The 57,587-nt window shown below is 51.8% G+C and carries 54 protein-coding genes, 2 pseudogenes and 1 CRISPR repeat array; of the genes and pseudogenes, 35 read left to right on the top strand and 21 right to left on the bottom strand.

Annotated elements, in window-relative coordinates:
• Nucleotides 1-253 (bottom strand): annotated as a pseudogene (locus FCN80_RS19060) (transposase); the annotation flags it as partial.
• An 826-nt stretch (nt 254-1,079) separates the two neighbouring features.
• Between FCN80_RS19060 and FCN80_RS19070 the strand changes: the two are divergent.
• The 3 genes from FCN80_RS19070 to FCN80_RS19080 all read left to right on the top strand — a co-directional run bounded on the left by FCN80_RS19070 (nt 1,080) and on the right by FCN80_RS19080 (nt 3,471).
• Nucleotides 1,080-1,988 (top strand): LysR family transcriptional regulator, encoded by a 909-nt coding sequence (locus FCN80_RS19070; protein ID WP_136991798.1) that lies wholly within the window; start codon nt 1,080-1,082, stop codon nt 1,986-1,988.
• 102 nt (nt 1,989-2,090) lie between these two features.
• Entirely contained in the window at nt 2,091-2,498 is a 408-nt protein-coding gene (locus tag FCN80_RS19075) for a DoxX family protein (protein WP_136991799.1), read from the top strand.
• A gap of 13 nt (nt 2,499-2,511) precedes the next feature.
• Nucleotides 2,512-3,471 (top strand): glutathione S-transferase family protein, encoded by a 960-nt coding sequence (locus FCN80_RS19080; protein WP_136991801.1) that lies wholly within the window; start codon nt 2,512-2,514, stop codon nt 3,469-3,471.
• 3 nt (nt 3,472-3,474) lie between these two features.
• Here FCN80_RS19080 and FCN80_RS19085 read toward each other — a convergent pair whose 3' ends face one another.
• Together FCN80_RS19085 and FCN80_RS19090 are read right to left on the bottom strand one after the other, a co-directional pair.
• Nucleotides 3,475-4,110 (bottom strand): cysteine hydrolase family protein, encoded by a 636-nt coding sequence (locus FCN80_RS19085; RefSeq protein WP_136991803.1) that lies wholly within the window; start codon nt 4,108-4,110, stop codon nt 3,475-3,477.
• Complete coding sequence (locus FCN80_RS19090) at nt 4,110-5,453, bottom strand: uracil-xanthine permease family protein (protein ID WP_136991805.1); 1,344 nt, start codon at nt 5,451-5,453, stop codon at nt 4,110-4,112. The genes FCN80_RS19085 and FCN80_RS19090 overlap by 1 nt, the downstream gene beginning before the upstream one ends.
• Before the next feature lie 206 nt (nt 5,454-5,659).
• On the opposite strand from FCN80_RS19090, the gene FCN80_RS19095 reads away from it, so the two are divergent.
• From FCN80_RS19095 to FCN80_RS19105, 3 genes are all read left to right on the top strand, one after another.
• Nucleotides 5,660-6,133, top strand: coding sequence for a MarR family winged helix-turn-helix transcriptional regulator (locus FCN80_RS19095; RefSeq protein ID WP_230492787.1), 474 nt, complete (start codon nt 5,660-5,662; stop codon nt 6,131-6,133).
• A gap of 203 nt (nt 6,134-6,336) precedes the next feature.
• Complete coding sequence (locus FCN80_RS19100) at nt 6,337-6,639, top strand: hypothetical protein (RefSeq protein ID WP_136991806.1); 303 nt, start codon at nt 6,337-6,339, stop codon at nt 6,637-6,639.
• A gap of 258 nt (nt 6,640-6,897) precedes the next feature.
• Nucleotides 6,898-7,554, top strand: a complete 657-nt coding sequence (locus FCN80_RS19105; RefSeq protein ID WP_170975455.1) for a bactofilin family protein — start codon at nt 6,898-6,900, stop codon at nt 7,552-7,554.
• A 139-nt stretch (nt 7,555-7,693) separates the two neighbouring features.
• A CRISPR array of direct repeats spans nt 7,694-9,494; the repeat unit is 29 nt; unit sequence CGGTTTATCCCCGCTGGCGCGGGGAACAC.
• A gap of 95 nt (nt 9,495-9,589) precedes the next feature.
• On the opposite strand, the gene cas2e is transcribed toward FCN80_RS19105, so the two are convergent.
• From cas2e to cas3, 8 genes are all read right to left on the bottom strand, one after another.
• The gene (gene cas2e / locus FCN80_RS19110; RefSeq protein ID WP_136991809.1) at nt 9,590-9,883 is read right to left on the bottom strand and encodes a type I-E CRISPR-associated endoribonuclease Cas2e; all 294 of its coding nucleotides are present in this window, start codon (nt 9,881-9,883) and stop codon (nt 9,590-9,592) included.
• On the bottom strand, nt 9,880-10,800 hold the full coding sequence (gene cas1e / locus FCN80_RS19115) for a type I-E CRISPR-associated endonuclease Cas1e (protein WP_136991811.1): 921 nt from the start codon (nt 10,798-10,800) through the stop codon (nt 9,880-9,882). The genes cas2e and cas1e overlap by 4 nt, the downstream gene beginning before the upstream one ends.
• 218 nt (nt 10,801-11,018) lie before the next feature.
• Entirely contained in the window at nt 11,019-11,735 is a 717-nt protein-coding gene (gene cas6e / locus FCN80_RS19120; protein ID WP_136991812.1) for a type I-E CRISPR-associated protein Cas6/Cse3/CasE, read from the bottom strand.
• Nucleotides 11,735-12,460 (bottom strand): type I-E CRISPR-associated protein Cas5/CasD, encoded by a 726-nt coding sequence (gene cas5e / locus FCN80_RS19125; protein ID WP_136991813.1) that lies wholly within the window; start codon nt 12,458-12,460, stop codon nt 11,735-11,737. The genes cas6e and cas5e overlap by 1 nt, the downstream gene beginning before the upstream one ends.
• A gap of 9 nt (nt 12,461-12,469) precedes the next feature.
• A complete protein-coding gene (cas7e, locus tag FCN80_RS19130; protein ID WP_136991814.1) occupies nt 12,470-13,528 on the bottom strand; it encodes a type I-E CRISPR-associated protein Cas7/Cse4/CasC in 1,059 nt (352 codons plus the stop codon).
• Nucleotides 13,529-13,550: 22 nt separating this feature from the next.
• Nucleotides 13,551-14,156 carry a type I-E CRISPR-associated protein Cse2/CasB gene (casB, locus tag FCN80_RS19135; protein ID WP_136991815.1) on the bottom strand — a complete coding sequence of 202 codons (606 nt, stop codon included), beginning with the start codon at nt 14,154-14,156 and terminating at the stop codon, nt 13,551-13,553.
• On the bottom strand, nt 14,149-15,717 hold the full coding sequence (gene casA, locus FCN80_RS19140; protein WP_136991816.1) for a type I-E CRISPR-associated protein Cse1/CasA: 1,569 nt from the start codon (nt 15,715-15,717) through the stop codon (nt 14,149-14,151). Before casA ends, casB begins: the two co-directional genes overlap by 8 nt.
• A 64-nt stretch (nt 15,718-15,781) precedes the next feature.
• Nucleotides 15,782-18,502: a CRISPR-associated helicase Cas3' gene (cas3, locus tag FCN80_RS19145; protein WP_136991817.1), complete on the bottom strand. Its 2,721-nt coding sequence runs from the start codon at nt 18,500-18,502 to the stop codon at nt 15,782-15,784.
• Nucleotides 18,503-18,912: 410 nt separating this feature from the next.
• On the opposite strand from cas3, the gene gatZ reads away from it, so the two are divergent.
• From gatZ to xylB, 9 genes are all read left to right on the top strand, one after another.
• Nucleotides 18,913-20,178, top strand: a complete 1,266-nt coding sequence (gene gatZ, locus FCN80_RS19150; protein ID WP_136991819.1) for a tagatose-bisphosphate aldolase subunit GatZ — start codon at nt 18,913-18,915, stop codon at nt 20,176-20,178.
• 10 nt (nt 20,179-20,188) lie between these two features.
• Entirely contained in the window at nt 20,189-21,238 is a 1,050-nt protein-coding gene (locus FCN80_RS19155; protein WP_136991821.1) for a zinc-binding dehydrogenase, read from the top strand.
• Between the two features lie 3 nt (nt 21,239-21,241).
• Entirely contained in the window at nt 21,242-22,105 is an 864-nt protein-coding gene (gatY, locus tag FCN80_RS19160; RefSeq protein ID WP_136991822.1) for a tagatose-bisphosphate aldolase subunit GatY, read from the top strand.
• Between the two features lie 217 nt (nt 22,106-22,322).
• Complete coding sequence (gene fucU, locus FCN80_RS19165) at nt 22,323-22,748, top strand: L-fucose mutarotase (protein ID WP_136991824.1); 426 nt, start codon at nt 22,323-22,325, stop codon at nt 22,746-22,748.
• A 27-nt stretch (nt 22,749-22,775) separates the two neighbouring features.
• Complete coding sequence (locus FCN80_RS19170; protein ID WP_136991826.1) at nt 22,776-24,299, top strand: sugar ABC transporter ATP-binding protein; 1,524 nt, start codon at nt 22,776-22,778, stop codon at nt 24,297-24,299.
• Nucleotides 24,300-25,349, top strand: a complete 1,050-nt coding sequence (locus FCN80_RS19175) for an ABC transporter permease (protein WP_136991827.1) — start codon at nt 24,300-24,302, stop codon at nt 25,347-25,349.
• Nucleotides 25,350-25,387: 38 nt separating this feature from the next.
• Nucleotides 25,388-26,344 (top strand): ABC transporter substrate-binding protein, encoded by a 957-nt coding sequence (locus FCN80_RS19180; RefSeq protein WP_136991828.1) that lies wholly within the window; start codon nt 25,388-25,390, stop codon nt 26,342-26,344.
• A 38-nt stretch (nt 26,345-26,382) separates the two neighbouring features.
• A complete protein-coding gene (locus FCN80_RS19185; RefSeq protein ID WP_136991829.1) occupies nt 26,383-27,402 on the top strand; it encodes an aldo/keto reductase in 1,020 nt (339 codons plus the stop codon).
• A 57-nt stretch (nt 27,403-27,459) separates the two neighbouring features.
• Entirely contained in the window at nt 27,460-28,971 is a 1,512-nt protein-coding gene (gene xylB / locus FCN80_RS19190; protein WP_136991830.1) for a xylulokinase, read from the top strand.
• A gap of 81 nt (nt 28,972-29,052) precedes the next feature.
• On the opposite strand, the gene FCN80_RS19195 is transcribed toward xylB, so the two are convergent.
• The 7 genes from FCN80_RS19195 to FCN80_RS19225 all read right to left on the bottom strand — a co-directional run bounded on the left by FCN80_RS19195 (nt 29,053) and on the right by FCN80_RS19225 (nt 36,112).
• On the bottom strand, nt 29,053-30,498 hold the full coding sequence (locus FCN80_RS19195) for an MFS transporter (protein WP_136991831.1): 1,446 nt from the start codon (nt 30,496-30,498) through the stop codon (nt 29,053-29,055).
• A gap of 456 nt (nt 30,499-30,954) precedes the next feature.
• The gene (gene otnK, locus FCN80_RS19200) at nt 30,955-32,226 is read right to left on the bottom strand and encodes a 3-oxo-tetronate kinase (protein WP_136991832.1); all 1,272 of its coding nucleotides are present in this window, start codon (nt 32,224-32,226) and stop codon (nt 30,955-30,957) included.
• Nucleotides 32,220-32,897 (bottom strand): aspartate/glutamate racemase family protein, encoded by a 678-nt coding sequence (locus FCN80_RS19205; protein WP_136991833.1) that lies wholly within the window; start codon nt 32,895-32,897, stop codon nt 32,220-32,222. The genes otnK and FCN80_RS19205 overlap by 7 nt, the downstream gene beginning before the upstream one ends.
• A gap of 24 nt (nt 32,898-32,921) precedes the next feature.
• Nucleotides 32,922-33,620, bottom strand: coding sequence for a substrate-binding domain-containing protein (locus FCN80_RS19210; RefSeq protein WP_170975456.1), 699 nt, complete (start codon nt 33,618-33,620; stop codon nt 32,922-32,924).
• Between the two features lie 50 nt (nt 33,621-33,670).
• Complete coding sequence (locus FCN80_RS19215; RefSeq protein ID WP_136991835.1) at nt 33,671-34,585, bottom strand: AEC family transporter; 915 nt, start codon at nt 34,583-34,585, stop codon at nt 33,671-33,673.
• A 47-nt stretch (nt 34,586-34,632) separates the two neighbouring features.
• Entirely contained in the window at nt 34,633-35,271 is a 639-nt protein-coding gene (gene otnC / locus FCN80_RS19220; protein ID WP_136991836.1) for a 3-oxo-tetronate 4-phosphate decarboxylase, read from the bottom strand.
• 13 nt (nt 35,272-35,284) lie between these two features.
• Nucleotides 35,285-36,112, bottom strand: a complete 828-nt coding sequence (locus FCN80_RS19225) for a DeoR/GlpR family DNA-binding transcription regulator (RefSeq protein WP_230492788.1) — start codon at nt 36,110-36,112, stop codon at nt 35,285-35,287.
• Between the two features lie 420 nt (nt 36,113-36,532).
• Between FCN80_RS19225 and FCN80_RS19230 the strand changes: the two genes are divergently transcribed.
• Nucleotides 36,533-37,213, top strand: coding sequence for a haloacid dehalogenase type II (locus FCN80_RS19230; RefSeq protein ID WP_136991837.1), 681 nt, complete (start codon nt 36,533-36,535; stop codon nt 37,211-37,213).
• 9 nt (nt 37,214-37,222) lie between these two features.
• Here FCN80_RS19230 and FCN80_RS19235 read toward each other — a convergent pair whose 3' ends face one another.
• A complete protein-coding gene (locus FCN80_RS19235) occupies nt 37,223-38,602 on the bottom strand; it encodes a Fic family protein (RefSeq protein WP_136991839.1) in 1,380 nt (459 codons plus the stop codon).
• Nucleotides 38,603-39,273: 671 nt separating this feature from the next.
• On the opposite strand from FCN80_RS19235, the gene FCN80_RS19240 reads away from it, so the two are divergent.
• The 7 genes from FCN80_RS19240 to FCN80_RS19270 all read left to right on the top strand — a co-directional run bounded on the left by FCN80_RS19240 (nt 39,274) and on the right by FCN80_RS19270 (nt 45,887).
• Nucleotides 39,274-40,035 (top strand): glucose 1-dehydrogenase, encoded by a 762-nt coding sequence (locus tag FCN80_RS19240; protein WP_136991841.1) that lies wholly within the window; start codon nt 39,274-39,276, stop codon nt 40,033-40,035.
• Nucleotides 40,036-40,077: 42 nt separating this feature from the next.
• Nucleotides 40,078-40,812: an electron transfer flavoprotein subunit alpha gene (locus tag FCN80_RS19245; RefSeq protein ID WP_136991843.1), complete on the top strand. Its 735-nt coding sequence runs from the start codon at nt 40,078-40,080 to the stop codon at nt 40,810-40,812.
• A 37-nt stretch (nt 40,813-40,849) separates the two neighbouring features.
• Complete coding sequence (locus FCN80_RS19250) at nt 40,850-41,776, top strand: electron transfer flavoprotein subunit alpha/FixB family protein (protein WP_136991844.1); 927 nt, start codon at nt 40,850-40,852, stop codon at nt 41,774-41,776.
• Nucleotides 41,777-41,816: 40 nt separating this feature from the next.
• Entirely contained in the window at nt 41,817-43,307 is a 1,491-nt protein-coding gene (locus FCN80_RS19255; RefSeq protein WP_136991846.1) for an FAD-dependent oxidoreductase, read from the top strand.
• Nucleotides 43,308-43,378: 71 nt separating this feature from the next.
• Nucleotides 43,379-44,692 carry an FAD-dependent oxidoreductase gene (locus FCN80_RS19260; RefSeq protein WP_136991847.1) on the top strand — a complete coding sequence of 438 codons (1,314 nt, stop codon included), beginning with the start codon at nt 43,379-43,381 and terminating at the stop codon, nt 44,690-44,692.
• Complete coding sequence (locus FCN80_RS19265; protein ID WP_136991849.1) at nt 44,689-44,985, top strand: ferredoxin family protein; 297 nt, start codon at nt 44,689-44,691, stop codon at nt 44,983-44,985. The genes FCN80_RS19260 and FCN80_RS19265 overlap by 4 nt, the downstream gene beginning before the upstream one ends.
• Before the next feature lie 44 nt (nt 44,986-45,029).
• Nucleotides 45,030-45,887, top strand: coding sequence for an MBL fold metallo-hydrolase (locus FCN80_RS19270; protein WP_136991851.1), 858 nt, complete (start codon nt 45,030-45,032; stop codon nt 45,885-45,887).
• Nucleotides 45,888-45,932: 45 nt separating this feature from the next.
• Here FCN80_RS19270 and FCN80_RS19275 read toward each other — a convergent pair whose 3' ends face one another.
• Nucleotides 45,933-46,844, bottom strand: a complete 912-nt coding sequence (locus tag FCN80_RS19275; protein ID WP_136991852.1) for an AraC family transcriptional regulator — start codon at nt 46,842-46,844, stop codon at nt 45,933-45,935.
• A 98-nt stretch (nt 46,845-46,942) separates the two neighbouring features.
• On the opposite strand from FCN80_RS19275, the gene FCN80_RS19280 reads away from it, so the two are divergent.
• Complete coding sequence (locus tag FCN80_RS19280; RefSeq protein WP_136991854.1) at nt 46,943-47,692, top strand: SDR family oxidoreductase; 750 nt, start codon at nt 46,943-46,945, stop codon at nt 47,690-47,692.
• Nucleotides 47,693-47,873: 181 nt separating this feature from the next.
• Here FCN80_RS19280 and FCN80_RS19285 read toward each other — a convergent pair whose 3' ends face one another.
• Nucleotides 47,874-48,233 (bottom strand): hypothetical protein, encoded by a 360-nt coding sequence (locus FCN80_RS19285; protein WP_136991855.1) that lies wholly within the window; start codon nt 48,231-48,233, stop codon nt 47,874-47,876.
• On the opposite strand from FCN80_RS19285, the gene FCN80_RS19290 reads away from it, so the two are divergent.
• From FCN80_RS19290 to FCN80_RS19340, 11 genes and pseudogenes are all read left to right on the top strand, one after another.
• A complete protein-coding gene (locus FCN80_RS19290) occupies nt 48,220-48,441 on the top strand; it encodes a hypothetical protein (protein WP_136991856.1) in 222 nt (73 codons plus the stop codon). The two genes, FCN80_RS19285 and FCN80_RS19290, sit on opposite strands and share 14 nt — an antisense overlap.
• Nucleotides 48,442-49,198: 757 nt before the next feature.
• Nucleotides 49,199-50,479 (top strand): iron-containing alcohol dehydrogenase, encoded by a 1,281-nt coding sequence (locus FCN80_RS19295; RefSeq protein ID WP_136991858.1) that lies wholly within the window; start codon nt 49,199-49,201, stop codon nt 50,477-50,479.
• A gap of 4 nt (nt 50,480-50,483) precedes the next feature.
• Nucleotides 50,484-50,921 carry a dehydroquinate synthase/iron-containing alcohol dehydrogenase family protein gene (locus FCN80_RS19300; protein WP_136991860.1) on the top strand — a complete coding sequence of 146 codons (438 nt, stop codon included), beginning with the start codon at nt 50,484-50,486 and terminating at the stop codon, nt 50,919-50,921.
• A complete protein-coding gene (locus FCN80_RS19305) occupies nt 50,918-51,802 on the top strand; it encodes an NAD-dependent epimerase/dehydratase family protein (RefSeq protein ID WP_136991861.1) in 885 nt (294 codons plus the stop codon). The genes FCN80_RS19300 and FCN80_RS19305 overlap by 4 nt, the downstream gene beginning before the upstream one ends.
• Nucleotides 51,789-52,940, top strand: a complete 1,152-nt coding sequence (locus FCN80_RS19310) for an aminotransferase class III-fold pyridoxal phosphate-dependent enzyme (protein ID WP_136991863.1) — start codon at nt 51,789-51,791, stop codon at nt 52,938-52,940. The genes FCN80_RS19305 and FCN80_RS19310 overlap by 14 nt, the downstream gene beginning before the upstream one ends.
• Nucleotides 52,933-53,175 carry a phosphopantetheine-binding protein gene (locus FCN80_RS27470; protein WP_136991865.1) on the top strand — a complete coding sequence of 81 codons (243 nt, stop codon included), beginning with the start codon at nt 52,933-52,935 and terminating at the stop codon, nt 53,173-53,175. Before FCN80_RS19310 ends, FCN80_RS27470 begins: the two co-directional genes overlap by 8 nt.
• Nucleotides 53,168-54,445 carry a 3-deoxy-D-manno-octulosonic acid transferase gene (locus FCN80_RS19320; RefSeq protein ID WP_136991867.1) on the top strand — a complete coding sequence of 426 codons (1,278 nt, stop codon included), beginning with the start codon at nt 53,168-53,170 and terminating at the stop codon, nt 54,443-54,445. The genes FCN80_RS27470 and FCN80_RS19320 overlap by 8 nt, the downstream gene beginning before the upstream one ends.
• Before the next feature lie 172 nt (nt 54,446-54,617).
• A pseudogene (locus tag FCN80_RS19325) lies at nt 54,618-55,073 on the top strand (RraA family protein); the annotation flags it as partial.
• Nucleotides 55,060-55,905, top strand: a complete 846-nt coding sequence (locus tag FCN80_RS19330) for an Ldh family oxidoreductase (RefSeq protein WP_170975457.1) — start codon at nt 55,060-55,062, stop codon at nt 55,903-55,905. The pseudogene FCN80_RS19325 and the gene FCN80_RS19330, both read left to right, overlap by 14 nt.
• Nucleotides 55,880-56,653 carry a cytidylyltransferase domain-containing protein gene (locus FCN80_RS19335; protein WP_170975458.1) on the top strand — a complete coding sequence of 258 codons (774 nt, stop codon included), beginning with the start codon at nt 55,880-55,882 and terminating at the stop codon, nt 56,651-56,653. Before FCN80_RS19330 ends, FCN80_RS19335 begins: the two co-directional genes overlap by 26 nt.
• Nucleotides 56,619-57,515: a hypothetical protein gene (locus tag FCN80_RS19340; protein WP_170975459.1), complete on the top strand. Its 897-nt coding sequence runs from the start codon at nt 56,619-56,621 to the stop codon at nt 57,513-57,515. Before FCN80_RS19335 ends, FCN80_RS19340 begins: the two co-directional genes overlap by 35 nt.
• The last annotated feature ends 72 nt before the right edge of the window (nt 57,516-57,587 follow it).

The following is a 57,587-nucleotide window of genomic DNA, read 5'->3' on the forward strand; positions in this document are numbered from 1 at the left end:
ATTGAAAATACTGCTCATTACTCCCGCTTTAGACCACCGATTAAAGCGATTGTAAATCGTCTTCCAGTGACCATAACATTCAGGTAAATCCCGCCAGGGAGCGCCAGAGCAAAGTACCCAAAAAATGCCATTCATGGCGTGTCTGTGCGCAAAGCGCAAAGTAAGGACGCCCGCCTTTGGAAGAGCCTCTTTCAGGTGGCAGCATGTGAGAAATCAGGGCCCATGCCTCATCGGGGAAATCGTAACGAGCCAAATTAAAGGACTTTTTGTGGGTAAATCATAGAACTGATTGTACAAAAAATAGTTACGGGACACACCCTAAAAGAAAATCGACGTATTGCTATACGCTCGGAAAAAACAGCGAGAAACTATCTGAGTATGCTAAAACCGGGAGCGATCAGGTTATTTTTGAATCGATTGTTAAGTTAAGGGGCACACCCTAAATTCTCGGTCGTTTGTTGGTCTGCGGTTTCGGTTTATCCCCGCTGGCGCGGGGAACACGTAGAGCGTAAATTCCCCATCATGACAAAGCACGGTTTATCCCCGCTGGCGCGGGGAACACCACCCGATGAACCTCTCCCAGAGAATCCAATCCGGTTTATCCCCGCTGGCGCGGGGAACACGTACATGTCATGTGATTGCCGGGTGATATAGCCGGTTTATCCCCGCTGGCGCGGGGAACACTCTCGATACATCTTTCTGATTTAAGTTATTTTTTTATCCCATAAAAATTCTACCGATTATTTTTCTTTGAATTCCTCATTGTTAAAGAACAAAAATTCGTTATTTTTCATAATATTATAAAAAAGTGATTTAACCCCGACGCCGTTTACCAAAATACGCTATTTTTCAGTAGCCTAATAGACTGGCATGCCATCTCAAGGCTTCTGGTGAGCAAAATTTCTTGTTCTTATCATCCCTCACCTGCTCGCCGTAGCATTTCTCTGCACATTGCATATCGGTTAATGAACAACATCAAAAGACATTGCCCTATCCATCGGCAGGAGACAGTTGTGGCCACTTCCGCTGCTCTGAATGATACTATGAGCCGATAACCTCAATACGTCTAAGAGCTAAAGATGGATCGGTTGGATTGCGATCGAATGTTCGTCATGGTGCTGGAACTGGGGAGCTTCGCCCAGGCCGCCGAGCGGCTGGGCACCAGCGCGAGCCAGGCTTCCAAGCTGGTTTCCCGACTGGAGCGGGAACTGGGCGCCCAATTGTTCAAACGTTCCACGCGGGCGATCTCGCCCACCGATGTCGGCCAGGCATATTACGAGCGGGTAAAATCGTTGCTGGACGCTTTCGATGCACTGGATGCGGATGTTCGCCATACCGCCGGCGCCCCCGCCGGCCGTCTGCGGATATCAGCGCCGGTAACGTTCGGCACCACCCGTTTGGCGCCGGTTATGGTGGAATTTGCCCGTCAATACCCGAAGGTTGAACTGGATGTCAACTTCTCGGACAGACGGGTAAACATTGTTGATGAAGGCTATGACCTGGCGATCCGGATCGGCAAGCTGGAGGACAGCAGCCTAATCGCTCGCCGATTATGCGACATTCGCGTCGTCACCGTTGCCGCGCAGGACTACCTAGCCTCGCACGGGACGCCGCGACACTGGCGGGAGTTGGACGGGCATGACTGCATTGTTGATAGCAACTTCCGCGATCCCCTCCACTGGCATTTCATTGAAAGAGAAAAGACCGCGTTGTACCGGATTAACGGACGACTGCGGTTTTCCAACGCGGAAGCTTGCCTGCGCGCCGCCGTCGCCGGGTTGGGAATTACCCGCGTACCGACCTTTGTGGCCGGCGATGCGTTACGTCGGCATCAGGTGGTTGCCCTGTTGCGGGATTATGACAGCCCGCCTCTGGGGCTTTTCGCCTTGTACCCGCCCGCGCAGCATCTGGCGCGTAAATCCCGCACGTTTATTGATTTTCTGGTGGAGGCGTTCGCTAGAAAGCCGGAATGGGATATTGAGTTCTAATTATTTCCAAAATGGAATGAAAGATTGTCAATTCGACCGGATAATCATTATTAAGGAAATCGCGTATCTTTCTCTCAACGACACTTAACAAGAGAGAGAAAAATGATTGATAACCGCACCGCTCCTTGGGCCGCTTTGGTCATGCGCATCGCATTGGGCATCCTCTTTCTGGCGCATTTCGGCCTGAAAGCATTCGTCTTCACGCCGGCCGGCACCGCTAAATTCTTCGTATCTTTGGGTTTACCCGGCGGGCTGGCCTATATCACCATGGCCTGGGAACTGATTGGCGCCATATTACTGATTCTCGGCATATGGTCACGGGTGGTCGCCGTACTGCTTATCCCCATTCTCTTGGGCGCGATTTTCACAGTCCATGCCGCCGCGGGCTTCTTTTTCACCAACCCCAATGGCGGTTGGGAATTCCCGGCTTTCTGGATTGTGGGACTGGTGGTACTGGCCTTGACTGGCGATGGCGCGTTGGCGCTGAAACCGACGCCCATCAAAAAATGATTGGAGACAACCGATGCTGGTAAAAGGTAAATGGACCACTGAATGGCACCCGGTTCAGGCTACTGATGAAAAAGGCGGATTCGTCCGCCAGACATCCAGCTTCCGGCACTGGATCACGCCGGACGGCACGCCCGGCGTCACCGGCGAAGGCGGCTTCAAAGCCGAAGCGGATCGCTACCATCTGTATGTGGCCTTTATTTGCCCCTGGGCATCCCGCACCCTGATGGCCCGTTCGCTGAAAGGACTCGAACGGGTCGTCAGCGTCTCCGTCGTCGAGCCGTTTTTGTACGATCAAGGTTGGCGGTTCGGTGACTTCCCCGGCGCCGACCGGGACGCGGTAAATCATGCACAATGGTTGCACCAGCTTTACACCCGGGCCGATCCGACATTCACCGGACGCGCGACAGTCCCGGTACTCTGGGACAAGAAAACCGCGACTATCGTAAACAATGAATCAGCCGATATTCTTCGTATGTTCAACGATGGATTCGGCGACTTGGCCAAATGCGGCCTTGACCTGTACCCACGGGCTTTACGCGATGAAATCGATGCTTTAAACGCCGAGATTTATCCGCGCTTGAACAACGGCGTTTACCGGGCAGGCTTCGCCACCACCCAGTTAAGTTATCAGGAAGCATTCAACGATGTTTTCGGCATGCTTGATAGCCTGGAAGAACGGTTCGGCGACGGGCGGTCCTATCTTTGCGGCGGGCAGTTAACCGAGGCCGATGTTCGGCTATTTGTTACACTCATCCGGTTCGACGCGGCCTACCACGGGCTATTTAAATGCAACCAGCGGCAGTTGCGGGAATATCCCGGTCTCGATCGCTACGTACAGCGCATCCTGACAATCCCGGGCATTCGGGAAACGGTCAATCTTGATCATATCAAGCGGGGCTACTATTCCATCAAAGCGCTCAATCCAAGCGGCATTGTGCCCGCAGGGCCGGATATGCGCCGCTACGGACTCTGAAACCTACCCAGCATGACGAATCCGTCCCATGATATCCGCCGAGTCAGTCACCTCGGCGAACTCATAGGCCATAGCGGTTAACGAAATGCGCTGCACCTCGGCGGCGCTGACGCCGCCAAAGCCCATATCAGGGTAAGGCATGGCGGCGCAAGCGTCGCTTAAGGCGATCATTTTGTATTCCCGGTGAACGCCATCGCGAATGGTGGTTTCGCAACACACATTGGTTACCGTGCCGCAAACAATCAACGTGTCGATATCTTTCATGCGCAAAATGGCATCCAGATCGGTATTGTGGAAACCGCTGTAAAATAGCTTGTCCACCACAGTATCACCGCGCCGGGGGTAGAGTGCTTCGATAATGTCAATATCGAGGTTGTCGCGCCCCAGCAAGGCATCCACCTCGGGATAGAGATCACGCATCCGGCCAGTGTCGCTGCCGTCACCGCGCACCACATGCCGCAGGTAAATCACCGGCATGCCACGCTCACGCATCAACACGCTTAAATCGCCTATCTTATCGACGATGCGCTCCGTGTCCGGCACATAAAGCTCCTTACCTTTAACGCAGAAAGCTTTTTGCATATCGACAATAATAAGCGCTGTGCGCTGCGCATTAATTGGCCAGGTGACTTTTTTCATTATTTTTCCACTTCCACACTAAGGGTGGCGTCCCGGCGATCCCGTGCTACCACATTGATTAATATGTTCAATATGATGAGCAGGATAACCCCCATCATCATGGGTTGCGCCACAATCCCCTTGGCGGCCTCCGGCAACTGCGACAATACGTCAGCGGGCAGATACATGCTACCCATGGAAAAGATAAAAGCCGGCGCCGCCACGGCCAGGTTATATTCGTCCCAATGTACCCGCGCCAACATCTGAATGCCGCTAAAAGCGATAATACCGAACAACACCGAGGATGCCGCGGAAAGCACCGGTCCCGGCAGGCTGGCCAACAGCAGCCCGACCTTTGGCATGACGCCGAGCGCCAGCGCGAGAACGCCCGCCGTAAGCGTAACATAGCGGCTGGCGATGCCAGACACACGGATGATGCCGACGTTTTCCGGGTAAGAGGTCGTGCCCAGTCCCCCCACAGCGGCACCCGCCGCGCAACCAAGAAATTCCGTAAATAAACCGCGGTTGACACGCTGGGTGGTGAGCGTTTGGCCCCCCCAATCCGCCAGTAGTGAGTACATACCCATCGCCTCGGCGGAAGCTTGCAAAAAGGCCAACATCATTAGCAATACCACTGGCGGTGAAACACCGAAACCGAAGGAAAATACCCCCGGCAGAGCGATCAATGGAGCCTGGCTCAAACTTGCCAGATGCCAGTCGGTCATCAATTTAAACGCAATGGTACCGGCGATAATGCCCCATAAAAGCGCGCCGCGTTTGATCAGTTGACGCCGTCCCAGCACCAGACAGCCCAACACCACCAGCACCGTAAACAATGCGGCCAAAGCGCTGGTGCCCAGCGTACCGCCGCTGGCGGTGCCAAACCAGCCATTGGGTCCGATGCTGGCCAATTGCGCGCCGATGATCACCAGCAGGCTACCGAATACCACCGGAGGCGAGATATAGCGCGCCAGCAGACCGATAAGCCCAAGCTGTTTCAAGGGCAAAGAAAGGCAGGCGAAAATCAACGCGGCAACGAACATCGAACCGAAGGTGACGCCAAGCCCCACCGTATGGGCGGAGCCGAGCACCGCCACCATAAAGGCCGCGGTAGGCCCCTGTACGACAGGTAACCGCAAAAAACGCCCCGATTGTAACAGCGTGACGATCCCTGTGGTGAAAAAACATGCCTGTACCATGGCCCCCGTCTGAGCGTGGCTCAGGTTTAACGCGCCGCCGATAATCACCGGAAAGACCCAGATGCCGGTAAGCGCGAGCAGATGTTGAAAAGCGTAGATTACCCTCTGGGCTGGCGGTATCTTATCTTCAATGCCTACTGATAATGTTGCCGGTGAATTGACCATAGTCCTACCTTTGCGGGTGAGCGGTTGTTTTCAGTTTTGTTCTCTACTCCTTGGCAAAGCAATAAATGTGCCGTATACTGATAATTATCATGTAATAAATTGAAAAATAATGAATAATTTTAATATAATATTCTATAGCATCATACCGTTCCGCTGTTTTGCACCGTTTCAGGTCACGAGCACCGCCGCGCGCACCAGGATGACAAATGATGGAATTTGAGTTGGATACCACGCAGTTATGGCAGCGGCCCGGGTTTCTTATCCGGCGCTTAAACCAGATCCATCATGCTATTTTTTATGAATGTCTGGCGGGCGAAATCACGCCGTTGCAGTATGGCTTGCTCACCGTGCTCGATACTGGAGGCGATATGGACCAAACCGCTCTCGGGGCGGAGCTGGGCGTCGATCGTACCACGCTGGCGGGCGCTATTGAGCTGCTGGAAAAACAGCTTTGGCTCGGACGTGAGGTTCACTTTAGCGATAAACGCCGCAAGATCGTGGCAATCACCCTGAAGGGCCGGCGCGTACTGGAAAAAACCCGCCAGCAGATGCACGAAGCGCAACTACGTCTGCTCGCGCCCTTGAGTGTCGAGCAGCGCCGGCAATTTATCCATTTGATGAACTTGTTGGTTGAAGGCAATAATCATATCACCAGCGTTGCGGTACGACACTTTGAGTAATGCCGGCGAGACCGCCGCGCTTGCCGCGCGATGAGTGTTATTCGATCTTCAGTGAGGGGCATCCCGGCAACGAATTCGTTGGGGATGGGTATAAACCACCAACGGCAGCCCGGTGAGAACCAGGATGTTTTCAGGAACAAAGACGCCGCGGTGACTCGGCTGGGCAAACGCGGCCTACTCAGGGGGCTACATGATATGACCAGATGAATGAGAATAATCCCGCCATCACGGTTCAGTCGTCGATCCTTTTTTTGGAAAGTCAGTTTTGTTTGTCAAAAATAATCTTTATCGGGCTAATAGTTAGGAATACCAGGCGCTATAAAATATCAGCGTTTTGGTTAGCAACGGCAACGCCGGAACGCGCTTCTGCCCATCCCCATGTAAAATCATTTGCCGCACGGACAACCGTCTCGTATAATTTCCTCTACGCGTTATTTTTGATTAAGCCTGGTCTCTGGTCTGATTATTTTAAGTTTTTAGCAAAATTTACTCAGGAATATATTTAACGACTTTAACTATATTAATCATTTTCTCCATTAATTATTTATTTTAGATGCTTCCCGTTGCATCGCCGCGGCAGGAGAGTGAGTTCCCAGGTTCGGCGATAACGCTGTGACTGGGGCGGGCAGACGCGGCCGACAAAGCATTGACTTGAGGTATGACGAACTTAGAAAAATGATAAGTTCCGTTGTCTTTTTAAGATGAAAACCAAGAAAGCATCTTGTTTCGGGTATCTGTCGAAAACATTAATGAGACATATCAGTATGAGGCAGGTTCTCTTTTATTGCGGGCTGCTGTGCTGGGCTGTTGCATTGGTTTATTGGTGGCTATCGGATATTTATTTGGTCCTCTGTTTTGCGGCATTGGCGATCAGCGCTTTTACCCTCCATTTTTTACAGCAAAAGGTTATGATTATGTTCGGGAAAAAAATTGCCGGTAGCAATAATACCCTGTCGCCTGACGACGCCATAGCGTCCGCGCCGAACGGGTACGCTAAAGATAACCTTCCTCCCCAAAAAGCAATTATCGCTTCCGATATGCAACTAGAGGGAAACATCATTTTTTCTGGAGAAATCGATATCTATGGCACGGTGCAGGGCAATATCCATGCCGAAGACGGCGTTATCAATATAATGCGCACAGGTTCGGTTGAGGGCAACATTATCAGCAAAGAGCTTGTCGTCGACGGTACCGTAAACGGAATTTGCGAATCGGGCGCTATCGATGTTCTCGAACATGGTGTTATCCAAGGCGCCCTTACCTATGAAACACTTTCGGTCAAGAAAGGTGGGCGCATTGTCGGCAAAGCCGGCATAACCCCCCCGAAAGGAGAGCTTGTCACCTTAAGCGCGGAAGCGGCAATCTATACGTTAAATGACGGGGAAATCGTCCATAAAGAGTATCTTCATATCGAAACGTGACATGCTTTCGCCTGCACTTTGAGTCCCCCTTTAGATCGGCATGGTCGGCAAGTTGGCGATGTTTCGGCCAGGATCAAGAGGGGATTGTCTACATAGGCGAAGACTATTCTTGGCCCAAATTTCTTTCGCGAAATCCGACCGGTTTATCCCCGCTGGCGCGGGGAACAGCACTAAACTCTTTATCCATAAACCAATAAACCACGGTTTATCCCCGCTGGCGCGGGGAACACACCCATTCGCCGGCATTTAAAATTTGGATAAGCGGTTTATCCCCGCTGGCGCGGGGAACACTTCTTCTTCGTCTTCCGATTCTCCCGATTCTTCGGTTTATCCCCGCTGGCGCGGGGAACACCCGTAATTAGCCGCGCTTCTCAATAGGCAATGCGGTTTATCCCCGCTGGCGCGGGGAACACCCCTGTATTTTCACATGACGGAGAGTTGTTTTCGGTTTATCCCCGCTGGCGCGGGGAACACCTGAAAATGCTGCAATTAAGAAAAGAAATAAACGGTTTATCCCCGCTGGCGCGGGGAACACTTTACCAGATGATAAATCTGATCTTTTTGTATCGGTTTATCCCCGCTGGCGCGGGGAACACTTATTAATCTAGTGGCTTGCCTAAATAAATTGCGGTTTATCCCCGCTGGCGCGGGGAACACTGTAATGGGTGATGTTCTTATTAATCTAGTGGCGGTTTATCCCCGCTGGCGCGGGGAACACTTATTCAAATTTTTGTTTATGAATAAATTTTACGGTTTATCCCCGCTGGCGCGGGGAACACATCACCTTCCGATGATTCTATTCTTGTGTAAACGGTTTATCCCCGCTGGCGCGGGGAACACAGGAAACTGCTCATCGTCTGCCAACGCCAAAACGGTTTATCCCCGCTGGCGCGGGGAACACTAATTCCGATGGTTTATGAGTTGATTCGCCGCCGGTTTATCCCCGCTGGCGCGGGGAACACTTAAATTCTTGATTTAATATGTCATCATTTTGCGGTTTATCCCCGCTGGCGCGGGGAACACTTTTAATTTACTTTCTCGAAGACCTTCTTCCCCGGTTTATCCCCGCTGGCGCGGGGAACACTCAAACTGCATTCGCAATAAACGGCGACAAAACGGTTTATCCCCGCTGGCGCGGGGAACACGCTTAATCCTTGCATTATTTGAGAATTATTTTCGGTTTATCCCCGCTGGCGCGGGGAACACATCCGACCGATGAATATATTTGCGAAAAATTGCGGTTTATCCCCGCTGGCGCGGGGAACACTCCAGATGAGCACGCTCCAGCATTTAAAATCTCGGTTTATCCCCGCTGGCGCGGGGAACACTGCATGGTAGAGACTGGCAAATTGCCGGAATGCGGTTTATCCCCGCTGGCGCGGGGAACACGACAAGGGGGCGAGTCATGACTGACAAGCAAACGCGGTTTATCCCCGCTGGCGCGGGGAACACGCATAGTACTCCGGCCGTCGCATTTGCATAATCGGTTTATCCCCGCTGGCGCGGGGAACACTAGTGGGGATAAAGTTTTTGTCAATTTCATGACGGTTTATCCCCGCTGGCGCGGGGAACACATGTGCAAAGCATTATTATTGTAATATCAGTGCGGTTTATCCCCGCTGGCGCGGGGAACACGTATTCCATTCCCCGTATTGCTGTTCTTCGAACGGTTTATCCCCGCTGGCGCGGGGAACACTACTCCACCTCTCGTTTACCCAACGTCCGGTTCGGTTTATCCCCGCTGGCGCGGGGAACACCTGGATGTACTGGACAAACGCATGGCCGGGTACGGTTTATCCCCGCTGGCGCGGGGAACACGATTATAGCGTTGTATCTTCGCTGTCTCCCCGCGGTTTATCCCCGCTGGCGCGGGGAACACTCGCGGTCGCCCTCCCGAACCTCGATGTAGAGCGGTTTATCCCCGCTGGCGCGGGGAACACTCTTAATCTACATTATTGATCTTAAAGATATTATTAACCATCTAAAAATCCACCAACTTTTCCCAGCAAATTCTGAATTTTTAAAGAACTGAAAACTATTTATTTTCAATAGGTTGAAAAGATACTAGTCTCAGCCCATCCCAATCTACCGGAATACGCCGATTAGTTCCGTACGTTTGGAAATCAAAACCAGATTCTGTGTTGGTTGCCCATGCCATCACAACATTGCCCTGCTCTGCTAGCTCGCTAACTTGTTCCCAAATCATTTCCCGCACACGACGTGACGTATCGCCGATATACACCCCGGCCCTTATCTCCAGCAACCATACCGCCAGGCGCCCACGCAATCGTGGCGGAACATTTTCGGTCACCACCACTAACATACTCATCGGTGGCTCCGATGGCCGACATCACCCGACGGCTGTGGCTCGGGAATGGCGGGTGGTTGGGCATCCAACGGCGCGGCTGGTGGTTCAATACCACCGGCGGACAAAACATCTTCAATCAAAGGAATCAATTTGCCTAACACCAGCGAAGATCGAAAAATATCGCGACAAGCCAGACGAATATCTTGATCGGGTCGGAGGGGCCGTTTAGCGGCAATTTCGAACGCTTTGGGTACCACGGTCTCGAATTTGATAATATCGGCGATATCATAGACGAAAGACAGCGGCTTGCCGCTATGCACAAAGCCAATGGCCGGCGCATAACCTGCCGCCAACACTGCGGCTTCGGTAATACCATATAAACATGAAGTAGCGGCGCTGATACATTGGTTTACCACATCACCTTTCTCCCAATCGTCAGGATCGTAATTTCGCCCGCTCCATTGCACATTAAAACGCTGTGCCAGCAATTTATAGGTTTCCCGTACACGCGCCCCCTCTATACCCCGTAATTGTTCGACAGAGCGGCGTGCGGGAGCAGGCTCGCCAAAACGCAGCTCAAACATCTTACGCACGACTTTTAATCGCAATTCTTCATCAAGCGCTAGCTTTGCTTGATAAAGCAGCCGATCTGAGCGCGCTCCGCCAGGTTGGCCTGAAGCATAAAGCCGCACGCCCGCCTCCCCCACCCAGACCAATAGAGTTCCGACTTGGGCGGCCAGCCGGACAGCGGCATGGGAAACCCGAGTGCCCGGCTCCAACATGATACACGCGACCGACCCCACCGGAATATGCGTCCGTACGCCAGTCGCGTCCACCAAGACAAAAGCGCCATCGATAACATCGATCTGACCATATTGCAAAAAAACCAATGAAACCCGGTCTTTCATGGGAATAGGGTTAAGGGGAATAAAGCCCATGCACCACCTCTTGCCGAATATGACAATCCAGCGCCTTCGCTCATCACGCTATGAGTAACGCAACAACCTTTTCGTTATTACAATAACATTACTCATAGCGCTCATTTTTACTGATTCGCATTTCAACTGACAAACATACCGTTGATAATACTGTCTGGCTGTGCGCAAAACAGACCAAACATCCCCCAACAACATGCCTGTTGGAATACAGCACATCTCTACCGTTTTCTTCTTACCATCATTAACCCGCACCCCAACCCCTTGCATTTGCCAATTCCTTCGAGCAAAGCCTTTTCGAATAGGGCCACGTCCGTAATACACAGACTCCCCGCATAATCGACGCTGCTATAGGCAATCGGTTTCTCATCTAATCGACGCACGACGCGGTATTGCTGATAGGCGCCCACGCAAGAACTCCGTGCCGGATCGTCAGCATTATCATCGGCATAATCAGGTCCCGCCCAACGGGCAAGATCATCATTATCGGGGTATATCAACCGGAACCCATGCAAATTTCCTTGGTTCTCCAGCCATTCCTGCGCGGCCCTCTGTTGTATTTTCCACCATCTGTCACGCGCAATACCGTTGGCCTTTGCCTTATATTTGGCATCCATCATGACATCGCTGCGCTTATTATTGTGCGTAACTACCGGATTAGCGCGTAGCTGAAAGTCAAGCGTCAAACCTTTTTCAAGCGAGGGTTTGAAAGGCTTGGTTTCAACTTCGAAAAGGAAATGCTGTGTCAAAGGCGGCGTCGCCGACAGAATGAAGAATCGACCTTTTGGCTCCTGCCGAAACAGAAAATGCCGTTTTTGTTGTTCCGGAAAGAGCTGCCATAACCATTGATGACTCGCATAAGGCGTCGACGTGCGCCATTTTTGCAACATGTCCGGTTTTAATTTTTCCAAATGCAATTGAACACGAGAAAGGTACATTATTCTCTCCCTTGGAACGGCCCGCTATAACGGATATAGTCGCCAAATTGCCAGCGTTTCCGACTCACGGGCTGATCATGGCAACATTGCGTTTGCTGACAGGTCAGACTCCGTTCGTCCGGATCATCCCAATAACAGACACCCGAATCGTGAATAAGCCTTTCTAGTTCTGACGCGCGCATTTCCAGCGCCACTTTGGAAAAAACCTCCCGCAAGGTACCTGATAGCAATCGGGGCGCCAACGGCAATGCCAATGGGCAAGATTTACGCCCCAAATAGAGCGGAAAATGCGGCGCCAACAAGGCTTCTCGCAAAGCGGCAAGGGTATAGGGTGCCTGTGTCGTTTCACATACCGCCACATGCCAATAGCCATCAACTCGATATTCCCGCTGTGAAATGATCGTGCCAATCTCACTTGGCGCAAGACTTAACTCATCACGGCGCGTGTAATACCGATACTTTCTGGACTCGCGCGGTGCGCTGACCGTGTGGTAATCACGCAGCCAGCGCTCCTGGGAAGAAAGCGAATGCACCGCAAGGCGATAATGCTGATTAAAGTGGTTAATCCGCGTTTCTTCTTCGCGGCGAATTCCCAAGGCGGCGGCAAGCAACCCCAGCAAAGCGGAACGTGTGGGAACCGACGCCGTATGCCGCACTTCGCCGACGCCCTCCACGCCCCAAGAAACCAACGGAGCGTATAACTGAAAAACCAGATATTCCTTCATACACCATCCTTAGCGGCTGACGAAGGCCAGCAATTCCTGCATTGAACCGGTTCCCGCCTGGACATTCAGTTCGCAAGACGCCTCAACGCATTTTCCATAAACGTCGTCAAAATTGTTGCGTTGCGCTTGCAAGCGCGCGATTGCGGCCTGTACCACATTGTCATCCCTTATTGGCTGAAAGAAAGCCACTGCCAGCGAGCGAGGCTGCCGGGTACCGATCTCCGCCAACGCATAGGAAGCATAGGCGCGAGAAGCAAAACTGTTTTGCTTACCCGTAGGCGAAACCGTCATAGCTGTTTCGGTGAGCGCGGCGATAGCCCGGTTCGCCAACTCCGCATTGTTACCCAGATTTTCCACCAATAAATCGCGGCTGATACAGATATAGGTATAAAAAAGCGCGGAAGCAAATCCTTGTTCGCCCATAAAACCAGAACCGGCATCTTCTTCCTTCTTATTCAAATCATCCACCGCGGTGAAAAAGTCATCTTCGATCGTCACGGCGCTTACACCTAGCGCATGGGAAACTTGGCAAGCGGCCTCTACATTGAAGTCTGGGCTAGATGCCAACATACGACCGAATAAAGCCATATCCACGCTACGCTGTTCTTTTCGTAACAGCTTGACTTCGTCGTCTGTCGGTTCACGATTTTCCACGATGAGCGTATTGACCAAATTTTTGATCAAGGCGATTTCATGATTGCTAACATGTACGATTTGTTCGATGTCGAGATTCTTTTCCAAGGAGGCGTTTTTATCGCTTTTCAGTTTTCCGAACTGATTTGCAATTTTCCCCGCTGCTTCTTTTGCTGTTTTTTCCGCAATATTCGCTTCGCGCATCGGTTTGAAAACATAGTCCATTCCGATACGACGGGTACGCACGCCTATAAAACCTTCCATCGCCTCACCAAAAGTTTCGGATGTTCGCCAGGCGCGCTTTAGACTTTGCGAGGACACGCGCAGACGTTCCACACCGCCCATGAAAGCTGTTTTCGGCCGGCCGGAATCATCACGGTTTAAGTTGGCGGGCGCATAGGCGGTCAATAAATGAAGTTGAATAAAGGTAGTCATGATTAAATCCTTCTAAAAATGCTTATTTGGCGTCATAAGTGGAAAGATACTCACTCGCCCAACGTATACGGTTACGATCAAAGGGATGGGCGGTTTCCGGTTGATGGGCCTCACGCCGCTGCCACTCCCGCATCCACAAAAAAATGCTATCTGCCAACGAGAGGATATTGACCCCATTCGTATCACGTATTTTCACTGCGCGAATCAATTGCTGGTATAAATCATCAGGATGGGTAACCCGCTGCAAACGTTCAAAACGCAAAGGGGAAAAGCAAGGTTTATCTTTAACTTTTACGCTTTCCCCCAGTTGCGCGGCGAAACTTCGTTTATTGTCATGGGATTTAATATGCGCGGCGACGCTCACGAACAACGCCAACGCCATCAGATCAATAGGCTGTAATGCCATACAGGCGGATAACCGTCGACGCAATACATTATAGCTTTCACTCATCATGGCATCATAAGGCGGCGCCATGCGTTTTATTTCCGCCCGCCATGCCCGGCCATTGATTCTTTTTTCATCCTGGTTGGCATAACGCTCAGATAAAATGGCAAACCAGTCCGTCAGCGCCTTTTGTGCTTCCGTATCTTTGAATATTCGCGGGATCGCCGTATCACTATTAAGCATGTTGTTTTTCCTTCTGTTCCTCGCCAAGCAGCAATACATCTTTTCGGGTTTTTTGTTTACAGTACGCACCATCCAGTATGCGTCGGGCGACTAATCGGCGGCTAAGAATATCGCTTGGACAATCCACATCGGTAAGGGCATTACGGTCAAATACCTCCAGAAGATAGGTATGTAACTGCATTTCCCATTGACGTAACGCCTGGCATGACGCGGCATTCTTGCGCTGAGGGTCCCCTGCCAATATCACTAATAAGGAGAGAAAGGCCGGTTCAGTTTCCTGCCAGAAGGCAGTATTCACCGTACCGAAATCAACAGTAGCTTCTTTCGGGTTGGCAAACCAGGCGCTTCTGAGGGCATTGCGCAATAGTGAAAGTGAATCCGAGGCCAGCGAAACCACCTGTTGCATAACCGCTTGCAGCAGGTCCGCTCGAGAGGTGTCAATAAGCGGAATGCGATGCTGATACCAGCAGCGCGCTTTGGCGTTATCCATATCATAAGCAGAGCACCATAGGCCGCAGGCCAGGATATTCGCCCGTTCAGTCGCCGCGCGAACCACCTTGGCGGGAAGCGTCCGGTTGAATTTATCTTCGCCCTCCAGCAAGATTCCCAGCCAGTCTTTATAACATAATCCCCCTGGTTGCCCTTTTAACGCCAACCAGGGCGATGAGGGATCCTTTAACGCCTGGCGATAGGGTGAAAAGGGATGGAGCCAACCATCGTATTGCACACCATAATTTTTGCTGCGCATTTGTAGCAATAACGCTTGGTGGTGTTCGCCACACAGATCGCAGTTACCGGCATCGGTATGCGCAAAATCGATTTCAATACGGCGCGGCATGCCCCAATACGCTTGCAACGGGTGCGCATTTTCCGGCGTAATAACATTTCCGGCCTTTTCACTGGTTCTTGTTGGCCCAAGCCAAGGAAATATCTGCGTAAGTTTCTCAGAAGTCGGCTCTTTTGTCTGGGTGATGACATTTAGCCAGAGCTTTTTCCATAATGGGACATGCTGTCCGGCCATCGGCATCACCAGGGTGGTCAGCGGGCCGCCGCCGCGCATCCCAACGCGATATCCCGCGCCTCCCGCTGGGGAGTTGGTTTGTACGGTAAATAATGCCATGACCGCACAATCAGGACAGATCCGTTCGACGCTGCGCCGTTTTATAAAATGATCTTTATTGTGCTTAAGCGCATTTTCCCCTGGCGCGTCAATCAGCAAACCGGCAATAGAACCGTATTCACTACCAAGAGCATCGTAGCTTTGCAGGAAGGAGGGTTTTTCCGCACCAAATTGAAATGCCGAAGAGACTGCTTGCAATCCGTCTTGCCAGTCATTTGGATCGATCCCGTCATTCCATATCTCTTCCCAATCATCGTCATCCTCTGGCGCAACCGTACATTGCAACAAACCCGCCAGCATTTGCCATGACGCATTTTGAAAATCGGCGCGAAGATAAGCCGTATCGAGAACAGCGTTATCTAAAAGTTCAATAAGTGGTATTTTGGTTTTTGTTCCGTCGACGCGGATAACCGGAAGCCAAGGTTCTTTGATTAAATCCATTGATATCGCCCCTGTTAAGTTGGCGCCGGGCGGCGTCAGTTCGCAAACACAACGAATGTATTCCTCACGCAAGCGCGGACATTTCCCCCACCAATCCTAAACGCTTACTGTAATAAATCGCCTCGCCGTTTTTCGATACCAGCAAGACCTGAGCCCCCGGCCGATGCTGGCGCTTACGGAATTGCTCAAGCGTCTGCGCTGCGGGTAAGGAAAAATGGCCGGACTGGCTTTCCCACCAAGATTTGCGCACTTGCACCCGGCTTTTCTCCCAGCGAAAATCCCCCTCACCGACCACAGGTTGCAGTTGGCCGTCCGGATCAAGCCATGCGAGATAGACATCCGTGCTTTCTTCACCGAGTCGCGTGGAAAACGCCCCGTCTTCACTCCATAAAATCTCGCTGGCAGCTCTGTTATAACCGTTAGCCATTTGCAATAAGCTCTGCGAAGCGATGGCGCGTCGGCCTATCTCCTTGCCATAGACTTTATTGGAGAGGGTTTGCAGTTCTTGAGGAACAGGTATGCTTTCCTCGTAAACCCCATCGACCAACGCCCTGGCGCCTTCGGGCATGCGAATTTCGCCATATTGCCTTAACAAGACCTGTGTTCGCCATAAACAGGCATGGTCCGGATACACAAAACCGCTGCCCCTCAATTCATCCCCCAGCCAACCCTGTTTCGCCTCCTCCTGCCATTCCGGCGCTAAAATATGCAGAATCGGGGGTTGACGTTTATCGGTAAGAGTGCCTTCACATTGGCCTTGTCCCCCGCGAATGTGACGTTGCAAGCGCCCCGCGCGCTGTATCAGCAAATCAATCGGGGCAAGATCGGTAATCATATAATCCAGATCTAAATCCAGACTTTGCTCAATGACCTGAGTCGCAATCAACACCTTCCCACGCCGTTCATTTCCTGTTGACGTTTTGCCAAACCATTTGAGGGTTTTATCTTCGATTACCATACGATCGGCAAAAGCAAAACGGCTATGAAACAGTAAAAGGTCCTGTTCTGGAATTTTCGCTTCATTTAATAATTGCTGGAACACTTTCAGCGCGTCATCCACTGTATTTCGAATCCAACAAATACAGTGACCTTCACTTACCGCCCGGTATATCAGATCTATAGCCTGCCGGCGCGTCTCACACCAGTTCACCGCCACGGTACGCCGCACCTCCTTACGCGTCGCCAAAGACTGTTCGAGGAGTCCGGCCGAGGAAAGATGACTTAACCAGGGATACCCTGTCTCGCTGGCGGATTGCGCCATAGGCAACCCGGCGCCCTCAGTAAATGCTGCAAGCAGTTTTTCACGCAAGGCGGCGGGTAATGTCGCGCTTAAAATAATGGCGCTACCGCCCTGAGCCGCATGAAAGCAAAGCAGCCCTTCCAGCAATTTCACCATATAGCTGTCGTATGCATGCACTTCGTCTAAGAGCAAAATTTTGTCGCGCATACCCAGCAGACGTAATGATTGATGGCGAAACGGCATTACCGCCATGAGAACTTGATCGATTGTCCCGACACCCACCTCGGCCAATAACGCTTTTTTTCGCGAGTCCGCAAACCAGGCATGGCATTCGCTGCCCGCATTGGCGTCGATACGATCATAATCTTCCTGCTCGGTTTCCACGGGTTGCCAGACCGACTGGCTGAACGCCTCGGACATTTGCCTGCCGCCATGGGCCAGTACCAAAGAGGGTCGGGTATCCTCGGCAAACAACGCGCGGTACGCTTTCGCCAAACGATCGTACATGGCATTGGCCGTCGCCATGGTCGGCAAACCCACATACAGCCCTCGCCCTTTTTTGGCGGACAGTAAACGATGGGTCAGGATCAGCGCCGCTTCGGTTTTACCCGCGCCGGTCACATCCTCAAGAATAATCAGCTGCGGGCCAGGAGAGGAAATATCCAGCGTTGTAGCACACCGCTGCAGAGGGGTGAGTTCCTTTATAAACGGGAAAAGCGCTTGATACCCGACGTATTGGCTGTTTGAAGATATCGGCGGTAACCGCGAGAGCGTCTGTCGGGTTTGCTCACAGGCGATGATCCAATACTGTTCCAGCGGCATGGGCGCACTGTGATAAGGGAAATTGACGTCATTGGAACCCATCCAGTCCGCCAATGTCATCAGCCCAGCGAAAAACCAGCTTTGCTCTTGCAAACATTTTCTACCGGGTTTCGTTTTCCAGGTTTCCGGCAGTACCTGAAATGGGAATAATGTGTTCAAAGCAGCCAAATACTGCCTCGCCGCATGCAAATCATCCTCATCGAAGGCTAACGCACCGCTGTTTTTCAAATTTTTGGGCGGCATGCCATGATGACCGGTGCTGATCGCCATCCAGATATTAAGTGCCTTGCGGAAAGGCCGAAGGTCCTCCGGCGCCCTTCCCCAAAGACGATCTTCATCCCCCTCACACCACGTGTTGAAAATCTTGCCCCACAAATAAAATCCCAAAGAATCATGTCGTTCCGTGGCGACGATGTTTTTCTGGGCCGGAACCAGTCGTTCATCGGGGAAAACGGCGTAACGCTGAAACCCGCGGGCGAATTTGCCGATATCATGACAGGCAAAGAGATAAGCTATCCATAAGGCGCCTTCTTCCTCTGACATACCGCAAGACGCCAGCACTTGCTTACTGCCGAAAAAATCCCGCTTAACCATAAGAAAGCCGCAGGCCGCCACATCCAGGCAGTGATAAGCGAGCAGATGATAGTCATCACCCATGCTTCCCTGCTTTTTACGCGCTTTTCCCCAATATCTAAGATAGTCCGGAGTGGGTTTTTTACTCATTATTCTTTACCCCGACTTTATCGACAAAGTGCATTTTTAATATACATTGTCTTTATCGGCAAATACGAGAAACAATCCACGTATTAATGGTGGTGATTCAAATTTATCTGTCGCTTAATCTGATATTTTCAACCTCGTGTTTTAATACCTCATTATCTGCCGGCGCCCCTCGATAAACCCAGCGCATTGAGCAAAAGATGCTTCCTGGGTGTTCTTTTACCCCACCGCCATCCTAACGGCCCTGCCGTCAATGGCAAAAAAAACTTTCCATTTCGAAACACTACAACCTTTCGTTTTGCCTTTTAACTATCATTTAGTTTCGTTTGGTGATGCCGATCACAAACAAATGGTTCTGAATATGAAAGTATCCAGTGCAGTGACTCAAACCAGGCAGTGTTCAAGGAAATTAAATGAAAGAGATCATTCAGAAGCACATCTCCGGAACGCCGATCGGCATCTGTTCAGTGTGTTCGGCACATCCGCTGGTCATTGAAGCGGCTCTTCGCTTTGATCTGGCCGGCGATCGAAAGGTACTGATTGAGGCCACGTCAAATCAGGTCAATCAATTTGGCGGTTATACCGGCATGCAACCGGCGCAATTTCGCGATTTCGTGTTGGCCATCGCGGATAATATAGGCTTTCCCCCTCAGCGGATTATCTTGGGCGGAGATCACCTGGGGCCGAACTGCTGGAGAAACGAAACTGCCGAAAGCGCATTACTGAAATCCGAAACCTTAATTGAACAGTATGTCCGGGCGGGTTTCACCAAAATCCATATCGATACCTCGATGTCCTGCAGCGACGATCCCGTGCCGCTTAGCCCGTTGACCGTGGCTGAACGCGCCGCCCGACTTTGCCAGGTAGCCGAGCAGACCGCCACCGATGAACAAAAAACGCGGCTGACCTATGTCGTCGGAACGGAAGTGCCGGTACCGGGGGGAGAAAGCAAAGCCATCGAATCGGTGCATATCACGACGCCCGCCGCGGCGCTGGAAACCATCAATAGCCATTATCAGGCCTTCGCCGCCCGCGGCCTTAACGAGGCGATTGAAAGAATCGTCGCCATCGTCGTGCAGCCCGGAGTCGAGTTCGATCATTCGTCGATCGTGCATTATCAACCGCAACTGGCGCAAAATTTGTCAAACGCCGTCGAGAACACCGGATTGGTTTATGAAGCCCACTCCACGGATTATCAAACCGCCGAGGCTTATAAAGCCCTGGTCCGCGATCACTTTGCGATCTTGAAAGTTGGCCCGGCGCTGACTTTCGCGTTACGCGAGGCCATGTTCGGCCTGGCGATGATGGAAAATGCCCTCGTGGCGCCCGGCGATCGCAGCGAATTGATCGCGGTTATTGATGATGTTATGCAGGACGAGCCTGACTATTGGAAGAATTATTACAGCCCGCTCCATTCCAAGGCACGGGTCGATATGCATTTCAGCCTCTCCGATCGGTTGCGCTATTACTGGCCGCACGTTCGCATTAATAAAGCGGTGGACAAGCTGTTCGCTAACCTGGAGGGTATCGCCTTGCCGCTCGGCATCGTCAGCCAGTTTTTCCCGGAGCAATTTCAACGCGTCCTGCGCCAAGAGGCCGTCCTCACCCCGATGAATCTGGTCCTCCTGCGTATCCAGGATGTTCTACGGCTCTATCGCTATGGCTGCGGCCCACAATAAGGACATGGTCATGACGAGAATGAAAGAAATCGTTGTCGCCGGGAATAACGCGCTGGAGATTCGCGAAACCAATATGCCTGAGTGCGGCGATGAGGAAGTATTGGTCAAGGTCATTTATTCCGGGTTATGCGGATCGGATATTCCCCGCATTTTCCATCATGGCGCGCATTTTTATCCGGTTCGTCTGGGACATGAATTCTCCGCCGAGGTCGTTGCCATCGGCCGAAGCGTCAGTGGCATCAGACCCGGTAATATTATTTGTTGTGTGCCGCTTGTTCCCAACTTATCCGCGGAAGAAAGCCGGCGGGGATTTTATTCGCTCGGCAAGGGCTACTCCTTCGTGGGTTCGCGCTTGCCCGGCGGCAACGCGCAGTACGTGACATTACCACAAAGCAGTTGTTTCGTTTTGCCGGAAGACGTCACTCCCCTGGAAGGGGCGTTTTTCGAGCCGGTCACCGTCGGCGTACATCCCATGCTGATGGCGGGCGGCTGTGAAAATAAAAATGTGCTGGTACTGGGCGTGGGCACCATCGGCCTGCTGGCCATGCAAACTGCCAAGGCCTTGGGCGCCAAAACGGTAACCGCGGTGGATATCAACAGCGAACGGCTGGCGCTCGCCAAAACGTTGGGCGCAGATCATATTCTTAACGTCCACGATGAGAACGCATTGTCCGACTGCGATTTCCTACCGGATATCGCTTTTGACCAATTGATTCTGGAAACGGCGGGCACGCCGCAAACAGTGGCTTTGGCTTTGCGGGTCGCCGGACCGCGCGCGCAAATCGCGCTGATAGGCACGCTGCACAGTGATCTGGCGCTGACTTTCACCGAATACGAACAGATTTTACGCAAGGAATTGTCGTTGTTCGGTAGCTGGATGAATTATTCCGCGCCATTTCCCGGCGATGAATGGCGCCTGACGGTGGAGATGTTTCGCAAGAAACAAATCAGGATAGAGCCGCTTATCAGTTGCATTGTCAATGAAGAAGACTATGTCAAACAGGTCATTGCATTACAAGGCGGACCGGCCAATGGAAAAATCCTTTTATCGTGGGAATAAGCCATGAACCATATCATCAATAGCAGTTACCTGCTGCGCCACGCGCAGAAAAACGGCTATGCCGTGCCGGCTTTTAATATTCATAACCTGGAAACAGTGCAGGTGGTGCTGACGGCCGCGAAAGAAATGTCATCTCCGGTGATACTGGCCGGCACGCCGGGAACTTATCAGTATGCCGGGACGGCCCAATTAATCGCCATCGTCGAATCGCTGGCAGCCGAACTCCATCTGCAGGTGGTATTGCATCTGGACCATCATCATGAGCAGGCGGATATACGCGCCAAGGTCGAAAGCGGCATCCGGTCGGCCATGATCGACGGCAGCGCGTTGCCGCTGGAGGAAAATATCGCCATTACCCGCGAGGTTGCCGCGCTATGCCATCATTATGGTTGCAGCGTCGAGGCGGAAATCGGGCAATTGGTCGGCCGGGAAGACGATATGGTCATTGATGTCGCCACTGATCCCTATACCCGGCCCGATCACGCCAAACGCCTGGTGGAGCAGACCGGCATCGACTCACTGGCGGTCGCCATCGGCACGGCGCACGGCCTTTATTGTTCGGCGCCGAAACTGGATTTCGAACGTTTGCGGGACATCGCCAGGATAACGGACATTCCCTTGGTGCTGCACGGCGCATCGGGACTGGCCGATGAGGATGTTCGTCAATGCATCGAACTGGGCATTTGCAAAGTCAATGTGGCGACCGATTTGAAATATGCCTACGCCGATGCGTTGAAAGCCTATTTCATCGATCACCCCAAAACCACCGATCCTCGCGAATATAACACATTGGCCAAAGAGGCCATGAGAAATGTCGTCCGGAAAAAAATATTAACTTGCGGCAGTGCCGGCAAGGCATATTCATAATGAAAGCGATAGCCCAAGACGACTCAAGTGACATCGTGAAAGTCAGTGATTGATAAATGTGTCGAGCATATGTTTGATGCCTCGGCAGCGGACTGATAAAGAAAAGGATTTTCCCATTCATCCCCAGGATCATGGTGGAGATGTCACTGGGGGTCAACGGCGGCTGTCAAAGAGGCGACGTGAAGTCTGATGGGTAAAAAAAAATACTGGAGGCGGCATGTTGAAAAATATTGATCCCTGTCTCTCACCAGAACTGCTTCATGCTTTATATTGTATGGGCCATGGTGATGAGATCATTTTGAGCGATGCACACTTTCCCGCGCATACGGTTAACGCCAAGGTTATACGGGCCGACGGCAACCAGGTAGAAGGTTTGCTTAAGGCCATCATACCATTATTTACGTTGGACAGTTATGTTTCGGATCCCGTGGTGATGATGTCCGCTAATACTGGCGATACGATCCCCGATGAACTGATCGCGGATTATCAGAAATGTCTGCCGCCGGCGCAGGAAATCACTTTTATCGAACGTTTCGCTTTTTACGAGCGAGCCCAAAAAGCTTATTGCGTCGTGGTAACATCCTCCACTCGGAAATACGGCAACATTCTTCTGAAAAAAGGTGTTACCCCAATAGAATGTTAACATTATCAATTGAAGCCGGAGTTTTTCATGCAACAAGCAATATTGCAAATGAGAAATATTTCCAAATCATTTGCCGGCGTACAAGCACTGAAACATGTTGACTTCGAATTACGCAAGGGTGAAGTCCATGCGCTAATGGGCGAGAATGGCGCGGGCAAGTCGACATTAATGAAAGTTCTTATCGGCGTGTATGCGGCCGATGAGGGAACCATCTATTACAAGGATCAAGAAATCGCCTTCCATTCCGTCCTGGAAGCACAAAATAATGGTATCAGCATGATTTTCCAGGAATTGAACCTGGTACCGCATTTGTCCGTGGCGGAAAATATATTTCTAGCCAGAGAGCCGCTTAAAAACGGACTGGTGAATTTTTCACTGATGCGGGAGAAAGCAGCGGCGTTGTTGGAGATGTTCGATATCGATGTCTCTCCCGATGATATTATCAATACACTCTCCGTGGCCAAACAACAGATGGTGGAAATCGCCAAGGCACTGTCTTTTGATGTCGAAGTTTTGATCATGGACGAGCCAACCTCGGCACTGACCAAAAAGGAAATCGACCGGCTATTTCTGTTGATTGACAAATTGAAAAAACGGGACGTCTGTATCGTTTATATTTCACATCGCATGGAGGAATTGAAGCGTATTTGCGACCATATCACCATATTTCGTGACGGCTGCTATATTTCGGATCATGTTTTTCGCGATATTACCATGGACGCCATTATCACCCAGATGGTCGGCCGCACTCTCGACAACCACTTCCCTGCGCGAAAATCGCAGGTCAAGGATCACGTGATTTTATCGATTCAAAACGCGACGCGCTACGGTGTCTTCCAGGGTATCGATTTTGATTTGCTGGAAGGGGAAATACTCGGCATTACCGGTCTGGTGGGCGCCAAGCGCACCGAGCTGGCCAGAGCCGTTTTCGGCGCCGAAACGCTGGATGAGGGACAGATTGTTTCTTTTGACCGGGAAATCACTATCACCAGTCCCCATGATGCTATTTTGGCGGGCATTGCCTATTTATCGGAAGATCGAAAACTTAACGGACTTGCCGTGAATATGTCGATCAAAAGCAATGTCATGATGGCTGCGCTGGAGAAAGTCTGTGGCAAATGTGGCATTATTTCCAGCATGAAAGAGAAGTTGGCCTGTGATCAGTATATCCGGAAATTGAATATCAAAACCCCGCACATCGAGCAGATTGTCAAAAATCTCAGCGGTGGAAATCAGCAAAAAGTGGTCATTGCCAAATGGTTGTTTCGCGAAGCCAAGATCATGATTTTTGATGAGCCCACACGCGGTATCGATGTCGGCGCTAAATACGCTATATATGAATTACTGGATGAACTGGCTAGCCAGGGGATCGGGGTTATTATGATTTCCTCTGAATTACCGGAAATTCTCGGCATGACCGATCGCGTGGTGGTAATGAGGGAAGGCGAAATGACCGCGGTATTGCCAACCCGGCAAACCGATCAGGAGGAAATCATGCAATATGCCACGGGCGTGAAAAACATGTACCGTACCGAACAGGAGTGGGCTTGAATGAACGATAAAAGAAAACTTTTATTGCAAAAGTTGGCTGCCTTAGGTGGTTTATTCCTGCTGATTATTATTTTTTCGTTTACCAGCGACAGTTTTTTTTCCATCAATAATATTATGACGGTGGGACTGCAAACCTCAACCATCGCCTTTATCGGCATCGGCGCGACTTGCGTTATCCTGACCGGCGGAATCGATTTGAGCGTCGGTTCGGTGGTGGCGCTGGCCGGCGTGAGCGCCGGTATGGCGGTGAACGCCGGCATGCCGGTGCCAATCGGCATGCTGGCCGGCGTACTGACCGGGAGTCTGTGCGGCGCGGCAAACGGCTTGCTGGTGACATCGCTCCGGCTGCCGCCCTTTATCGCTACGCTCGGTACCATGATGATTGTTCGCGGTCTGGCGTTGTATGTCACCAATGCGGCGCCAATATCCGGCATGCCGGATTCCTTCGGCGATTTGGGCAACGGTTCGCTGTTCCAGGTACTGCGCGAAGGCAGTAACGGCTTGCCGGAAGTGATCTTCCCCGGAATACCCTATCCGGTGCTCTTAATGATCGCCGCCGGTGTGCTGTTTACCTTCGCCTTGTCAAAAATGCGCATGGGACGCTACTTGTACGCCATTGGCTCCAATGAGGAAGCGGCGCGGTTATCAGGCATAAAAACCGATCAGGTCAAGCTGTGCGCCTATATCATCAGCGGTACATTCGCCGGCTTGTGCGGCGTGGTGATCGCCTCCCGGTTAGTAACCGCCCAACCCAACGGCGGGGTGGCATATGAACTGGACGCCATCGCCAGCGCCGTGGTTGGCGGTACCTCATTGATGGGCGGCGTGGGAACCGTGGCGGGAACGTTGATAGGCGCGTTTATCATCGGCGTATTGCGCAATGGCCTTAATATGAACGGTGTGTCGTTCTTTGTTCAGCAGATCATCATTGGCAGCGTTATTTTGTTGGCCGTCGCCTATGACCAAATCCGTCAACGGCCGGCCGGTAAAAAGACCGCCAAACAGAAAGTCGTCAGTAAAAAAGCGCCCGTAAACCAGTACGTAAAATAATTTTACCTTTGTACCCAACACTATGTGAAGGATATGACATGAACCCAATAGCAAGATACACCCTGCTAGGATTGGCCGCGGCTATCGCCTTGCATACCTCCGTGACCTATGCCAGATCGAATGAAATTGCCGTTATCGTTAAAACCGCCAATTCCAACTATTGGCAAAACGTTAATAAAGGCGCGGCCGAGGGAGGCGCTGAATTAAAAAACGCCTATAAGGTGACTTTTCAAGGTCCCGAGGCGGAAACACAGGTCGCCGAACAGGTGAATATGGTTGATAACGCCATAAATCGCGGTGTTTCCGGTATTGTTTTAGCCCCCTCTGATCCCAATGCGCTTATCCCTGTGGTGAAAAAGGCCTGGGAAAACGGTATTCCGGTGGTATTGATAGATTCATCCCTGGATAAGAAAGGAGATAAATACTACCAATCTTTTTTGTCCACCGATAATCGTAAAGCGGGGGCATTGGCCGCGCGGGAATTGCTGAAAGCCAATGGCAAAGAGGGTAAGGTCGCTGTGATGTCGTTCACGCCAGGGGCCGGTAGCGCCATTGATCGTGTCGGCGGATTTACCGATGTCATAAAAAAGGATTCACATTTGAAAATCGTCGGTCCCTATTATTCCCAGGCCGATATGGCCACTGCCTTGAATCAAACTATCGATGCGCTCTCTTCCAATAAAGATATTACCGCACTGTTTGGCGCCAATGAACCCACCGCCGTGGGCATGGCCCGCGCCATTAAGCAGATGGGCTATGCCGGTAAAGTTGTCGCGGTCGGTTTTGACGGCAACGCGGCGTTACAGGAATTTGTCCGCGATGGCACATTGAATGGCATTGTCGTGCAATCATCCTATCAGATGGGCCGGATGAGCGTGCTGACAGTGGATAAAATCCTGCATAAACAGAAAGTCGAAAAGAATATCGACACCGGCGTGCTGTATATCGATAAAAATAATATCGACTCGAAAGAAGCAAAAGCCGTTCTTTATTAAATTGCTACCCGAGTCAATAATTTTGCAGAGACTATGATATGAATACATCCATTAATGAAGCCGCCAGCGCGACAGCGACCGTGCCTTACCGGGCTTTGGCCGACGGCACCCGCATTCCCGGTATTGGCATGGGCACATTTGGTTCCGATCGGTTCAGCGCCAATGACGTCGCTCACGCGGTATCTTGCGCCGCCGACGCCGGTTTCCGTTTTTTCGATTGCGCATCGGTTTACGGCAACGAACCCCTGATCGGCGACGTGTTCCAGGACATGATGCGACGGGGCATCCATCGCAGCGAACTCTATATCGATTCGAAGGTCTGGAATGATCGGCACGATGACGTTATTGCCTCCTGCAAACAATCATTGCATGACCTTAAGCTGGATTACCTCGATCTCTATCTGGTGCATTGGCCCTTCTCCAATTACCATGCGCCGGGATGTGACGGGGATTCGCGCAATCCCGATGCGAAACCCTATTCCCATGACAGGTACATGGCCACCTGGCGCCAGATGGAGCAATTGGTCAAAGAAGGCCTGGTGCGTAGCATCGGTACATCGAACATGACCGTCCCCAAGCTTGAGCTGTTGCTTAAGGACTGTCATATCCGCCCGGTGGCGAACGAAATGGAATGCCATCCGCATTTCCAGCAGCAAGCTTTGTACGACTATCTCATCACCCACCGTATCCAGCCTATCGGTTTTTGCCCCATCGGTTCGCCTATGCGCCCCGATCGCGACCGGACGCCGGATGATACCTGCGATATCGAGGATCCCGTGATTGTCGCCATCGCGCGGCGCCTGGGCGTGCATCCGGCCATCGTTTGCATTAAATGGGCGGTACAACGGGGCCAGATCCCCATCCCTTTCTCGACAAACCCAGAGCAGATCTTCGCGAATATCGCCTGTATCACAAAAGATCCGCTCAGTGACGAGGATATGCGGGCCATTGCCGGCATCGATCGCAACAATCGGTTGATCAAGGGCCAGGTGTTCTTATGGCCGGATGCGAGGGGCTGGGAAGATCTCTGGGACCTCTCCGGGAGCGTTGCCCGATAACAGCAAAGATCCCGGTCGCCCGTGCGCCCGGGATAGCCAGTCTTTCAGGAAAATACCATGTATCTGGGAATTGACTGTGGAACGCAGGGCGCAAAAGTCCTGCTCTGGGATAGCGAGAGCGAAAGCTGCCGGGCATCAGGCTATGCCCCCTATCAGCCGATAAGCGACCGGGTCGGGCAACAGGAACAATGGCCATCGGATTGGCTGGCGGCGATCTCCAGGTTGGTCAACGAGGTTGTCGCCCAATCAGGGGTTGAACCGGGCGCGGTTAAAGGCATCGGCGTCTCGGGCCAGCAGCATGGTCTTATTTTGCTGGATGCCGCCGACCAGGTCATCCGGCCGGCCAAATTGTGGTGCGACACCGAAACCGCGCCGGCGCTGGAGGCTTTCCTGGCGGGTTTCCCCGCGCGGCATCACGGCAAGACAGTTGCGCATTTTATTGGTACGCAAATCCCCGTCGCCTATACGTTGGGCAAACTTCTGTGGGTGAAAGCCCACGAACCCGATGCCTATCGGCGAATAGCCAAAATCATGCTGCCCCATGACTATATCAACTTTTGGCTGACCGGCGAATACCGCGCCGAGTGCGGGGACGCCTCGGGTACCGGCTATTTTGACACCCATCGGCGATGCTGGTCGCAAGACGTGCTGGACGACATCGATCCGCGGCTGTTTGGCAAAATGCCTCCCCTACTGGCCTCCCGAGACCTTTGGGGCCGCCTCACGCCCAGGGCCGCCGCGGCGCTCGGCTTGCCCGCCGGCGTGCCGGTGGCCAGCGGCGGCGGCGATAATATGATGTCGGCCATCGGTACCGGCAATATTGAGCCGGGTATCCTTACGATGAGTCTGGGCACCTCGGGAACCCTATTCACCCATGCCGATCGCCAAATCGACACCGCCGTCTGCCCCGACATCAATGCTTTTTGTTCGTCATCGGACGGATGGCTGCCGCTGGTCAGTACCATGAACGTCGCCAATGCCATCAATGCCTATCGCGATATTCTGGATATCGCGCTGGCCGATTTCGATGCCGTCCTGTCGGCCAGCCGGCCCGGCGCGGGCGGGTTGCTCAGTTATCCCTGGTTCAATGGTTCACGGCTGCCCAATCGACCCGATGCGACAGCCAGTTTATCGGGCATAACGACGCGGAACTTTACCAAGCCGAATATTCTGCGATCGGTGGTTGAAGGCGTGACTTTCAAACTGTGCAAAGGCATCGACATTTTCAAGCAGTGCGGTTTGACGTTTGAGCAAATGCGGGTGATAGGCGGCGGCGCGAAAAGCCGTCTCTGGTGCCAGATGATTGCCGATATTAGCGGGATCGAGGTGATCCGGCCGGCGGTGAGCGATGCCGGCGCGCTGGGCGCGGCCTGGCAGGCGCATTGGTGTTGCGAAAATGCCGGCGATAAGGCGGCGCCGCTGCGGGATAGGTTGCCGGCATCGCTTATCGACTCGCGCGACGATGTGTTTACCCCCCATGGGCCGTCCTTTGCGCTGTATCGTGGGTTTTACCAGCGTTTTCATGAGAATATGGCTTACTGGCCCAGTCGATGCCAAGGGACGCTATAGCCGATCGGCGTCTTGTCTTCCGGCAGCGGGGTCCGGGCGTCGCCGGTCGTCCGGCCTCATGCCGCGGTGGGCGGCCTAACGTTACTTCGATTTTTCCGAGACATTCCGGCCGGCGTGGCTTTCCAGACGGGTAATATCATAAAGGCCGACCAGGGTAATCATGGCGATGATCACAAATCCCAGCCGGAAGGCCATCCCCTGGCCGGACGGCAGCGCCAACAGGCCGGTCAACCCCCCCCCCAGCCGAATACTCAACGCGCCCAGCGTCACCCCCAGACCGCTGGCCAGTTGCAGCGACGTGCTGAACAAGGTATTGGCGGAACTCATTTCCGACGACGGGACCTCGGCGAAGGCCAGCGAACTGATACCGGTAAACTGCATAGAACGACTTAACCCGCCCCAGAACAGCAACAGCAAAGTGAGTATATGCGGGGTGGCCGGTGTAACAAACGCGCAAAATAGCAGCGAGAGCACGCAGAGCACGCCGTTGCCCACCAGGAGTTTTTTAAAGCCGAAATAGCGAATAAGCGGCGTGGTGGCCGGTTTCATCGCCAGATTACCGGCAAACACGGCCAGCACCAGCGATCCGGCATGGAAGGCATCCATGCCAAAGCCCACTTGAAACATGAGCGGCAACATAAAGGGCGCCGAGCTGATAGTGGCGCGTAGTACGAATCCGCCCCGCATGGTGATGCGAAATGAAGGCACCGCCAGCGGCTGCAACCGGATAAGCGGCGTGGCGGCGCGTTTCAGATGGCGGATAGCCCACAGCAGCGCAACGACACCCACCGCCATCAGGAGAATGGCATCCACGGGATTGAGACGCTCTTGACTGAACATTTCCAGGCCAGCCACCAGGGACAGCATAGTGATCCCCGTCGAAAGAAAACCGGCCAGATCGAACGGCGGTTTTTCGATTGCCGCCTGGTTCGGCATCAATCTAAACGTCAACGCTATCGCTACCACGCCCAATGGGATATTCAGGAAAAAAATCCAGTGCCAGCTTGCATAGGTGGTAATAAACCCGCCGAGGGGCGGCCCGATGATCGGGGCCACCAGCGCCGGCCAGGTCAGGGTGGCGATGGCTTTGATCAACTGGTCCTTCGGCGTATTGCGCAGCACCGCCAGTCGGCCTACCGGCACCATCATCGCGCCGCCTACGCCCTGCAATACCCTGATCAGGACAAATTGCGTCACCGATTGCGATAATCCGCAAAACAGCGACGCCACAGTGAAAATCAGCAACGCGCAACTGAACACATTTCTGGCGCCGAAGCGTTCGGCCACCCAACCGCTGGCCGGAATAAGCACCGCCAGCGTCAGAAGATAAGCGCTGATGCCGATATTCAAATCCACGGCCGTGACGCCAAAGGCTTTGGCCATATCCGGCAGCGCGGTGGCTATTACGGTGCCGTCGAGAAACTCCATAAAAAACGCGCTGGCGACCAACAGCGCCATACCAGAAATCCGGCCCGATTTGGCGTTCTGCCGGCCGGCTCCCTGGGAATTTGAGTCAGATAAAGCCATCCCATAACCTCTGTGAAAACACTCGCCACGAACCCCTATACCGGGATCTCGCTTACTGGAAGCACGCGACGGCTCGGCGACGGACCCGCCTTACCGGAGGCGCAGGAGACTCCGGCGATGACGAATGCGGGTAAAAGCCCTAGAGCCGCAGGCCGCGCGGGGAAAGGTATAATAACTTTAAAATATGTTATACCAAAAAAAATCAAACACCACTCATACTTCTATTTTCTGCCCCTTTATTTTGCCATGATAATATAAAGTTAATTGTATGATAATTACTTGATGTTATTCATCTTACCGTGGTTTTCATCCTCGGAAAATTAAAACGGCACAGTCATAATCACCCGGCGTTATAACCTCATAGACTCGACATCATTCAAGTTACAACAGGCTCAATTGAGCGGCCACCGGCAGTGTGACGAGTCTATGCCGGAATAACGCCAGGCGCCGGCGCCGTTATGCCCGCAATGCCTCCAACGCCGTGCTGAAAAAGTCTTCTTCGCCGAAATTGCCGGATTTCAAGGCCAGTCCAATCGTGTCTTTACGACACGTCGCCCGCAGAGCTGGCACACCGATGCTGATTTCCGCGCCGATGGCCACCGAATCGATAGCCAACCCCTTCACTACCGCCCCCGAGGTCTCACCCCCGCCCACCACCAGCCGCCGGATGCCGGCGTCGAACAGCCGCACGGCCAGATCGGCAAAGAACCGCTCAATGGCATCGGCAACGTTATCCCGGCCGTATCTTTCTTGTAAGGCGTTGACCCGTTCCACGTCCCCCGAGGTGCAAATGAGCGGCGACCGGTGCTGGTTTTCATCGACAAACGCCAGCAACGCCCCCGGCTCGGCGCGCCCGGCCATAATCTCTTCCGCCTTGACCTCAAGCACCGCATGGTTTTGCGCATGGTAATGTATCTGCCGCAAAGTCATACGCGAGCAACTGCCCACCAGGATGGCCCCCTTGCCGCGCGCCCCGATCCGGGCCGGCGCCGCGCCACTCGCCAATCCCCGGGCGATAAAGTTATGCGGCAGGCCCTGAGCTATGGCCGATCCGCCGGTAATCAGCCGTGCATCGGCGCACGCGGCGCCGAGCGTTACCAGATCCCGGTTGGTTAAGGCGTCCACTACCACCAGCCAATGCCCCTGCCGGCCATGGACCTCCAGCGCCTGCCGGAGCGCGCCATCCCCAAGCTGCGTTTGCCGCCAGGGAATAAAACCCTGCGGATGTCTGGATTGCGACGCCAGTACCCGACGGATATCCGGGTCGGTCATAGGCGTCAGGGGATGGTGCTCCATACCCGATTCATTAAGAAGCTTTTCGCCGACGAATAAATGGCCTTGATACAGTGTGCGGCCCATATCCGGAAAGGCCGGGCAAACCACCACCCCCCGGGCGTCCAGCCGCTGGGCCAGCGCTTCGGCCACCGGGCCGATATTCCCCTCGGCGGTGGAATCGAAGGTCGAGCAATACTTGAACAGGATTTGGCGGCAGCCTTGACGCAAGAGCCATTCGCAGGCTGACAGCGCGTGCGCCACCGCCTGGTCGGCGGGTAACGAGCGGCTCTTTAAGGCCACCACGCCGGCGACGATATCCGCATTCACATCATGCGCGGGGGTGCCCATGAACAACGCGGTCTTTATCCCGCCCTCGCCCTCCAGTCCTTTCGCCAGGGCGATGCCGATATCGCTGGCGCCGGTGAAATCATCCGCTATCACCCCAATCAACATGATGTTTTTCCTTTGTTTTGCCTGACGCGCGCCTTCATTCGCAATACGGCGGACTGCGGCGCGGCGAGAACGGGAACCCCACTGACGGCCCGCACCTGGGCCAGGGCGCGCGATGTGGAAAAATGGGCCAGCATAATCACATCGCAATCGGCAAGCCGTTCGGCATACTGCGCCACAATGGCATTATGTTCACTATCATGGCCCGCGCGCAGTTGTTCAATGGCGCCCTCAGCGCAGAGGGTGGTCAATGACGCCGTTTTGCCCAGACGGGCGGCCATGGCGTAAAATTCATGTTCCATGCCGGCGATGGCGGGCGCGAAGGTGGCCAGCATGCCTACCCTGCCGCCCGCCGCCAGGGCGTCGGCGAACATGGCCTCATTGGGTTTAAGTACCGGAATGGCCAGTTGTTCGGCCAGCTTATCCAACGGGTCGCCAAACGCGGAACAGGTGGCGAGGATACCGTCGGCGCCCGTATCGGCGGCGTATCGGCCGAAGCGGATAAAACGGGCGGCCAGTGCGTCGGTGAGCGCGGCCGTTTTCGCCCGTTCCAGGGAGAGTCCCTCATCCAGCAGATGCACGGCGGCGGCGTCCGGCCACAGCTCGCGCATTGCCGCATGGATAGGCTGCATGGCGACCGGCGTGGCATGCAGTAAAACAATGCTATCAGACATGTCATTCTCCTGTTGTCCCAAGCGTCAGAACCGGCAATCGAGCCCAAACCGGCCATACTCCGCCCGCGTGTCCGGGGCGGTAACCATCTCAATCAACGCGGCGCCGGCCGGCTTGTCCCGCGCAGCGGCGAACAAGGCAATGGAAAACGACGTGGCCTTTTGCAAATCGCCGGGCAACGGACCGACGATATCGATCCCCGGCACCACCAATAACTCGCTGATTTGCTGAACAGCCATATCCGCCTCGCCGGTAATCAGTTTTTCCGCGGTAAAGCCTTGCGGCACGGGACACGCTTTCGCGTCCACTTGCGCCTCGATACCCAGTCGGCGCAATACGGTTTTAAAATGGATGCCGCTGGCGCCGCCGATGGAATAGCACAGAGAGCGGGCCGACAGCAGCGCCTGTCTGAGTTTTTGCGAATCGGCGATATCCGGTTTTGCCGCGCCCTGTTTCACCGCGAAACCAATGCGCGATACCACCAAGGGCTTGCGCGTCGTCGCATCGACGAGACCCCGCGCGATAAGGTCTTCCATGGCCGGGTCCGTAACGATAACCACATCGCTTTGCAGGCCGTCGTCTATTTCTTTCATCAATACCGTGGTCGGCGTCCAGGTTGCCTCGATCGGACCGAATTGTCCCCGATAGCGATTCAGCAATGACGCATCAAAGGGCGAACGGACGACCAGGGCGCTGTGCAGCCTGAGAGCGGTCGGGTTATTCATGGTTTGACTCCTGTTTTTACCACTGCTAAAAAGGCGCCGGCAGGAACGACTCACATTGCCAGCCATATGGTTAAGGGTACGGTCACCACCGCAAGGATCGTGCTTATCATAATGGCGCAGGCCGCCTTCTCGGGGTGGACATCAAGGGCCGACGCCACGGCGGCGATGTTGGCGGCCAAAGGATTACTGGCCAGCAGCACCAGCACGATATACTCGTAATGATTCAGATGAAACAGTCGGAATAACGCGATGATCACCAGCGCATACAATCCTTGTTTCCAGATAATAGACGAGAAGATGAATTTCCAGTCAGGCACCAATTTGTCGAATCGGGCCAGCGACATGCCGATAATCATCATGCCCAGGGTCGAGTAACCGCCGACGAATCCGCCGACACTGCCCTTGATGATTTCGGGTAATTCAAAATGGAAATATTTCAGTACCAAGGCCAGTATCGCCGCGTGCAAGGTGGGCATTTTCGCCACCAGCACCAGACTGTGTGCGATGGAGTAGCGGCCGCGGGCGGTGATGTAATAGGCCGCGGTGAATTCGTAAATACTGGACGCCACCTTGGCGAATACCACAATACTGATTGCCGCGGCGCCGTCCGGTGTGCCGCCGAGCAGACCAATGGCCAGCGGCAGGACAAAATAACCGACATTGCCCTGACCTCCGGCGGCGCCGAACAAATTGGCCCGATTGTCCTTCCATAGCAGACGTCCGACAAAAAACGCCAAAAACGCGGCAACACAGGACACGACATAAAATATCACGGAATACATGGCATAGCTGACATCGGCTGGCGAATTCAAAATAAGCACGAAGCACACAATGGGCGAAAATATATATATAAGCAGTTTAGAAATATCCTGCGAGTTTACCTTGAATTTCTTTGAGGCATACCAGCCCAGCATGGATACGGCGATCAAATACGCCACCCGCGGCATAATTTCATATGCGGTCATTTTAATTCCTATTTAATCATCGAGAGTAAGAGATAAAATAAAGCCAATCACCAGACGCAACCAAAAACCTCGCACAGCTCCCTGATATTTTCCGCCGACAGCGGAGGGATATTTTTACCGGACGTCAGCCATAATTTTGCCGTTTCTTCCAATTCCTCCAGGATAAAAGCGGCGTGGGCCACGTTTTTCCCCCAGGTGACCGGGCCGAGCCGCTCCAACATGACGCCCTTGGCCGCCCCGGTAAGGGAGGCCACGATTTCCGCCACCTCCCTGGCGCCGGGTCGATGGTATTTTATAAGGGGGATTTTTCCGACCTTCATGACCTGGTAGGGGGTAATGGGTGGAAGAATGGCCTCTTTCGACCATACGCCGGACAGCGTTAACAGCACCAGGTAGGTCGAGTGGGTATGAAGAACGCAACCCACCTGGGCATTATTTTGATAAACCCCCTGATGCAGCATCAGGGTTTTAGAAGGCTTACCGCCGTTAATCCACTCCCCCCGGCTGTTCACCTTGGCGATATTATCCGGCTCAAGACTCCCCAGGCAGGCATCGGTGGGCGTGATAAGCCATCCATCGTCAAGGCGGGCGCTGATATTGCCGGATGAACCCGCTGTATAGCCCCGTCGAAACAGACTTTCTCCCGTGAAGCAAATTTCTTCACGTATCTTATTTTCTTTGTTCATGCTATTTTTCTCTTCAGAGAACATCCACGAAAGTAACATGCGGCGAAGACGAATTTATCAAACTCTGCTTGCATTCCTTGGATACTGAATCCGTTATAATTTCATCCAGGCTATTTAACGGACATACCGAATAAAAACCGTATTTACCATATTTACTGCTATCTGAGATCAGTATGTTGCGATTGGCCACCGAAATCACGGTCTGTTTTACCACGGCCTTGCCTTCATAAGGCGTCGATAAACCATGCACGCTATCCCAGGAGCTCGCGCTGATAAACGCCAAATCAATATTCAATGCCTTGATGAAGTTCGCCGCGCTCAATCCGACACAGGAGTAGTTTCTCTTATCGACCCGACCGCCCACATGGAACAAATCAATTGCCGGATTCGCCATTAAATATTGGCTTATGGAAAAATCATTGGTCACGATCGTCAGGCGAAAATTGGCCGGAATGCAACAGGCGATTTCGAAGGTGGTGGTCCCCGCGTCAAGATACACAATCGACCCTTCGGAAACTTTGCCCATGGCGCATTTACCCAGTTCCTTCTTGATCTTGTGATTCAAGTAGGACTTGTCCTGGTAGGGCAACTCCTGCCGCAACAGCTCGCTCAGGCGGATACCGCCATTGACGCGCTGAACTTTTCCTTCATGTTCAAGCTGCTGTACATCGCGGCGAATCGTCATATGCGAAACGTTCATCAAGGCCGCAAGCTCAATATAGTAGGCCACCTGGTTTTCATGCACATAGCGATAGATGAAATCGCGGCGTTCGTTAGCGCTTAACACCATTATTACCACCAGCTTGTCCGTTTGATAGGCCGGACTGTCTTGATAGGACACAGTGTACGGATATCAATTTCACATTAAAAGTTGCGATCTCACAGAAGCCGCGCTTTCGGTTTTGCTTGCAATAAAAAATAGCTTATTGATAAATAAATTAAAAATAAAATAAATCGGCCAAAACGGATTTCACATTCGCCTGTGAATTTTCAACGCCCGCCGTAATATGCCCGGCAGGGCGACCCCTTTACCGTGAAAAACAGATGATTCGGCCCCCGTCCATCCCCTTGAGAGCAACAGGTGTTGGCTTGCACGGAGAAATGAGCTTGGGTGTATACTCCAAAGATTCGAGTTGCATCGCGGCGGCCAGTGAGCGTCCAGGTCATCGGTCGGGAATGGGGGCCGTCCACAACGCGGCGACTTGGCAGATAACCCGTCTGACTTCATCTTATCCGTTTCTTAGCGCAGGAATCGCCGGCAATGAATACACTTCCCTTGCTTGTTTTCGATGTCAATGAAACGCTTCTGGATATTGAGAGTTTAACGCCGTTTTTCCATCGGGTATTGGGTTCCGCGGAGGCGATGCGGGAGTGGTTCGCCCAATTGGTGCTGTATTCCCAGTCCTTGACGTTGTCCGGCCAGTATGCGCCTTTTGGCGTGTTGGGCGCCGAAGTGTTGCGTATGACGGCCGCTACCCGCCATAAAACCGTGCGCGAGGACGATATCGCCGAACTCGGCGCGCTGGTGGCCGCCATGCCCGCCTGGCCGGAGGTTCCCGCCGCTTTGGAAAAACTTAAACTCGCCGGATTCCGGCTATTTACCCTCACCAACAATCCGTTATCCACATTGTCAAGACAACTGGAAAAGGCCGGGCTTTCCGGATTTTTCGAAAAAAATTTTAGCGTGGATCCGGTCGGGTCCTTTAAACCGGCGCAAAGCGTTTATCATCATGTGGCCAATAAACTGACCGCGCCTCCGGCGAGGCTTTGCCTTATCGCCTGCCATACCTGGGATATCATTGGCGCGCGCAGCGCGGGATGGGACGCCGCCATGGTGTTGCGCCAGGGCAACGCCCTGCTCTGGGTAGGCCCGCAGCCGGGAGTGGTCGCGGCGGATTTGGCCGGCGCGGCGGAAAAAATTATCCGCTTTTATCAGACATAACCCATTTGGTTAGCGGGCATAGGCTTGCTCGGATAAAAATGATTTATCAAGCGCGTAATCCTGCAATTTGGCCAGCGTTTCCTGATTGGTGAACATCTCGCGCAACCCGTAATGGGGGAGAAATATAAACGCCTTGCCCCTTTGCTGCAAGGTCAGGTAGCCCTTGTCCACCAGTTCCAGAAAATCGCGGCGAGCGGTCGGATAGGCAATCCCGTGATTATTTTTGTGGTAGCGAAGGGTAAATTCCGCCTCGGGCTTGCGCAGTGCCCGCCCGAGGATGGAACGCTGACGGTCGTTGAGCTGGAGATCCTTTTTGAGGGTCTGACGCAGCGCGCGATCCCAGTTTTCCCAACCGCTGACGTAATGTTCGACAATACGCAAGGCAAGCAGCGTTAATTGCGCGGTGAGCGTTTGCAATGATGTCAGATCCCCCGGCGCGCGGATGCGCAGACTTTCATAAGCGGTACGGTCGAAAGACACCCGCGGCGGCAGAATGTGCCCCTCGTCCCAATCCAGTTTTACACGGGAAATAGGCAATAACCCCAATACCGGCAGATCATGCTTCAGCGCGTACAGATGCGCCGCCAGTCGGCCTACCTGGTAGCTCACCTCCTTGAGGGGGCGATAAAACCGAAAGGAATCGGTCAGGATCAGCGCGCGCAATACGTCGTGATCATATTCACCCGTTTCATGATTGGCATACGCGGCAATGTAATCCATCTGCCGGTTGGCGAATCGCTCGGTCATGGCCCCCGGCCACTCGAACAGTCCCGTGCCCAGCGAGGCCCGGGTGGTTTCCAACGCGCGGATATCCACGCCTTCCAACAGCCGATCCCGCAGATGCATAAACAAATCGCGCGAAAAGGGCTCGCCGACCAGATTCGGCAAGTGATCGATGGCATTAAAGGTATTGGCCACCAGCCGTTCGGTGGCGTTACGCGGCGCCCGATCCAAACGTAACTGGCTATCGGCGTCTCTTACCGAGAGCGACAATCCGTCAAGGCGGGTAGCGGCAATCGCGTCGGGAATGCGAACATTCATCAGAAAATGCTGGCTGCTGGCGGCGGTCATGGTGCGATGCAGATGGGAATCGGGGGCGCAGGCGCGGGTGACGATACCGATGATGTCCGTCAATTCATGGGTGCGCCGATACCAATATTCCTCATCATTCAAATCCGGGATCGGCAAATCGATGCCCATATACCGGCTCATGCGGTTCATGATTTCCCACATGGCCAGGGGGCTAATGTTCGGCGGCAGGTTCAGGGAGAGAAATTCGTCCCAGGAGATGCATTTCTGCGAAAATCGTTTGAGCAGTTTTTGAAAAGACACATCATCAAACAGCGTTTGCAGGGAATGCCCCAACAAATGCGATTCGGCAGCAGTCATGCAGTACTCCTTAATATCAGCGGCGGCGCCGTCCGGAAATACACCGCGCTTCCGGGCCCTTTACGGTATGACGAATCATTGCCGCCGCGGCGGCCTATTCACCTCTCCCATGACATTGATCAATACAGGCCATAAGGCATAATGGGCGTATTTTGATCTGCATCATGCGTAAATATCTACGAAATGTTCATATCGTTTAGACGAACCGCTTTTTTCACCGTCAAACCTATACAAGATATTCAGACAATCCACGCCGCGATAATGTGAGCCCATTCTCAATTTGCCTTGCCGCGCCGGTTAACACCACCGTCTTGGCGGAACGAAATACGCATCGTACAGCGAATTGCCCCTTGGCTTACCGCGAGGCATTTTGGATTATCCAAAATATATAGAAAATGTTTATTTTGAATAGGTTTCGCGGTGAAAGAGAGCGAATATCTATAAAAAATCTATATATTGACGTCATTTACAACCGGTTCTAAGTTCAGCACAGGTCATTATACTCCGGATAATTCAAGTTGCCTCGCGGCTAACAAAAGGCGACGTGAAGTATGACGGGTTTATCTCCTCCACCATTTCGTGACTCATGGATTGCGATGCGGCGTGCAGTACATCAACCGTTTTTCTGCCGACGACATTCGCAATAGCGAACTCTCCTTAGGAGAAAAATCATGCCTGAACAATTACTGGATTTTACCGGGCGGGTGGTACTGGTCACCGGCGGCAAATCCGGCATCGGCCGCGCCGCCGCCCTGGCGTTCGCCCGCCAGGGCGCGCGATTGATCATTGCCGGACGCAGCCAGGCCGATGATACGTTGCGTACCATACGCGACGCGGGCGGCGAGGCCCGGTTCGTACAGACCGATATCAGTATCGCCGCCCAAGTGCGCCATCTGGTGGATGCCACGTTGGAAGCCTACGGCCGGCTGGATGTGGCGTTCAATAACTCCGGTTTATTGCCGGTCACCGCCGAGCTGACGGAACAAACCGAGGAGGATTTCGATCAGATCCTGGCCGTCGACCTTAAAGGGCTGTTTTTGTGCATGAAGTACCAGATCCCGGCAATGTTGAAGACCGGCGGCGGGTCCATCGTCAACTGTGGTTCCGTGGCCAGTCTGATAGCCGATCCGGGCATGAGCCCTTATGTGGCGGCCAAACACGGCGTGGCGGGGCTCTCTAAAGCCGCCGCGCTTGAGTATGCCAAACGCAATATCCGCATCAATACGGTTTGTCCCGGCTTTACCGAAACCGAGATGACTCGCGGCTGGATCGCCGATCCGCGCATGTGCGAGCAGGTTAAATCATTTAACGCGGTCAACCGGATCGCCTCTCCCGATGAAATTGCCGGTCTCGTGTTATTCCTGGCATCGCCAATGGCGTCTTTCATCACGGGCGCCGTGATCCCGGTGGACGGCGCGCAAACGGCCCATTGAGCGCCTGTCGATAACGGCGCGGGCGACATAACAGGAGAGCTCATGAAGATAGTTGTCGTATTCAAGTGGTCGCGTAATCCGCAGGATGCGCGGGTGGGAACGGAGGGTTCCCTCGAGTGGCGCGGCGTAAAGATGGCCGCCAGCGACGACGATCCCGCGGCCATACTGGCCGCGGGGGAAATCGCCGCCGCTGGGGATGAAATCGTCGGTCTGACCATCGGCGACGGGGATACGGCCTGGGCCGCGGCGCGCGGCGCGGCGCGTACCGTGGTGGTCAGCGATGCGACGGTCGTCCCGAATGGCGCGGCCACGGGCGCGATATTGGCGGCGGCCGTGCGGGGGATGGCGGACGTCGGCCTGGTTCTTATCGGTGATTCGGTCTGGGATTACGGCGTCGTGGCCGCCCTGGCCGGGCAATTGGGCTGGCCGGCATTAACCGGCGTGACGGCTGTCCGGCGGCAAGCGGGGAATTGGCTGGCGACGCGCCGACATGGCAATGTCAGTCAGGAAATCGCGATCACCGGGCCCGCTTTATTGGCGATGGTCGCCAGCCGCGCCGAGCAGCGGGCGCCAAGCATGAAAGACGTGCTGGCCGCGCGCAAAAAACCGGTCACCGCGCTGACGACCGAGGATCTCAACATCGTTACCGCAACGACGGTCACTCCGCTCGCCACGGCGCTGCCCGACGTCTCCGCCGCGCGCATCATCGACGGCGCGGATCCGCGGCAAGCCGCGGAGGAACTGCTGAACGCGCTGCGTACACAGGGCGTATTGTGAATTGCCGCGCGCCGGCATAACTGGACGGAGGTATGCAGTGAATACAGACAGTTGGATTATCGTCACCGATGACAGGCGTATTAGCGGCATGGCGTCCGCCGCGCGCGGACTCGGCGGACACGTCACCGCCGCGGTCATAGGCGCGCGCGCGCTGGCGGACATTGCCGCGGCGGCCGGTTTCGATACGGTACGCTGGTATGCGGTCGCCGACGCCACGCCCATTGAAGCCTATGCGGCACAGGTGGCGGCGGACATCGCCGCGGCGGCGCCACGCGTCGTACTGGCCTCCGACGCCGCGCCGGGCCGGGTGGTGCTGGGCGCGGCCGCGGCGCGTCTGGATGCCGCCATTATCGCCGCGATCCGCGGTCTCTCTTTCGCCGGTGACGATCTGCAAGTCAGACGCAGCGCGGCGGAAGGCCGGATTATCGAAACATTCGCCGTAAACGGTCCTTTGGCCGGCATCTATGACGGCGAAGATGCCGAGCCGGCGGCGACCCGGCCCGCCGCTTTGCAACCCATTGACACAACCGCGCCCCTGGCCGCATTACGGGTGGTCGGCACCGTGCAAAACGAAACCGACGGCAACGGACTGAGCGCCGCCGCACGCGTGATAGGCGTCGGACTCGGCGTGCGCGCCCGCGACGACCTTGCCGCCATCGAACAGCTTGCCGCCGCCGCGCATGCCGAAATCGCCTGTTCCCTGCCCGTGTGCGACGACATGCGCTGGTTTGACGCCAGCCGGGTGGTGGGGTCGACCCACAATCAAATCGCGCCCGATCTGTACATCGCTTTAGGCATCTCGGGACAGCCGCAGCACCTTGCCGGCGTTCGCGACGCCAAAGTGGTGGTCGCCGTCAATAACGATCCCGACGCCCGGATCTTTAAAAACTGCGATATCGGCATCGTCGGCGATCTTTACCCTATCGTTCCGGCTTTGACTGCGGCCCTCAAGGCCGCCCGATAACCGAAACGCTGTCACGAACAACGCCACAGGAGAAGACATCATGTCCGAGCACAATACACCGGTCGATGCGCAGTACGACCTTATCGTCATCGGCGGCGGCGGTTCCGGCAAATCGGCCGCGCTGACCGCGGCGCAGGGCGGGCTAAGGGTCGCCCTGCTGGAAAAAATGCCGCAAACCGGCGGTACATCCATCTATGCCGAGGGCACGGCGGCCTTTGAATCGAGCGAACAGCAGGCGCGCGGCGCGCCTGAACTCGCCGGAGCGCATTTCCCCACCCGCGGCGAGGGATTCCGCCGTTATATGGAATACAGCCACCATCGCGCCAACCCCGATGTGGTGCGGATGCAGGTGGACAATACCGCCGACACCATCGATATCCTCAAATCACTGGGCATCGTCTACACCGATGTATCGATTTACGCCTACGAACAACCGTTGGAATTATACACTTTCCACCGGCCGGATGGTTTGGGCGCGCATGTACAGGACGTGTTGCTGCGGGCCTGCGTCAATGCCGGCGTCGACATGTTCACCGAGACGCGGGCTAAAAAAATCATCATGGACGCCGGCGCGGCGGCCGGCGTATTGGCCGAGGATTCAAGCGGCAATTTGCTGCATCTGGCCTGTCAGGCGGTCATTATCGCCAGCGGCGGATTCGGCAATAACCCCGAACTGCGCAAAAAATACGCCTGGCAGGCACGCTATCTCGACGATACCTATGCCTGCGTACCCACGCAAAATACCGGGGATGGCCTGACCATGGCGCTGGAGGCCGGCGCCGATACCGATAACATCGGCGCATTGATGATTATTCCCTGCGCGCGGGGTAAAACGCTAACCTCGCACATCAGCGGCGCCGGCTCGCAACCGGTACTGTGGGTCAACAAAACCGCCCGCCGTTTCGCCAATGAACAAGTGGCGATGAGTTTCGCCGATGCCGGTAACACCATCGCCCGGCAACCGGAAGCCACCGTCTATGCCATTATCGACAGCGAAACCGTCCGCCATTTGATGGAACAGGGTTCGGATATCGGCCTGGGCGATTTCATTCCCTATAAGTTAAAGCTCAGTCGCCTGCTAACCGAGCTTGAGCAGGACATCGTCGACGGCCTGGCCTGGAAAGGCGATACGGTACAAGGGCTGGCCAACGCGATGGGACTTGATGCGACGGTACTCGGCCAGACCGTGGCCGACTATAACCAGGCCTGCGACAAAGGCGTCGATCCGTTGTTCTATAAGCCGGCCAAGTTTTTACGCCCGGTACGGCAAGGGCCGTTTTATGCCATAAACATGACCGGCAGCGTGCTGGTGTCTTCCGGCGGTATCCGGGTGAACGGCAACTTGCAGGTGATAGGCCGCGACAACCTGCCCATCACCGGTTTGTATGCGGTAGGTAACGACGCCAGCGGTCTGTATGGCGATACCTACAATCTGGATGTGCCCGGTTCGGCCAACGGCTTCGCGCATACTTCCGGCCGAATGGCGGCCCGCCATGTTCTTCACGCCCTCGGGCAACACAGCGCGGCGTGATAGGCGACGCCGTGGCCGGCGACAATCGACCACGGCGTCCGGTTATCTCGTCGTAAGGGAGTCGCAATTCTATGGCTGAACAGTACGCCACCTCCACCGATGTCGACTTCGACGCCATTGTAATAGGCGCCGGCATCGCCGGCTGCGTGACCGCTTACCAACTGGCCGGCGCGGGACATTCGGTGCTATTGGTTGAACGCGGCGCCAAACCCGGCAGTAAAAATCTATCGGGCGGCATTTTTTATTGCCGCGTCATGGAGCGGATATTCCCCGATTTTGTCAATCAGGCGCCGGTGGAGCGCCATATTACCCGCAACTGTCTAAGTTTTCTTACCCCGGAGGCATTCGTCAATCTGGATTATCTCGACCAACGGCTAACACAACCCGCCACTGCCGTGTCGGTACTGCGCGCCCGCCTTGATGACTGGCTGGCGGAGCAGTGCGAACAGGCCGGCGTCATGCTGATGGCAGGCGTGAAAGTGGACGCGTTGGTCAGGCAAGGAGAACGTATCATCGGCATCCGCGCCGGCGACGACACCTTACGCGCCAATGTGGTGGTCGCCGCCGATGGCATCAATTCCTTTATTTGTCAGGATGCCGGTATCCGCGCGCGGGAACCAACCCGGCATCTGGCGGTGGGCGTCAAATCCGTTATTCGCCTGACGCGAGCGCAAATGGAAGATCGGTTCAATTTGATCGGCAACCAAGGGGCAGCCTATGCATTGGTGGGAGATTGCACCGACGGTGTCGGCGGCGGTGGATTTATGTACACCAACACCGACTCGGTATCGATAGGCGTCGTGCTGCGGCTTGATGATCTGGTGCGACGCCAGGCATCCTCGGCGGATCTGCACGACAGGTTTCTTCGCCATCCGGCCATCGCGCCGTTTATCCGCGGCGGCGAACTGCTGGAATACGGTTGCCATCTTGTGGCCGAAGGCGGCCAGGCCATGGTTCACGATCTTATCCGGCCGGGGTTGGTGGTCGTGGGCGATGCCGCCGGTTTTACGCTTAATACCGGTCTGACGGTACGTGGAATGGATCTGGCGGCCGGTTCGGCGCTAGCCGCCGCCAAGGCCATCGACGGCGCGCTGCGCCAGGGCGATGTCTCCCAGACCGCGCTTGGCGCCTATCTTGACGAACTGAACGGCGGTTTCGTCGGTCAGGATATGCGCACCTACGCCAACGCGCCGGCATTTATGGAAAATCCGCGGCTCTATGGCGATTACGGCGTGTTGCTCAGCGACATGCTACTGGCGATGTATCACCTTGATACGCAGCCGCGCCGGCGACTACTGCCGACCTTCCTGAAAACGTTCAAGCACTCTCCGCTGAAGGCCGGACAGTTAATCAAAGATATGTTTGCCGCCACGAGGTCCTTATGAACAAGACGCTTTTTGGCACCGTCGCCGAACGGCTGGATCACAACCGTTACGATACCGACGCGGATTTATCCCATATCGAAGTCGATCAGGCGGCGGCCAGGGCCACCAACGCCGGTCCGCTACTGGTGCGAGTGTGTCCGGCCAATGTTTACTCGCTACAGCCGGACGGTTCGGTGGGCGTGATGTACGCCGCTTGCCTGGAATGCGGTACCTGTCTGGCGGTGGCGCCGCCCGGCGTACTCAAGTGGCATTACCCACGCGGCGGCAAAGGCATTATTTATCGCGAAGGTTAGCAGCGGGATTAAACAGCAGGAATTAACTAATCAGGAGTCACTCGATGAGTTTAGCAATCAAAGTATTCGTCAGCAGCGATCAAGCGGCCGGATTCGGCGTCAGTTCGACGATAATCTACGGCGACAAGCAAGCGATTCTGGTTGATGCCCAATTCACGTTATCCAACGCCCATCGATTGGTGGCCGAGCTGATGGAACTGGGACGCGATCTGACCATGGTGTTCATCACCCATCTGCATCCGGATCATTTTCTCGGACTGGAAGTGATCAAGGCGGCCTACCCCGCGGCACGGGTTGTGGCATATGGTAAAGCGGCGGACGACGTTAACGACGCTTATGACTTCAAAATCGATTATTGGGGCAACGCCGTACTCAACGAAAACGGCGCCAACATAAAATACCCGGTGGAAAAGCTGGATAGCGACATCCTGCTGCTGGAAGGGGAAAAAATCAACATTCTGGGGCTGATGTGCGGCGATTGCATCACCATTGCGCCGCTATGGATCCCCTCCCTCAGAACCCTAATCGCCTCAGACCTGGTGTTTGCCGATGCCCATGTCTGGATTGCCGACATGCGCACGCCGGCGTTGATCGAAGAGTGGTTGAGGAGCCTGGATACCCTGGAAGATTTACAACCCGTCGCGGTCGTCGCCGGGCATTCGCCGCAAAATCCCACGCTCAGCCCCTCGGCCATCGACTTCACGCGCCAATACATCCGGACGTTTATGAAGCAGTTTCATAAAGCGGCGTCCGCTGAACAGTTGCAACAGGAAATGGAACGGATTTACCCCAATCTGCCGGTAAAGATCTGCCTGGAGTACAGCGCGCGCATCCTCAAAGACAAATATGTCTGGCCGGGTGACTGGCCATTGACGCTGCGAAACACCCCGTCGACATGGTAACGCGCAAACACAGCCGCGTCCGGGGGAATGCGGCCGGGGCCCGGCTTACCCCCGCGCGCGTTGCTGGACGCGCGCGTATCGTGTCGGCGCGATGCCGACGTGGCGCGTAAACGCCACGCTGAAGGTACTGGCGGAACCATAGCCGGCCCGTTCCGCGATATCGGCAATGTTATTCTCGCCGCGACGCAATAGATCCTTGGCGATGGCCATGCGCCAGGCAAGCAAATAAGTCATGGGCGCCATGCCCACGGCCTGGTTAAACCGCGCGAAAAATGCCGAGCGCGACATCGCCGCGGCTTTTGCCAGTTCCGTCGCAGTCCAGGCGTGGCCGGGATCTTCATGCATCCGGCGTATTGCCGCGGCGAGACGTTCATCGGCCAATCCCCGCACCAGACCTGGCAACGCCCCCGTACCCGCCGTCGAGCGTAGCGCCTCGATAAGCAATACCTCCAACAGACGCGCCAAAATGACCTCCCGCGCCGGCCGTTGCGCACGGGATTCTTCCCGTACAAGCCGCAATAACGTAGACAGCCTTTTTTCGCCGCGCACCAACATCACTTGCGGTAACAGGGAAAGCAGCAATGCCGTATCCGGAGAACCAAAAACACAGTATCCCACCAACCAGCGCGCGTCCGGCGTATCACATTGGGCGCCCAGCCGGAATTCGCCGTCGGCCAGCGGGACGGCGGTCGTCATCATCTCCGCCGGCGCCGCCGGCTCGACACTGGACATTGAAAAACCATTGGATGAAGGAATAAGCACGAAGTCGCCTTCCCGTAGGATAATCGGCTCTTGCCCATCCGCGTCGAGCCGGCAACTCCCTTCAAAGATCACGCAATAAAACGGACGCCCGGTTTCCGTGCGGCTAATACGCCAGGGAGCAACGCTGCTAACCAGTTTTGAGAACGGCGTGCTTGGCTGAAGCAAGGCGACCATTTCAGCAAGCGGGTCGATCATGGTGGACTCCTGCAAAAATCTTACGGACTATTGACTGTAGCAAGTCCGGACGAGGCGATCTATTGTTTCAGTCTCATCAACCCTGTAGTGGAGCGCTTATGAAAACCGTTCTTATCACCGGCTGCTCGTCCGGCTTCGGTCTGGAAATCGCCAGACATTTTCTGGAGCGTCAATGGCGGGTTGTCGCCACGATGCGAACGCCGCGCGAAGGCCTATTACCGCAATCCGAACAGCTTCGCGTGCTGCCGCTCGATGTGACCGATCCGCAAAGCATTCACCAGGCCGTGGCGGACGCGGGACCTATAGACGTACTCGTCAACAATGCCGGAATCGGATTACTCAATTCCCTTGAAGGCACGCCGATGGCGACGATTCGTGACATCCTCGAAACCAACACCATGGGTACCATTGCCATGACCCAGGCGGTCATACCGCAATTCAGGCAGCGTCGGTCGGGGGTGGTCGTTAACGTCACATCGACCGTGACATATCGGCCGCTCCCCCTGCTTGCCGCCTATACCGCCAGCAAGGCGGCGGTCAATGCGTTCACCGAATCGCTGGCGCTGGAACTCAAGCCATTCAATGTACGGGTGGCCTTGGTCCTGCCGGGTAGGGCCCCGGAAACCCGCTTTGTTGAAAACGCCCAACCGCACAGGCTGAACGTTCATGAAGCCTATAATGACCTGGCGCAAAGCATTTTTACCCATTGGGAGAACACCGACGAACCGATTACCCTATCAACGGACGTGGCGCAGGCGGTATGGCGCGCGGCAACCGAACCGTCTTGCCCGATGCGCTTGCCCGCCGGGGCGGATGCGGTAATTTGGGCGCAATCCGCGCAATCGTGACATGACGCCGACGGCAAAAGGCGTCGCTTATCCATGAAAAGCCAAAGGCCGGCGCATTACCGGCCTTTATCACGATCACGGATAGCCCGCGGCGGCGGGAAAAAATCGCGCGCTCCCTCTTTCAGCGGACTCGGCCCCATGTCCACGCCGTAACCCCATGAGAGAAGGTCTACCGGCTTAATTAATCCGTTGCCTTGTTTTTAAGATCTTCCGCGCCCTGCTTGGTTTTATCCCACACTTTCTCCGTGCCTTCTTTGGTTTTGTGCCAGGCTTTCTCCGTGCCTTCTTTGGTTTTATGCCAAGCTTTCTGGCTGCCTTCCGTTATTTTGCTGCCTGTGGTGCCACTTTTGCCTTCGGCGGCATGTTTGGATTTGAGCTTCAGTTCTTCACCTTTATCCTCCGCCTGGTGAAGTTTCTCCTTGGCGACATCGGCGCCTTGGTGCGCCTCGGCAACCGTGGCATCAGTCGCCGCGCTGGCGGTCGCAGCCAGTGCCGGCGCGCTTGACAGCATGGCAGCGAGAACGAAAATGGCTTTTTTCATTGTTTCCTCATCTATCAACTTACCCAGCCTCATTATAACCCATGATGGGAAAAATCACGTTCCATCCGCAACGGGGCATCATCCTTTTGAGCGCGGCCTACCGCGCCGCGGCCAGCCAATCGTCTTGATCCGCTCTCATGCCGGGATTATCCATGGCGACGGCATATCGGTTGGCGCAGAACAGATGCCCTTCGCTGCCGATGAATGAAAACGATCATCCCCGGCGTCCTTGCCGTTCAGTCAGCGCTTCTTCTTGTCGGGCGTGCAGAGGGCGTGCAGAGGACGTTCACCGTCAGGTCGCCTCTCAACCTGCACGGTCAAGGAAAAGCGCCCGGCAAAGCGCACAAAAAAATGCCCGCCTCGGGAAGCGGGCAAGGGAATGCAAACTTAGGTGTTACTTTTGACGGCTTCATCAGGCCGCAACACAACTGTAACAACACTTGCGGCTGCGCGGTGTCGGCATCGTGTCTGAATATCGTAGGAATCTGCAACCAAGTATGTATGACCGCACGAGCAAAGCCCGGCATTGCGTGGCGAATACGGTGTAGGCAAAAAATGGGCGGAAAACCGCCAACCCGTCACCCGCAAAACAAAGGGATATGTGAGAAAAGCTTAGCGCTAAGACATTGTTGCAACCAAATTTACATATTTTGGTAAAAGGGAAATGTGATAAACGATGAAATGACATGTCTTGAGATTAATAATCACGTTATGTAGGTCTGAGAATATATCCTTAAGAAAAGTATCTTTACTATAAATAATTAAGATATCCGCCCCACCCTGGCATTTAGTAGAGTATAAAATTTTAAAAATAGTCATAGAATATAGAATATGAAAACGTCCCAGGCAAAAAATTAAGCAAATATAAAAAAGAAAAATTAAAAAAATCTTTCATGATATGTAAATTAAGCGTTAATACAGCAGCATAAATTTTTCTGTGAAAATTTAGGTCATTAGCGGTCAAAATGGCAAAAACACCAAAAATCATTACCGATGTAATCCAAATACAAGGTCGAGCTTTACTTCTCTATTCTGGCGGGCTAGATACGACTTATATAGCTTTTAAATTACTAGAACAAAACATAGATCTATTGCTATTGAATGTGAATTTACAGGCAGACAAAAATGACTTGGCTTTACTACCGCAACAACGAGATAAGAAAAAATTAATTCATATTGATGCAAGCGATGAATTCATTAAGGATTATCTTACGCCAGCCATTATTAATGGTTTCATGATTGATGATGAATATCCCGTATCAGCATCATTGGCCTTTCCCCTGATAGCGAAAAAAAGCGTTGAATATGCTCAACGAGAAGAAGTTACAACGATCATACATGGGGCGGAACGGGAACAAAACGCCATGTCACGACTTAACAAAATGATTAAAAAATCAAATACCGATCTTAGTATATTCCCTTACGCACTGTACGACTCATCATCCAGGGCAGAGAAAATAGCCTATCTTAGGTCCTTAGGTCATGAAGTAACGCATTATGATGTCAGCAGAGACAAAAACCTATGGTGCGAGTGTATTGAAGGCGGAGAATATGAAATTGATAAATTTAAATTGAAATTCAACGATTTTTTTAGCACTCGCGGACGTGAAATAAATGAAGAAGATATTCACATCCTTCAATTCCAAGCAGGAGTGCCTACGGCTTTTGATGGAACTCGACTTTCTTTAAAAGATATTTTATTGAAAACAAAAGATTTAGCGAGCAATTGCCACATTGGCTACTATAGCTCTTATGAATTTAACGGGCTTGAAAAGAAAAGGGAAGTTCACTACAGCCCAAGCAGTGCTATTTTCCACCGAACGAAAAGAGCACTTGAACGGATATCGCTTAGTGAGCCGGAACTGGAAACAAAATACCTACTTGATAGAAAATGGCTATGCGAAGTTATCCGAGGAGAATGGAGCAGTTTTATGACCGAAGCAATCACTGTCTTTAATAAAAAACTCTGGGGAAAGGTAACAAACAAAGGGATACCTGTGATTGCAGTCCCCACCCTACCTGGAACAGCCACAGAATTCAGCGCCACTGCCGTATTGACGGGAGAGGGTTATAAATTGGGTATCAATTCTCCCCATGTTAGGCCCGTTGAAGCGTTGGTCGAGCTACTTTTATTTACTACGTTACGCCCTGAAGTAGGAATACCCACATTATTAGACAGTTACATTCATTCGTTTGAGTGTCTGGAAGGCAAAAAAAGGCAGTCTGGCATCCCGTGCCTCATGTAGGAACGTGATTGCCCTATTCAATGAAATATTTTCGGCAGGTTATCAGCCAGAAGATTCCGCCTGGTGGCAATTAGCCTACTATGCTAATTACATTAGCGCATTCGCGCTATTGGAGGGGTCTGTGGGCGCCGCTCATGCACTTTCATACTGTATATCAGATGCACTGGGCATGTGCCATTCCAAAGCCAACATTGCCTCGCTAGCATTATTGAGTGATTACTTTGAATGTTATAGCCAAAATATTTTCAAGTTTTGCGATGAATATGGCATAAAATACGGTATTTCAGGAGATAAATCAAGAAATGCTGAAAGCTGCCATAAAATAATGTTGCAAGCAAGGGATAGGTTTAATTTTTTGTGGAAGAACACCTCGGATGTTTTCAATAACAATCTAGCGTCTGAGATATATATCAACAAAGCAATAGAGGCGCTTGCAAGATGAGGAAAATCACAATTATCGGCGGTTCTGGCTATATTGGCACTCGACTCACTGAAGAAATATTAAATAAAACAAAACACATGCAAATCCAGGTTATTGACAGACGACTAAGCCATATCTTTGATGGTGTCACATACGTTGTTAACGATATCAGAAAAATGACAAAAGGCGATTTAGCCAGTCTGCTAATTGATTCCTCGGACGTTTTACTACTTAACGGGCTATTGGCCAGAGCTTGCCAAAAGGACAACCGTAAAGTCAGATATGATAATTATATAGGTTTAGTTAAGGTTGCTCGTTCGGTCGCCAGAGATACCAGAATACACTTTTTTTCAAGTCAGGCCGTTTATGATGGCACCGTTAACAGTGGTGATGGCCATAAGTTGTTGGAAAATGAGGAAGCGCGTCCGCTAAGCCATTATTCAAAATATAAATGGATGTTTGAAAATTATCTTAGATCAGGGGAAAATATATACATTATATATCGTCTTGCCACATGTTTCGGTTGGAGACGAAATTTTTCTTCTGATACACTCTTGAACCAAATATATAAGTCCTCTGATAAAAAAGGCGATATAATAATTATTGAGAGAAAAAGCAATTATATCCTGACATCACTGAGCATCACGCATTTGGCACAGTTTGTTTTCCATATATTAACGATAAAAAAGGAGAACACGCTTTTTCACTTGGTTAGTGACACAAAAAGAATATGTGATTATCTAAAAATATTAGGGAAATACCATCCGATAAAGTTCACGATAATGGCGAAAGAGAACAACGTCAATAGATCAATTTTTAGTAGCAATAATTATTATAATTCTTCATATGATATAGAAGAAGAATGCAAAATATTCAAGGAGACAACGGATGTTAGAGATTAACTCCACAATCAGCAAAAGGAATTTGGAGTATGAAAATGCGGGTCCTAAAGAAATAGATAAAGGTTGCGGGGCCTATTTATATAGTACTAAGGGTTCAGTGTTTCTTGATTGTGGAATGGCGCTAGGTAGTGTTTTCATAGGTTACGCAGATGACCGGGTTAACAGTAAGGCCATTGAGGCAATACATAAAGGCGTTAACTTTAGTAGACCTTCAGTTTTGGAACGTACTTTCTTTGAGAAACTTAGCGAAATATTTGAGAAAGACATCGTCGGTAAGCTTTCTAAAAGTAGTAGTATGCTATTGAACACGCTTCCCCGCATTTGTCGCGCGTTGACCGGGAAAAAATATCTTTTAATCCAAAGCGAAGGGGCGTTTCTCGGAAATGTTGATTGGTACCATTCCGTAAATCAAAAAAAAGCGGGTACTCATGAAAACTTTGTTCTCACTTTCAAGCATGGTAACCGAGACGAGGTCATAAAAGTTTTTTCATCCCACGGTGCGAATATCTGCGGTTTGATTGTTGAGCCTTATCGACATAAACAATACAACCTAGAATATTACTATACACTGAGGCGTCTGTGCGACAGATATGGTTGTTTGCTCATCTTTGATGAGACACTTTCCGCCTTCAGATTTTATAAAAGAACATTCGAGCTAGAAAGTGGCATTGCTGCGGATTTAACGATTTTAGGCAAAGCAATCTCCAATGGTTTTCCGCTGGCCTGCGTTGTCGGGAAAAAGGAACTTTTCACAGAGATTGATAACAATGACAAACTTTTTGGCTTTAGTAATACCCATGCCGGGGAGGCCATTTCAATAGCCGCTTCGATGGAAACAATAAGAATATTGAATTATGAGGCGAATTACAAAGTTTTTTACGGCCATAACCTCAATTTTATAGCGAGCTTGAACGCACTGTTGCAATATTATAAGTCAAAATTGTATGTGGTTGGTAACACAAGTTATTTCTGGCTACAAGGGGAACAAAAACAAAAAAGTCAGTTAGTCAGGTTTTGCTGTGAAAAAGGGGTACTGTTCCGAGGGACTTTTGCGTTTAGCCTGGCGCATACCCATAAAGATAGAGAATACATTCTCGATACTATAGAAGAATACTACAGCAGGGTGAAACATGGATAGGAATACTATAAGGGAAATTATTCATAAACATATTGATACAAAGGCCGACCGTGATGATGACGATTTCTTCAAATCTGGTATGCTGACATCCTATCAACTCGTACGAATATATCATCAAATCGAAAAAGACACAGGGATAATAATTCCATTAGATACTATCTTGACCTATCATCCTCGGACCATAAACCAGTTGACTGACATGTTTCTATCAGTCTTAAAGGGAAATCATGAGTAAATTATTAATGTATATTTTAATTTTTTTATATCAGATAGTTTTGTTATTATTACCATTATTTTTGATATATTCTTTCATAATTAAAAGAAAAGCTCGGGTGCGTATAAATGACATCATTACTCACTTAGGACAGCACTATTTTCTGACAAGCTTGCTTAGATATCGAGTCGATCAGCAAAGCGTGATGATTCATGCCGTATCTTTGGGAGAACTTGACGCGGCTATGAATTTAATAAATTCATTTCCCCACAGCGTCAAAAGCAATATCGTACTAACGGTCACGTCCACCGAGGCATATATAAAAGCGCAACAGTTGGCTAAGTCATATTTGAAAATCGTATTTTTCCCCTATGATTCGATCATGCATCAATTTTTATTTATTAAATTCTTTAAGATAAGAAAGGCCGTAATTGTTGAACATGATATTTGGCCAAATTTTATGTTGGTAATGGGCATTGCCAAAAAAAAAGTTATTGTTGTGAATGGCCATTTTTCGGACAGATCAATAAAGTTTCTGAAAAAGAATTTTATAAAAAAAATATTATTGAATTCAGTTGAGAAAATTTATGTACAAACAAAGGACCTTAGGAATAAATTAGAGCAGGAAGTCATTATCCCAAATATCGATATAAAACTAGCACCAAGCTATAAACTTCCTATTAACATGTCCCTTGATTCATCCAGCAAATTGCTGAATGAAAGGAAATATATAACAATATCTAATTTTCACCCCGAAGAAATTGATTCAATAAAAAAATTAATATATTTGTTAATAGGTTCAGGATACAAGCTACTACTGGTACCTAGGCATATACATCTGTTTGATAATTTCATCAAAGAGTTATATGACCAATTCCGTATTCCTGTCAGTGTGACTACAACTTTTCAGAGCACCCAAGAATTCCCGTCAGAGATTATTCTTATCAAAGCTTATGGTATCTTGAATAAGATCTATATCGCTTCGCATGCAACAATAGTATGTGGTTCATTTGATAAAAAACTAAAAGGTCACAGTCTGTTCGAGCCGGCGTTGCATGGTTCAATGGTATATTATGGACCCTATTTTTCATCTCAAGAATATATGGATTCGATTTTCCGACAAGGCATACATGACATACAGCATAGTGTCTCTGGCATTAGCAAACAAATCAGGGAGTCAGAAACAAGGGACAGAATAGTTTTCTACAATTGGTTCATCAAGACTGTTTCAAAGGAAACAGTTTTATTAAAGAAACATTTTTTTGAGGTAGAAGAATGGACTCGACGCTAAACTTTATATCCAGTAGCTTAATTTTTGATGCCCATGATCGACTAAACATTGCACCACGGGTTTTGAGCTCAAAAATAAAGCCGGTGATAGATAAAAAATTTTTGGCAGATGCTTCAATTTACAGGGGATATCCAATATCACCGGGGCTTAAAAAGACTCAAGAAAGTTATTCGAAAAAATAAAGAAAGGGCAAGTGATCATGATTGAGACGGGAAACAGTCCCGGAGTTGGTCATTGGGGTGAATTAATGTCACATGCTGCATTGAAGCAGCATGCGGCCGGCGTAATAGTTAATGGCGGTTGTAGAGATATAAAAGAAATCAAGTCCCTCGATTTTCCTGTTTATTGTGAGTATAGCTCGCCATATGAATCCGGGAATAAATATTGCATTGGCAATTATGAAATTGATATCACTCTACCAGGGATTGATGGTAAAAACGTAGTAGTACTACATTATCATGACTATGTTTTAGCGGATGAGGATGGAATTATCGTTATCGAAGAAAAAAACCTTATTCCCATACTCAATGAAGCAGTCGTTATCTGGACCAGGGAAAAGAAGACTATTGCTGATATCTATTCAGGGACTAACATCAATGAGGCATTTATTCGAAATGGCGTGGCATGATAAATTGGTTAGTGATAAAAGCATATTGCATTTTATCAACGCGCAGCGTAATTTTGTGAAAAATAGTAATAAAATTGATGTCTATGATACATTACTAAAAAGGCAGTACTTGCAAGGCGTTTTATTCAATAAAAAACCAAATAAAGTAATGAATCATAATCTTGAAGGCTATACATTATATGATTGCGCGCGGGTTATCGGCCCTGTGGCGGTGTATCATACCATCAGAGAGGCAATAGATTTTAATCCATCAATAAGTTTGCTTGTTTTAAAGAATCTACATAATCCCATTGACATGGCCTTTCACCTTGGCTTCCTAACTGAAAGGGAATATCTGTGCTTAATGTTACAAGCCACCACACCGGTAATGTCATACGGGACAGTTTATAAAAAATTGGTTGGCAACAATCTTATCGGCATAGCCACCCCATATCACTCAGGGCCCATACTTGTCGACTGTTCTTTAGGCGAGACGGCGGTGAGAAACATAATGTATTCTATCGACACAGAGGAAATCTATTACGATAAAAATCATGTCGTTGATGTGAATGGTATCCCTTTTACGTCACCAAAAGCCGCTTTAGCCACAGGCACCATAAAAAGCATTGGCAGGCATAAGGGCGGTGCCATTGCTCTGGGAATTCAACTATTACTTGCTGCCATGAGTGGCACGGTGCTAAGAAATAATGCACAGACATTGGATATAGATGGCGAAAATTCTTTATTTTTATTACTAATTAAATCGAGCCCCGCTCTAAATCGTATTTTAACTGCCCAATTGGAAGATATCTTTAAGGAGAATGTCTATGTCCCTGGTAGAAGAAACCAATAAGCTGGCGATTGTCATACCCGCCAGACTGGAATCAACAAGAATTTATCATAAACCTCTTATCACCATTAATGATAGCATGTTGGTAGAGTATGCCATTAGAGCGGCGAAAGCCTGTGTTTATAAACCCACAATCATCTTGACATCGGAAAGCGACGAAGTTTTTTCATCACTTTCATGTCAAAGAGATGTATCTTTCTTCGTAACCTCTCGTTACCCTTTAACAGGTACTGAAAGAGCGGCAGAACTACTCGGACACACGGATCATGATGTTTATCTTTTACTTCCTTGTGATATTTTTCCCATTTCAGGGAAACTATTAGATTCTATGTTCGATATTTACCTCAAAAAAAAACACCCATTCATGTGCCTTGCCACTAAATTACGACCCGATGAATTTGATAGTTATGATGATGTTAAGATAATTGTTGATGATGACCACTTCGCAATGAACTTCATCAGAGAGATTCCGGCGAACATTTTGAATAATTTAGATTTCCATCCAGTAATGCTTAAACAGCTTGGAGTCTATATTTATTCAAGGGCAGTGTTGACGCGATTTGCCGAGTCTACACAAGATATTTTTGAAATTGTCTACTCTAATGAGTCTTATCGGTTCCTACATAAAAAAGAAAAAATGAAGATAATACTAACTGATAATGAACTTTATTCTATAAACACACCAGCCGATATTTTGAAATTGAGCCAGAGAGGTTATGATGTACAGTATACAAAAGGAAAAGGTAACTGATGCCATAAATTCAGTTATTGCCATGGCAAAACGTCACATTACGAGAAATGGCGTAATATACAGATTTGTAGAATTGCATTTGAATAAAAGAATATACGGATTCGGCGAAAAAAGTGTTTATGCTTATGCGGATGCCATCAACTTACAATATATGTTTCCTTTTGCTAATATTCTACCAGATATTAACGCCTCGCTAGATTATTTAGCGCATTTACAAGATACCAACTCCCAACTCTATTATGAGGGCTCACACCATATCCTTCATACCACGGCAAGCGCTGTAGCCTGTTTGGCAAGATGGCATCAGAGGCCGACCTATGATTGTTCGTATATCATACGTGAATTTGATATCACTAAGTCACTTAATAGTATTCGTTGGGATATAGAACCGTGGCGAGACTCTAACATTCCCTCGGCCCTTCGCCTCTTGGTAAATGTTTATTTTGAACAACACGAGAAAGAATTTTTTGCCAACAAATTTTATAACTGGTTGTATGAGAATGCCTGCCCAAAAACAGGCCTCTGGCGTAAAGGTCACATTTCGGACAGTCCCAACCGTGGAATATTTCCCTCAATTGCGAGTGGTTTCCATTTTTTGATACATTATCAATTTGATAAAGTAAAATTTCCACATAACCGGCAATTGCGCCAAACTTGTTTTAATTATTATAATAATCAGTACATTAAACTCTTTGAATCACTTGGCTACATTGATATTGACTTCCTTTATTGCTTATTAAGATCCTGGTCACAATCCCATCAGGAATTGGAAGATAACGAAATCTCAGTACTACATGATATGTTTAGATTTTTTTGTGAAATGATACTCAAACAAAGATACTTCCAGCATTCCACAGACTGATCTTGACCCGTTATATTCAGACAGCTTTTATCTCTAAGTTAGTGTTATCCGTCGGCTCCGGTATTCCCTCGG

The organism is Martelella alba, from assembly GCF_005217455.1.
In the GTDB taxonomy this organism is placed as follows: domain Bacteria; phylum Pseudomonadota; class Gammaproteobacteria; order Enterobacterales; family Enterobacteriaceae; genus Acerihabitans.

Coding starts and splice junctions, on each gene's coding strand:
- FCN80_RS19240 (WP_136991841.1), top strand. CDS start 39,274: ATGCCTGAACAATTACTGGATTTTACCGGGCGGGTGGTACTGGTCACC.
- cas3 (WP_136991817.1), bottom strand. CDS start 18,502: ATGAGTAAAAAACCCACTCCGGACTATCTTAGATATTGGGGAAAAGCG.
- FCN80_RS19195 (WP_136991831.1), bottom strand. CDS start 30,498: ATGGCTTTATCTGACTCAAATTCCCAGGGAGCCGGCCGGCAGAACGCC.
- casB (WP_136991815.1), bottom strand. CDS start 14,156: ATGCTTAATAGTGATACGGCGATCCCGCGAATATTCAAAGATACGGAA.
- FCN80_RS27470 (WP_136991865.1), top strand. CDS start 52,933: ATGGATAGGAATACTATAAGGGAAATTATTCATAAACATATTGATACA.
- FCN80_RS19100 (WP_136991806.1), top strand. CDS start 6,337: ATGAATGAGAATAATCCCGCCATCACGGTTCAGTCGTCGATCCTTTTT.
- otnC (WP_136991836.1), bottom strand. CDS start 35,271: ATGAACAAAGAAAATAAGATACGTGAAGAAATTTGCTTCACGGGAGAA.
- FCN80_RS19255 (WP_136991846.1), top strand. CDS start 41,817: ATGTCCGAGCACAATACACCGGTCGATGCGCAGTACGACCTTATCGTC.
- cas1e (WP_136991811.1), bottom strand. CDS start 10,800: ATGGGCTTTATTCCCCTTAACCCTATTCCCATGAAAGACCGGGTTTCA.
- FCN80_RS19305 (WP_136991861.1), top strand. CDS start 50,918: ATGAGGAAAATCACAATTATCGGCGGTTCTGGCTATATTGGCACTCGA.
- FCN80_RS19320 (WP_136991867.1), top strand. CDS start 53,168: ATGAGTAAATTATTAATGTATATTTTAATTTTTTTATATCAGATAGTT.
- FCN80_RS19205 (WP_136991833.1), bottom strand. CDS start 32,897: ATGTCTGATAGCATTGTTTTACTGCATGCCACGCCGGTCGCCATGCAG.
- FCN80_RS19245 (WP_136991843.1), top strand. CDS start 40,078: ATGAAGATAGTTGTCGTATTCAAGTGGTCGCGTAATCCGCAGGATGCG.
- FCN80_RS19295 (WP_136991858.1), top strand. CDS start 49,199: ATGGCAAAAACACCAAAAATCATTACCGATGTAATCCAAATACAAGGT.
- FCN80_RS19075 (WP_136991799.1), top strand. CDS start 2,091: ATGATTGATAACCGCACCGCTCCTTGGGCCGCTTTGGTCATGCGCATC.
- FCN80_RS19095 (WP_230492787.1), top strand. CDS start 5,660: ATGATGGAATTTGAGTTGGATACCACGCAGTTATGGCAGCGGCCCGGG.
- FCN80_RS19070 (WP_136991798.1), top strand. CDS start 1,080: ATGGATCGGTTGGATTGCGATCGAATGTTCGTCATGGTGCTGGAACTG.
- cas7e (WP_136991814.1), bottom strand. CDS start 13,528: ATGACTACCTTTATTCAACTTCATTTATTGACCGCCTATGCGCCCGCC.
- FCN80_RS19105 (WP_170975455.1), top strand. CDS start 6,898: ATGAGGCAGGTTCTCTTTTATTGCGGGCTGCTGTGCTGGGCTGTTGCA.
- FCN80_RS19230 (WP_136991837.1), top strand. CDS start 36,533: ATGAATACACTTCCCTTGCTTGTTTTCGATGTCAATGAAACGCTTCTG.
- FCN80_RS19090 (WP_136991805.1), bottom strand. CDS start 5,453: ATGGTCAATTCACCGGCAACATTATCAGTAGGCATTGAAGATAAGATA.
- FCN80_RS19290 (WP_136991856.1), top strand. CDS start 48,220: ATGGCTTTTTTCATTGTTTCCTCATCTATCAACTTACCCAGCCTCATT.
- FCN80_RS19180 (WP_136991828.1), top strand. CDS start 25,388: ATGAACCCAATAGCAAGATACACCCTGCTAGGATTGGCCGCGGCTATC.
- xylB (WP_136991830.1), top strand. CDS start 27,460: ATGTATCTGGGAATTGACTGTGGAACGCAGGGCGCAAAAGTCCTGCTC.
- FCN80_RS19335 (WP_170975458.1), top strand. CDS start 55,880: ATGTCCCTGGTAGAAGAAACCAATAAGCTGGCGATTGTCATACCCGCC.
- FCN80_RS19170 (WP_136991826.1), top strand. CDS start 22,776: ATGCAACAAGCAATATTGCAAATGAGAAATATTTCCAAATCATTTGCC.
- cas5e (WP_136991813.1), bottom strand. CDS start 12,460: ATGAAGGAATATCTGGTTTTTCAGTTATACGCTCCGTTGGTTTCTTGG.
- FCN80_RS19275 (WP_136991852.1), bottom strand. CDS start 46,844: ATGATCGACCCGCTTGCTGAAATGGTCGCCTTGCTTCAGCCAAGCACG.
- FCN80_RS19280 (WP_136991854.1), top strand. CDS start 46,943: ATGAAAACCGTTCTTATCACCGGCTGCTCGTCCGGCTTCGGTCTGGAA.
- cas2e (WP_136991809.1), bottom strand. CDS start 9,883: ATGAGTATGTTAGTGGTGGTGACCGAAAATGTTCCGCCACGATTGCGT.
- FCN80_RS19155 (WP_136991821.1), top strand. CDS start 20,189: ATGACGAGAATGAAAGAAATCGTTGTCGCCGGGAATAACGCGCTGGAG.
- FCN80_RS19210 (WP_170975456.1), bottom strand. CDS start 33,620: ATGAATAACCCGACCGCTCTCAGGCTGCACAGCGCCCTGGTCGTCCGT.
- FCN80_RS19340 (WP_170975459.1), top strand. CDS start 56,619: ATGATGTACAGTATACAAAAGGAAAAGGTAACTGATGCCATAAATTCA.
- FCN80_RS19175 (WP_136991827.1), top strand. CDS start 24,300: ATGAACGATAAAAGAAAACTTTTATTGCAAAAGTTGGCTGCCTTAGGT.
- FCN80_RS19235 (WP_136991839.1), bottom strand. CDS start 38,602: ATGACTGCTGCCGAATCGCATTTGTTGGGGCATTCCCTGCAAACGCTG.
- FCN80_RS19265 (WP_136991849.1), top strand. CDS start 44,689: ATGAACAAGACGCTTTTTGGCACCGTCGCCGAACGGCTGGATCACAAC.
- FCN80_RS19330 (WP_170975457.1), top strand. CDS start 55,060: ATGGCGTGGCATGATAAATTGGTTAGTGATAAAAGCATATTGCATTTT.
- otnK (WP_136991832.1), bottom strand. CDS start 32,226: ATGTTGATTGGGGTGATAGCGGATGATTTCACCGGCGCCAGCGATATC.
- FCN80_RS19270 (WP_136991851.1), top strand. CDS start 45,030: ATGAGTTTAGCAATCAAAGTATTCGTCAGCAGCGATCAAGCGGCCGGA.
- FCN80_RS19185 (WP_136991829.1), top strand. CDS start 26,383: ATGAATACATCCATTAATGAAGCCGCCAGCGCGACAGCGACCGTGCCT.
- cas6e (WP_136991812.1), bottom strand. CDS start 11,735: ATGTACCTTTCTCGTGTTCAATTGCATTTGGAAAAATTAAAACCGGAC.
- FCN80_RS19260 (WP_136991847.1), top strand. CDS start 43,379: ATGGCTGAACAGTACGCCACCTCCACCGATGTCGACTTCGACGCCATT.
- fucU (WP_136991824.1), top strand. CDS start 22,323: ATGTTGAAAAATATTGATCCCTGTCTCTCACCAGAACTGCTTCATGCT.
- casA (WP_136991816.1), bottom strand. CDS start 15,717: ATGGATTTAATCAAAGAACCTTGGCTTCCGGTTATCCGCGTCGACGGA.
- FCN80_RS19215 (WP_136991835.1), bottom strand. CDS start 34,585: ATGACCGCATATGAAATTATGCCGCGGGTGGCGTATTTGATCGCCGTA.
- FCN80_RS19285 (WP_136991855.1), bottom strand. CDS start 48,233: ATGAAAAAAGCCATTTTCGTTCTCGCTGCCATGCTGTCAAGCGCGCCG.
- gatY (WP_136991822.1), top strand. CDS start 21,242: ATGAACCATATCATCAATAGCAGTTACCTGCTGCGCCACGCGCAGAAA.
- gatZ (WP_136991819.1), top strand. CDS start 18,913: ATGAAAGAGATCATTCAGAAGCACATCTCCGGAACGCCGATCGGCATC.
- FCN80_RS19085 (WP_136991803.1), bottom strand. CDS start 4,110: ATGAAAAAAGTCACCTGGCCAATTAATGCGCAGCGCACAGCGCTTATT.
- FCN80_RS19310 (WP_136991863.1), top strand. CDS start 51,789: ATGTTAGAGATTAACTCCACAATCAGCAAAAGGAATTTGGAGTATGAA.
- FCN80_RS19080 (WP_136991801.1), top strand. CDS start 2,512: ATGCTGGTAAAAGGTAAATGGACCACTGAATGGCACCCGGTTCAGGCT.